56 protein-coding genes and 3 pseudogenes (2 of these 59 running past the window's edge) are annotated in these 56,377 nt (G+C 58.8%); 44 read left to right on the top strand and 15 right to left on the bottom strand.

What is annotated here, in order from left to right; all coding sequences use genetic code 11:
* On the top strand, nt 1–1,372 hold the final stretch of the coding sequence (locus VCJ09_RS20270) for a type I restriction endonuclease subunit R (protein WP_324731846.1). Its footprint begins 1,829 nt before the window's first position; only the last 1,372 of its 3,201 coding nucleotides appear in the window; its start codon lies beyond the left edge, outside the window; the stop codon is at nt 1,370–1,372.
* A 10-nt stretch (nt 1,373–1,382) separates the two neighbouring features.
* Complete coding sequence (locus VCJ09_RS20265) at nt 1,383–1,601, top strand: BPSL0761 family protein (protein WP_324731845.1); 219 nt, start codon at nt 1,383–1,385, stop codon at nt 1,599–1,601.
* Here the strand turns inward: VCJ09_RS20265 and VCJ09_RS20260 are convergent.
* Nucleotides 1,598–1,825, bottom strand: coding sequence for a helix-turn-helix domain-containing protein (locus VCJ09_RS20260; protein ID WP_324731844.1), 228 nt, complete (start codon nt 1,823–1,825; stop codon nt 1,598–1,600). The genes VCJ09_RS20265 and VCJ09_RS20260 overlap by 4 nt on opposite strands.
* Nucleotides 1,826–1,926: 101 nt before the next feature.
* On the opposite strand from VCJ09_RS20260, the gene VCJ09_RS20255 reads away from it, so the two are divergent.
* From VCJ09_RS20255 to VCJ09_RS20235, 5 genes are all read left to right on the top strand, one after another.
* Nucleotides 1,927–2,517, top strand: a complete 591-nt coding sequence (locus VCJ09_RS20255; RefSeq protein WP_324731843.1) for a hypothetical protein — start codon at nt 1,927–1,929, stop codon at nt 2,515–2,517.
* Nucleotides 2,514–3,914, top strand: coding sequence for a DEAD/DEAH box helicase (locus VCJ09_RS20250; protein ID WP_324731842.1), 1,401 nt, complete (start codon nt 2,514–2,516; stop codon nt 3,912–3,914). The genes VCJ09_RS20255 and VCJ09_RS20250 overlap by 4 nt, the downstream gene beginning before the upstream one ends.
* 95 nt (nt 3,915–4,009) lie before the next feature.
* Entirely contained in the window at nt 4,010–4,312 is a 303-nt protein-coding gene (locus tag VCJ09_RS20245) for a hypothetical protein (RefSeq protein WP_324731841.1), read from the top strand.
* Nucleotides 4,312–5,349 (top strand): inositol monophosphatase family protein, encoded by a 1,038-nt coding sequence (locus VCJ09_RS20240; RefSeq protein WP_324731840.1) that lies wholly within the window; start codon nt 4,312–4,314, stop codon nt 5,347–5,349. The genes VCJ09_RS20245 and VCJ09_RS20240 overlap by 1 nt, the downstream gene beginning before the upstream one ends.
* 54 nt (nt 5,350–5,403) lie before the next feature.
* The gene (locus VCJ09_RS20235) at nt 5,404–5,724 is read left to right on the top strand and encodes a CopG family ribbon-helix-helix protein (RefSeq protein ID WP_324731839.1); all 321 of its coding nucleotides are present in this window, start codon (nt 5,404–5,406) and stop codon (nt 5,722–5,724) included.
* A 110-nt stretch (nt 5,725–5,834) separates the two neighbouring features.
* Here the strand turns inward: VCJ09_RS20235 and VCJ09_RS20230 are convergent, their stop codons facing one another.
* The 4 genes and pseudogenes from VCJ09_RS20230 to VCJ09_RS20215 form a co-directional block, all read right to left on the bottom strand.
* Nucleotides 5,835–6,134 (bottom strand): MbcA/ParS/Xre antitoxin family protein, encoded by a 300-nt coding sequence (locus VCJ09_RS20230; protein WP_324731838.1) that lies wholly within the window; start codon nt 6,132–6,134, stop codon nt 5,835–5,837.
* Between the two features lie 97 nt (nt 6,135–6,231).
* Nucleotides 6,232–6,448: pseudogene (locus tag VCJ09_RS20225) on the bottom strand (IS3 family transposase); the annotation flags it as partial.
* A gap of 216 nt (nt 6,449–6,664) precedes the next feature.
* Nucleotides 6,665–8,188 carry a phosphorylase family protein gene (locus VCJ09_RS20220; protein WP_324731837.1) on the bottom strand — a complete coding sequence of 508 codons (1,524 nt, stop codon included), beginning with the start codon at nt 8,186–8,188 and terminating at the stop codon, nt 6,665–6,667.
* 50 nt (nt 8,189–8,238) lie between these two features.
* On the bottom strand, nt 8,239–9,057 hold the full coding sequence (locus VCJ09_RS20215; protein WP_324731836.1) for a helix-turn-helix transcriptional regulator: 819 nt from the start codon (nt 9,055–9,057) through the stop codon (nt 8,239–8,241).
* Between the two features lie 333 nt (nt 9,058–9,390).
* Here VCJ09_RS20215 and VCJ09_RS20210 point away from each other — a divergent pair, with 333 nt between their 5' ends.
* From VCJ09_RS20210 to VCJ09_RS20160, 11 genes and pseudogenes are all read left to right on the top strand, one after another.
* The gene (locus VCJ09_RS20210) at nt 9,391–10,335 is read left to right on the top strand and encodes a CBASS oligonucleotide cyclase (RefSeq protein ID WP_324731835.1); all 945 of its coding nucleotides are present in this window, start codon (nt 9,391–9,393) and stop codon (nt 10,333–10,335) included.
* Nucleotides 10,332–10,823, top strand: a complete 492-nt coding sequence (locus VCJ09_RS20205) for an HORMA-1 domain-containing protein (RefSeq protein WP_324731834.1) — start codon at nt 10,332–10,334, stop codon at nt 10,821–10,823. Before VCJ09_RS20210 ends, VCJ09_RS20205 begins: the two co-directional genes overlap by 4 nt.
* Nucleotides 10,820–11,716: an ATP-binding protein gene (locus VCJ09_RS20200; protein ID WP_324731833.1), complete on the top strand. Its 897-nt coding sequence runs from the start codon at nt 10,820–10,822 to the stop codon at nt 11,714–11,716. The genes VCJ09_RS20205 and VCJ09_RS20200 overlap by 4 nt, the downstream gene beginning before the upstream one ends.
* 151 nt (nt 11,717–11,867) lie before the next feature.
* Nucleotides 11,868–12,425: a 3'-5' exonuclease gene (locus tag VCJ09_RS20195; protein WP_324731832.1), complete on the top strand. Its 558-nt coding sequence runs from the start codon at nt 11,868–11,870 to the stop codon at nt 12,423–12,425.
* A 172-nt stretch (nt 12,426–12,597) separates the two neighbouring features.
* A complete protein-coding gene (locus tag VCJ09_RS20190) occupies nt 12,598–12,954 on the top strand; it encodes a hypothetical protein (RefSeq protein WP_324731831.1) in 357 nt (118 codons plus the stop codon).
* Between the two features lie 317 nt (nt 12,955–13,271).
* The gene (locus tag VCJ09_RS20185) at nt 13,272–14,324 is read left to right on the top strand and encodes a DUF3800 domain-containing protein (protein ID WP_324731830.1); all 1,053 of its coding nucleotides are present in this window, start codon (nt 13,272–13,274) and stop codon (nt 14,322–14,324) included.
* 94 nt (nt 14,325–14,418) lie between these two features.
* Nucleotides 14,419–15,306 (top strand): annotated as a pseudogene (locus VCJ09_RS20180) (AAA family ATPase); the annotation flags it as partial.
* A gap of 152 nt (nt 15,307–15,458) precedes the next feature.
* Nucleotides 15,459–16,973 (top strand): IS21 family transposase, encoded by a 1,515-nt coding sequence (gene istA, locus VCJ09_RS20175; RefSeq protein ID WP_324730597.1) that lies wholly within the window; start codon nt 15,459–15,461, stop codon nt 16,971–16,973.
* A gap of 20 nt (nt 16,974–16,993) precedes the next feature.
* Nucleotides 16,994–17,749, top strand: coding sequence for an IS21-like element ISPre4 family helper ATPase IstB (gene istB, locus VCJ09_RS20170; protein WP_324731829.1), 756 nt, complete (start codon nt 16,994–16,996; stop codon nt 17,747–17,749).
* A 98-nt stretch (nt 17,750–17,847) separates the two neighbouring features.
* Nucleotides 17,848–19,626, top strand: a pseudogene (locus VCJ09_RS20165) (ATPase); the annotation flags it as partial.
* A 106-nt stretch (nt 19,627–19,732) separates the two neighbouring features.
* Entirely contained in the window at nt 19,733–20,701 is a 969-nt protein-coding gene (locus tag VCJ09_RS20160) for a hypothetical protein (RefSeq protein ID WP_324731828.1), read from the top strand.
* Between the two features lie 381 nt (nt 20,702–21,082).
* Here the strand turns inward: VCJ09_RS20160 and VCJ09_RS20155 are convergent, their stop codons facing one another.
* Nucleotides 21,083–21,592, bottom strand: a complete 510-nt coding sequence (locus VCJ09_RS20155) for a ProQ/FinO family protein (protein WP_324731827.1) — start codon at nt 21,590–21,592, stop codon at nt 21,083–21,085.
* Between the two features lie 544 nt (nt 21,593–22,136).
* Here VCJ09_RS20155 and VCJ09_RS20150 point away from each other — a divergent pair.
* The 3 genes from VCJ09_RS20150 (at nt 22,137) to VCJ09_RS20140 (ending at nt 23,370) form a co-directional block, all read left to right on the top strand.
* Nucleotides 22,137–22,370, top strand: a complete 234-nt coding sequence (locus tag VCJ09_RS20150) for a hypothetical protein (RefSeq protein ID WP_324731826.1) — start codon at nt 22,137–22,139, stop codon at nt 22,368–22,370.
* Nucleotides 22,371–22,709: 339 nt separating this feature from the next.
* The gene (locus VCJ09_RS20145) at nt 22,710–22,991 is read left to right on the top strand and encodes a hypothetical protein (protein WP_324731825.1); all 282 of its coding nucleotides are present in this window, start codon (nt 22,710–22,712) and stop codon (nt 22,989–22,991) included.
* 106 nt (nt 22,992–23,097) lie between these two features.
* A complete protein-coding gene (locus VCJ09_RS20140; RefSeq protein WP_324731824.1) occupies nt 23,098–23,370 on the top strand; it encodes a hypothetical protein in 273 nt (90 codons plus the stop codon).
* A 141-nt stretch (nt 23,371–23,511) separates the two neighbouring features.
* Here VCJ09_RS20140 and umuC read toward each other — a convergent pair whose 3' ends face one another.
* On the bottom strand, nt 23,512–24,789 hold the full coding sequence (umuC, locus tag VCJ09_RS20135; RefSeq protein ID WP_324731823.1) for a translesion error-prone DNA polymerase V subunit UmuC: 1,278 nt from the start codon (nt 24,787–24,789) through the stop codon (nt 23,512–23,514).
* Nucleotides 24,776–25,207 carry a LexA family protein gene (locus tag VCJ09_RS20130; RefSeq protein WP_324731822.1) on the bottom strand — a complete coding sequence of 144 codons (432 nt, stop codon included), beginning with the start codon at nt 25,205–25,207 and terminating at the stop codon, nt 24,776–24,778. The genes umuC and VCJ09_RS20130 overlap by 14 nt, the downstream gene beginning before the upstream one ends.
* Nucleotides 25,208–25,306: 99 nt before the next feature.
* On the opposite strand from VCJ09_RS20130, the gene VCJ09_RS20125 reads away from it, so the two are divergent.
* The 5 genes from VCJ09_RS20125 (at nt 25,307) to istB (VCJ09_RS20105) (ending at nt 29,719) form a co-directional block, all read left to right on the top strand.
* Complete coding sequence (locus tag VCJ09_RS20125) at nt 25,307–26,023, top strand: SOS response-associated peptidase family protein (RefSeq protein ID WP_324731821.1); 717 nt, start codon at nt 25,307–25,309, stop codon at nt 26,021–26,023.
* Nucleotides 26,024–26,630: 607 nt separating this feature from the next.
* A complete protein-coding gene (locus VCJ09_RS20120) occupies nt 26,631–27,113 on the top strand; it encodes a toll/interleukin-1 receptor domain-containing protein (protein WP_017337404.1) in 483 nt (160 codons plus the stop codon).
* A 62-nt stretch (nt 27,114–27,175) separates the two neighbouring features.
* On the top strand, nt 27,176–27,307 hold the full coding sequence (locus VCJ09_RS20115; protein ID WP_017337405.1) for a hypothetical protein: 132 nt from the start codon (nt 27,176–27,178) through the stop codon (nt 27,305–27,307).
* Between the two features lie 116 nt (nt 27,308–27,423).
* Entirely contained in the window at nt 27,424–28,923 is a 1,500-nt protein-coding gene (istA, locus tag VCJ09_RS20110) for an IS21 family transposase (protein WP_324734623.1), read from the top strand.
* Nucleotides 28,916–29,719, top strand: coding sequence for an IS21-like element ISPst3 family helper ATPase IstB (gene istB / locus VCJ09_RS20105; RefSeq protein WP_324731820.1), 804 nt, complete (start codon nt 28,916–28,918; stop codon nt 29,717–29,719). The genes istA (VCJ09_RS20110) and istB (VCJ09_RS20105) overlap by 8 nt, the downstream gene beginning before the upstream one ends.
* Nucleotides 29,720–30,317: 598 nt before the next feature.
* Here istB (VCJ09_RS20105) and VCJ09_RS20100 read toward each other — a convergent pair.
* The 4 genes from VCJ09_RS20100 to VCJ09_RS20085 are packed head-to-tail and all read right to left on the bottom strand — an operon-like array spanning nt 30,318 to nt 35,807.
* Entirely contained in the window at nt 30,318–30,716 is a 399-nt protein-coding gene (locus VCJ09_RS20100; protein ID WP_324731819.1) for a hypothetical protein, read from the bottom strand.
* Nucleotides 30,717–30,718: 2 nt separating this feature from the next.
* The gene (locus VCJ09_RS20095; RefSeq protein WP_324731818.1) at nt 30,719–32,953 is read right to left on the bottom strand and encodes a hypothetical protein; all 2,235 of its coding nucleotides are present in this window, start codon (nt 32,951–32,953) and stop codon (nt 30,719–30,721) included.
* A complete protein-coding gene (locus tag VCJ09_RS20090; protein ID WP_324731817.1) occupies nt 32,950–34,545 on the bottom strand; it encodes a site-specific integrase in 1,596 nt (531 codons plus the stop codon). The genes VCJ09_RS20095 and VCJ09_RS20090 overlap by 4 nt, the downstream gene beginning before the upstream one ends.
* Nucleotides 34,542–35,807 (bottom strand): site-specific integrase, encoded by a 1,266-nt coding sequence (locus VCJ09_RS20085; protein WP_324731816.1) that lies wholly within the window; start codon nt 35,805–35,807, stop codon nt 34,542–34,544. Before VCJ09_RS20085 ends, VCJ09_RS20090 begins: the two co-directional genes overlap by 4 nt.
* Before the next feature lie 147 nt (nt 35,808–35,954).
* Here VCJ09_RS20085 and ettA point away from each other — a divergent pair, with 147 nt between their 5' ends.
* The 7 genes from ettA to VCJ09_RS20050 all read left to right on the top strand — a co-directional run bounded on the left by ettA (nt 35,955) and on the right by VCJ09_RS20050 (nt 43,354).
* Nucleotides 35,955–37,646 (top strand): energy-dependent translational throttle protein EttA, encoded by a 1,692-nt coding sequence (ettA, locus tag VCJ09_RS20080; protein WP_324731815.1) that lies wholly within the window; start codon nt 35,955–35,957, stop codon nt 37,644–37,646.
* A gap of 297 nt (nt 37,647–37,943) precedes the next feature.
* A complete protein-coding gene (locus VCJ09_RS20075; RefSeq protein ID WP_324731814.1) occupies nt 37,944–38,273 on the top strand; it encodes a TraR/DksA family transcriptional regulator in 330 nt (109 codons plus the stop codon).
* A gap of 211 nt (nt 38,274–38,484) precedes the next feature.
* On the top strand, nt 38,485–40,941 hold the full coding sequence (locus VCJ09_RS20070; RefSeq protein WP_324731813.1) for a Lon protease family protein: 2,457 nt from the start codon (nt 38,485–38,487) through the stop codon (nt 40,939–40,941).
* Nucleotides 40,942–41,137: 196 nt separating this feature from the next.
* Nucleotides 41,138–41,479: a PA4575 family protein gene (locus VCJ09_RS20065; protein ID WP_324731812.1), complete on the top strand. Its 342-nt coding sequence runs from the start codon at nt 41,138–41,140 to the stop codon at nt 41,477–41,479.
* Between the two features lie 199 nt (nt 41,480–41,678).
* Nucleotides 41,679–42,176 carry a TIGR00645 family protein gene (locus tag VCJ09_RS20060; RefSeq protein WP_079203227.1) on the top strand — a complete coding sequence of 166 codons (498 nt, stop codon included), beginning with the start codon at nt 41,679–41,681 and terminating at the stop codon, nt 42,174–42,176.
* A gap of 137 nt (nt 42,177–42,313) precedes the next feature.
* The gene (locus tag VCJ09_RS20055) at nt 42,314–42,613 is read left to right on the top strand and encodes a DUF6482 family protein (RefSeq protein WP_324731811.1); all 300 of its coding nucleotides are present in this window, start codon (nt 42,314–42,316) and stop codon (nt 42,611–42,613) included.
* Between the two features lie 123 nt (nt 42,614–42,736).
* Nucleotides 42,737–43,354: an FKBP-type peptidyl-prolyl cis-trans isomerase gene (locus VCJ09_RS20050; RefSeq protein ID WP_324731810.1), complete on the top strand. Its 618-nt coding sequence runs from the start codon at nt 42,737–42,739 to the stop codon at nt 43,352–43,354.
* 93 nt (nt 43,355–43,447) lie between these two features.
* Here VCJ09_RS20050 and VCJ09_RS20045 read toward each other — a convergent pair whose 3' ends face one another.
* Nucleotides 43,448–43,675, bottom strand: coding sequence for a PA4570 family protein (locus tag VCJ09_RS20045; protein ID WP_079203224.1), 228 nt, complete (start codon nt 43,673–43,675; stop codon nt 43,448–43,450).
* Between the two features lie 130 nt (nt 43,676–43,805).
* Nucleotides 43,806–44,774, bottom strand: a complete 969-nt coding sequence (locus VCJ09_RS20040) for a polyprenyl synthetase family protein (RefSeq protein ID WP_324731809.1) — start codon at nt 44,772–44,774, stop codon at nt 43,806–43,808.
* 246 nt (nt 44,775–45,020) lie between these two features.
* On the opposite strand from VCJ09_RS20040, the gene rplU reads away from it, so the two are divergent.
* The 5 genes from rplU to VCJ09_RS20015 all read left to right on the top strand — a co-directional run bounded on the left by rplU (nt 45,021) and on the right by VCJ09_RS20015 (nt 48,748).
* Nucleotides 45,021–45,332 carry a 50S ribosomal protein L21 gene (rplU, locus tag VCJ09_RS20035; protein ID WP_079203223.1) on the top strand — a complete coding sequence of 104 codons (312 nt, stop codon included), beginning with the start codon at nt 45,021–45,023 and terminating at the stop codon, nt 45,330–45,332.
* Between the two features lie 39 nt (nt 45,333–45,371).
* The gene (gene rpmA / locus VCJ09_RS20030; RefSeq protein WP_003176049.1) at nt 45,372–45,629 is read left to right on the top strand and encodes a 50S ribosomal protein L27; all 258 of its coding nucleotides are present in this window, start codon (nt 45,372–45,374) and stop codon (nt 45,627–45,629) included.
* Between the two features lie 186 nt (nt 45,630–45,815).
* On the top strand, nt 45,816–47,039 hold the full coding sequence (gene cgtA, locus VCJ09_RS20025; protein ID WP_079203222.1) for an Obg family GTPase CgtA: 1,224 nt from the start codon (nt 45,816–45,818) through the stop codon (nt 47,037–47,039).
* A gap of 116 nt (nt 47,040–47,155) precedes the next feature.
* Nucleotides 47,156–48,274, top strand: a complete 1,119-nt coding sequence (gene proB, locus VCJ09_RS20020; RefSeq protein WP_079204985.1) for a glutamate 5-kinase — start codon at nt 47,156–47,158, stop codon at nt 48,272–48,274.
* A 9-nt stretch (nt 48,275–48,283) separates the two neighbouring features.
* Nucleotides 48,284–48,748, top strand: a complete 465-nt coding sequence (locus VCJ09_RS20015; protein ID WP_324731806.1) for a CreA family protein — start codon at nt 48,284–48,286, stop codon at nt 48,746–48,748.
* Between the two features lie 403 nt (nt 48,749–49,151).
* On the opposite strand, the gene rpsT is transcribed toward VCJ09_RS20015, so the two are convergent.
* Nucleotides 49,152–49,430, bottom strand: coding sequence for a 30S ribosomal protein S20 (gene rpsT / locus VCJ09_RS20010; RefSeq protein WP_079203220.1), 279 nt, complete (start codon nt 49,428–49,430; stop codon nt 49,152–49,154).
* 198 nt (nt 49,431–49,628) lie between these two features.
* On the opposite strand from rpsT, the gene murJ reads away from it, so the two are divergent.
* The 6 genes from murJ to VCJ09_RS19980 all read left to right on the top strand — a co-directional run.
* Nucleotides 49,629–51,173: a murein biosynthesis integral membrane protein MurJ gene (gene murJ / locus VCJ09_RS20005; RefSeq protein ID WP_324731805.1), complete on the top strand. Its 1,545-nt coding sequence runs from the start codon at nt 49,629–49,631 to the stop codon at nt 51,171–51,173.
* 120 nt (nt 51,174–51,293) lie between these two features.
* Nucleotides 51,294–52,232, top strand: a complete 939-nt coding sequence (gene ribF / locus VCJ09_RS20000) for a bifunctional riboflavin kinase/FAD synthetase (RefSeq protein ID WP_324731804.1) — start codon at nt 51,294–51,296, stop codon at nt 52,230–52,232.
* A 10-nt stretch (nt 52,233–52,242) separates the two neighbouring features.
* On the top strand, nt 52,243–55,074 hold the full coding sequence (gene ileS / locus VCJ09_RS19995) for an isoleucine--tRNA ligase (protein ID WP_324731803.1): 2,832 nt from the start codon (nt 52,243–52,245) through the stop codon (nt 55,072–55,074).
* Nucleotides 55,075–55,185: 111 nt separating this feature from the next.
* Nucleotides 55,186–55,686, top strand: a complete 501-nt coding sequence (lspA, locus tag VCJ09_RS19990) for a signal peptidase II (RefSeq protein WP_324731802.1) — start codon at nt 55,186–55,188, stop codon at nt 55,684–55,686.
* Nucleotides 55,683–56,120, top strand: coding sequence for an FKBP-type peptidyl-prolyl cis-trans isomerase (locus VCJ09_RS19985; RefSeq protein WP_324731801.1), 438 nt, complete (start codon nt 55,683–55,685; stop codon nt 56,118–56,120). The genes lspA and VCJ09_RS19985 overlap by 4 nt, the downstream gene beginning before the upstream one ends.
* A gap of 223 nt (nt 56,121–56,343) precedes the next feature.
* Nucleotides 56,344–56,377: the 5' end (the start) of a BrnT family toxin gene (locus tag VCJ09_RS19980; protein WP_324731800.1), read on the top strand. Its footprint extends 239 nt past the window's final position; the window shows 34 of its 273 coding nt (coding positions 1–34); it begins with the start codon at nt 56,344–56,346; the stop codon falls past the right edge of the window.

Genomic DNA, 56,377 nt, shown 5'->3' with positions numbered 1-56,377 from the left:
CAGCAGCCGTCAGGAGGCAGTGCGCTACCAGTTGGCGGTGAAGGCCTATGTGCAGCAGATGGGTTACAGCGATGTGCACCCGCTGGTGGCGTTTTCCGGCAGCGTGTTGCCGGATGAAGTGATCCCCGAAGAGGTCACGGAAAACAGCAACCTGCTCAACGCCGGCCTGAATGGCCGCGACCTGGCCGATGCCTTCGATACCCAGGACTTCAACGTGATGATCGCCGCCAACAAGTACCAGACCGGCTTCGATCAGCCCAAGCTCTGCGCCATGTACGTAGACAAGAAGCTGCAAGGCGTGGACTGCGTGCAAACCCTGTCGCGGTTGAACCGCACCTTCGGTGACAGCAAGGAAACCTTCATCCTCGACTTCTTCAACGAGCCGCAGGACATTCTCGACGCCTTCTTGCCGTACTACACCAAGGCCGAGCTGACCGATGTGACCGATCCGCAGATCATCTATGACCTGCAGAAGACGCTGGATGCTGAGGGGATTTATCACTGGCAGGAGGTTGAGGCGTTCGCCATAGCCTTCTTCGACCCCAAGGCGGCGGCCAGCAAGCTCAGCTACTACTGCACACCGGCCAAGGAGCGCTTTGCCAAGCGCTATGCCTTCTCGCTGGAGTCGCGCCAGCAGGCGCTGGATTACAAGCGCACCGCCGAAGCCAATGGTGACAGCGCCGGCCTGAAAAAAGCCGAGCATGCGCTGAAAGAGGCCGGTGAGCAGGTTGACCAGCTCGACCTGTTCCGCAAGAACCTGCAGAGCTTTGTGCGCCTGTACGAGTTTCTCTCGCAGATCGTACCGTATGAGGACCGCGAGCTAGAGCAGCTCTGTGTGTACGCCAAGCACCTGCACCCGCTGCTGCGCGTGGACCGCCTGCAACAAGACGACGTGGATGTGGGCGAGTTACAACTGAGCCACTACCGCCTGAGCAAGCGCGCCGAGCACCAACTGCGCCTGAGCGAGGAAGATGGCGACTACAGCCTCGACCCGGCCAGCGCGGTCGGCAGCGGCAAGCCCCATGACCCAGAGAAGAAGCGCCTGTCGGAAATCATCGAGGCGCTGAACGATATCTTCGGTGCCGAGGTGAGCGATGACGACCAGCTGCAATTCCTCACCGGCATCGCCCAGCGTATCAGCCGCCAGGAGGATGTGATGGCCCAGGTGAACAACCACTCGGTGGAACAAGTGATGCACGGCTTGTTCCCCAAGCGCGTGCTCGACACCGTGCTGGACGCCATGACCGACCACGAGAAACTGTCGCTTGAAGTGCTGGATAACGAGACCAAGAGCCGGGCGTTTGCGTTGGTGATTTTGAAGATGCTGAAGACGGCGGGGGAGCTGGGCGGGCCTGTTGGTGCAGGAATTTGAGGAGAACGCTATGACGATGCCAAGCGAGCGCACCCGCTCGATCATTCAAACCCGAGAGTTTCTGGTCGATTTGTCTCGCGACAAGACGCTGCCTGAGGCCGTGCGCACTGAGGCGCGTCGCCTGTTGCGTCATTATCCGACCGCCGATGAGGTGCTGCTTGCCGGGAAGGTAGAGGAGCAGCGCGAAGATGGCCTGCCGTGGGTTTTCCTGAGCTCCAGGATCGACTAGCCCTGTAACTCCGACACTGGAGGCAGGAGGGAGGCTGGATTGCAGCTCAGCATGCTGGCGATGCGGTACAGCTTCTCGACGGTGATGCTCACCTCACCACGCTCGATGCGCCCCATGTAGCTGCGGTCGATGCTGCAGGCCAGCGCGAGTGCATCCTGAGAAAGCCGACAGGCCTTTCTCTGCGTCCGGATGCGTGCCCCCAACGCTTTCGCCAACTGATCCATGACCGCCTCAACTCCACTTGAGGCGGCACTATCGTGCGTTTGCGGATGTACAGGCCACGGACTATAATCCGCATTTTTGCGATTACTCTTCTGGTGCCTCAATGAAATCGGCCACGTTCATCTTTGACAGGCGGCTGTATGAGCTACTTCAGGAGGAAGGGAGCACTCAGTTCACGATCCGTGAACTGCGGGATGCCTACGCCAAGCGCCTAGAGGGCATGACTTTTCGCATCGGCGATGTGCGCCGCTATGTGTATGAGCAGATCCGCCGAATGCTGCGCATAGGCTGGCTCGCATATGACGAAGAGCGCCGCACGCGAGGACAGGTCTACCACCTGCAGCCCATCCCGGCACATCTACAGCTGGAGCTGATTGACAACGGGTTTCAGAACAGCCTCAAGACTGCATTTGAACCAGAGCAGGGGCCGTCAGTTGTCGATAATGCAGCTATACCGCTTAAACCTTCACTCGATGCGGATCAGCACCTGGAAGCGCTCCTCAAAGAGATCCGGTTGGACTTCTTGTCTTCGATGGGCGAGGCGGAGCGATACAAGCTTCTCCTGGATGAGATGCCTCATCTCCGGGGCAAGGTAGAAGGCGAGTATCTGGACGCTAGAGACCGCAGCTCTCGCCTGCTGGGTCATCTCCGCGCCATCGAGAAGACGATCAAGACGCTTGCCGCCGCACGATGACCACATCGCTGCGAGACTGGCAACTCAGATGCATCGACACGGCGTTGGAGCACTTTACTTCCACGCCACACTTCTTCTGCCAGGCAACGCCGGGTGCTGGCAAGACGCGCATGGCGGCAGAGTTGGCCAGCAGACTGCTGGGGCAGGACAGGATCGATCTGGTGATGTGCTTCGCGCCATCCTGCCAGGTAGTCGAGGGCTTTCGCTCAACCTTTGCTGCAGTGCTCGGCCGGCGTCTGGACGGTCAGATCGGCGCGGTGGGGGCAGCGTTCACCTATCAGGCCATGGAATACAGAGATGAGGGGTTCTGGCAGCTCCTCGATGAGTACCGCGTGCTCGTGGTATTCGATGAAATTCACCACTGCGCCGGCCATGATCCACTTCTTAGCAACGCCTGGGGCCAGCAGATACTGCACCGGATACAGGATCGTGCTGCCTTCACCTTGGCTCTCTCTGGCACGCCATGGCGTTCGGACGACCGGGCCATTGCCCTGGCTCGCTACTCGTCGCCTGAGGGATACCTGATCTGCGACTACCGCTATGGACTGAAAGAGGCCATTGCTGATGGGGTGTGCCGTTCCCCTCGTATTGTCCTGCTCGACAATCAGAAGGTGAAACTCACCGAGGAGCTTGGCACCGAGAGCACTGTCAGGATGTTTCCCAGCATCGCCAAGCTATTGGTGGAATCCCCCGTCACCTATGAGGAACTTCTGCGCCATGACGAGGTGATCGATCAACTGCTCGGTCTTGGATGCGGCAAGCTGGACGAGCTTCGCCTGATCAAGCCTGATGCGGCTGGCTTGGTGGTTGCCACCGACATCGAGCACGCCCAGCAAATTGCCCAGGCCCTGGACTCAAGGGGTGAAGGTTGCCGCATTGTGACCAACAAAACCCCTGATGCGCAGCTGGTGATTAATGCGTTCAGACACAGCGCTTGCCGTTGGATTGTCGCCGTCGGAATGATCAGTGAAGGTACCGACATTCCCCGCTTACAGGTGTGCTGCTACCTCAGCCGTATCCGCACCGAGTTGCATTACCGACAAGTGTTGGGGCGGGTACTGCGGCGCATAGGCGAGCCCGATGACCATGCTTGGTTGTTCATGCTGGCGGAATCGACGCTGCAGCGCTTGGCGGAGCGAATTGCGGATGATCTGCCGGATGACCTAGCGGTGCTGAACGAGGTGCAGATGCCGGCCTCCACCTCAGGTTCAAAGACTGGCTGGACTGGGGCCACCGGCAATATCGATGCTCTTGATGACAGTATTGGAAGTGGGGCCGAGCATGTTATTGGGTCAGGCGATACGTGCATTATCTCTCTGGGGAGCTTTGCAGCTGAGCCAAGTTATCAGGTGAGCTTTTCTCAGCATTACAGGCAACAGTTGCTGGCTTGTTTTTGACACTGCGAGACCTCGCCCAAATGGAGTCGCGCCCGCTTTCGTGATCGGACAGGATCGACTGCTTCATCGGGTAGCAAACTAATCGGGAGGTGACTATGGAGAACAAAACTCTGGCGTCAGTAGATGTGGTTGAGGATGTGATCTGCGACGTTTGTAGATCTAGTACCCGTATCCCCGATTACGGTCTGCAATATGGCAAGCTGGAAGCGCAATGGGGTTATGGCGCTCAACATGACGGAGAGCACTACCGTGTCCACCTGTGTGAGCCTTGCTTTTTCAGAGTGCTAAGCGGCTTGCGTCGAGAACGTATGGTCAATGGCATGTTCGATGACGATAGACCCTTCTCCGAAGACGGTTTCGGGCTGATCAGCACGGGTAACTATTGGGAGCAAGGCTAATGGCTGAACTACAGGTGCGTCACCTTTTGGCCCCTGTCATTGAGCTTGCCTTGCAGGCTGGACTGCTCATAGAGGCCGAGCTGTCCAGACCGGATGGCCCGAGGGGCTCAGGCGATAAGGCCGAGATCGACGTTGAGATCGAGAAACTGCTTCGCGAAGGGTTACAGCAGATTCTTGCCTGCGATTTCGTCGGCGAGGAAACTGGCGTTGATCTCTCCGGCCACCGATTCGCTTGGGTTGTTGATCCCAATGACGGTACCGCCGACTTTCTCAAACGGCGGCCAGGCTCTGCAGTTTCGATTGGTCTTCTTCGGGATGGGACGCCAGTGCTGGGGGTTGTGTATGCCCCAGTAAATGCACATGGCCCAGACTGCATAGCATGGGCCGAGGGGCTCCAGACTTTATTGCGTAATGGGCAGCCTGTCAGCCGAGACCTGTGCTCGGCGACACTGTCATCTGACTCAGTGGTTTTCGTGAGCTACAGCGCGTACTTGAAACCAGAGCAGAACGCCGTACTTTGCCGACCGGCTATTTTTCACCCGATGCCGAGTATTGCTTACCGGTTGGCGCGAGTCGCTGCTGGTGACGGTATTGCGGCTGTCTCGTTGTACAGCGTTTCCACCCATGACGTCGTTGCAGCCCATGCCCTGTTGCGCGCGGTCAACGGGGACATCTGGAATGAGCGGGGCGAGTTGTTGCGCTATGCCTCTCCAAATGCTTTCTCGTGTTCTGTGCGCTTCTGCTTTGGCGGTGCACAAGCGGCTTGCGCTGAGTTGTATAGCCGGCCTTGGAACTCATTGCTGGATACTGGTTCCGCCTCTGAGGTGTCTGGTGACGAGCCGGACAACATGATCTTGAGCGAGTTGATGGCGCTGGCTATCGATGTTCTGGGTGATCAGAACATCGCAAAGGCGTGGTTCCATACCCCTGCCTTGGGTTTGTCTGGGTTCAGTCCAATTGATTTGCTCTCCACCGCGCAGGGCTCAGTACAGGTGAGGGATTTGCTTCAGCGCATGCGGTATGGGGTCTATCAGTAGAGCGGCGTTCAACCTTCTCATTGAACAGGGCATCACCGAACAGGAGTACCCGTTATGACTGCTCTAGTCGAAACCCGAGTTTTCACGGCTCATGTCCCATTGCAACTGGACAAGAGAATCAATCGGTTCGCCGAGCGTACGGGCCGAACCAGAGACTGGGTTGTCAAACAAGCCCTGGCGGCTTGGATCGATCAGGAAGAAGAGCACCGCCGCCTGACCTGTGAGGCATTAGCCGATGTAGACGCGGGCTGCGTGATCGATCACCAAACAGTTCAGACCTGGGCTGGAAGCCTTAACAGCAACAACCCGCTTCCGGTGCCTCAGATCAATGTCAGCTTGAACAACTGCAAAGAATATGAAAACTACGCGCGCTGAGCCTCTCCAGCCGTTGGTATCATTGGCTTTCTGTTGGTACTGAAGCTGCGCGACTCAAATCTTTGCGGCTAGTGGGTCAGTTTTCCATCAGCACCAACAGCGCGGCGCTATTACGCGACACCGCCCCACTCAATCGCACGCAAGACCCTGAGCACCTGGTGAGCGCCAATCTCAGTCTCGCAAAGAGAGATGGGCGTTTTCCCACCCAAGCCTTTGTTGGCCGTGGTCATCCATGAGGTGGCAATGGCCTTGTCTTCGAAAACTTCTTCGGCTAAGACGACAACCTGAGTAAGACAGACTGGTGTCGTCGCGCTGATGGGATTCATCAAATCGACAGAAACTGGGGTTTCGGGCTTCTTGATCAGTCCTTTGAGTGCTGTGACGCTTCGATCTTCGGCCGGCTTATCCACTGATGCGATCTCCCAGGGCAACAGGGAAAAGATACGCCACGAATCGCCCCGTGTCCCCGGCGTGTTGCAAGGTAGTTGTCGCGTCAGCCGTGTTTTTAGCTGCTATTTTTAGTGCCGTTTGCTCCCTCTCTAGGTTGAGTGTGACGGCGCCGACAGGTTGCCAATTTCGCGTTGCACCTGACCAGCGATGCGGGTATTTATGGCGAGCTTTCTGGTACAGCGTCATGACGCTTGAGGCTCCTCATCGAGATGCCGCTTCCCGGGGTCACGGAGCGGATGCGGCTGTGGTGGTGCTCTTGGTTGAAACAGCGGATATCAGGTCAGCAAGGCGGTGGATAACGTGAAAAACACCGTGGCAGCGCTGATTGTCCCCCTTGACACAGGGGAACCACCCGACCGGCTCTGATCGGCCGGAGATGATCTGAACCAGTCAGCTGCGACCGGCGGAAACCGGCCAAAAGCGGTCATCTGGTGCCTACAAAATCCTTGGCGATTCAGTGATTGCCGGCTGCTTACACAAGAGCCAGTTATCACATGACCCTTCGGCTCCACCCGTGTGTGGCGTAATCAAGGGTCACAATGGCTGCAGCCTCGGACGCTACACTGTGGAAGGTATTGTCCTTAGTCGTGTCTCCGTAATCGCTGATTCCTCGGACAACCAATACGGGCACGTTCTGCTTTTCGCAGGCGTCGAATACCCCGTAAGCTTCCATCTCAGCTACCAGTGCTTTGTCGTGAATGCCTTGGAAGCTTTCGAAGATCTCCGGGTCTCGAATGAGCAGTTCGCCGGAGGCAATGGTTGCTGGCGATACCATCAGCCTTGCTGCAACGTCCCCTGCAGTGGACTCTACCGGGATCGCGAAGCCCAGCTTCTCCGCACGTTCTTGCAGACGATCAGGCAGAGAGGCGGTTGCGAAGTAAGCATTGAGATCTTGCTGGGTGGAAAGCCCTGGTCGTTGCATCTCTGGCCGTAGCGCAATCTTGCCGCCAGCGTGCGCTGCTGCCCCTTCGTAGTACACGACGCGCTCGGACAAAATGACTTCGCCGAGGCTCAATTTTTTACGACGTCCGCCCGCGATCCCCATCATCAGAACCTTATTGGGGTTCAGCTCTGACAACAGGAGTGTGGTGATGGCGCTCGCATTGACGTTGCCAGCGTTGCCGAGAGAGGCAACTACACACGAAAGAGGGCCGTCCGCTCGCTGGATCGTTACAGGCCAGAAATGAATGCCATGTTTGGAGTAGCGAGCAGGTACATCCTCGCCGATACCAAACACCTTTTTCGCGGCGGCGAGTTCAATGGCGATGGCCGTGATGACCAAGAGATCGGGAGAGCGTGCTGCTTCTCTGGCCTCAATTTCAGCTTGGAAGAGCCCAACGGACAGCTCTGCCAGCTTGTCCAGGCTGTAGAGCGGCTCCTGCAGAGACATGCTATCCAGGCGTCCCTTCACATGCTCACCAGTGAAGTGAAACATCATGAGAGGCTCCTTAAAGAAGGCATCTCGTAGACCGCGTGCGCCTTCGCCATCTTCGCTGAAGCCACCGAGCTGCAGGTCAAATGGCAGCACCGGAAGCTTCCGTTTGCGCATCTTGCGGGCCCGGTCAGAGACGCCCTTACCACCGCCCAAGGCAATCATAGCGGTTGCCACTTCCACTTGTTCATCACCGATATTTCCGCCGGTGACCAAGTCATCCTCGATATAGATGATCTCCGCGAAATTTTCAGCAGAGAGTCGACGGATGAGAGTCCGCTGATCGAGCGTCATTTTGTCCCGCATGGCCAACTGCGAGGTAACGATCTTCAGCTGGCGGGCAGGGGCGTACTCAGCCAACAGCTTCTCCGCCTCGTAAACCACCGTCCAATCGAAGGTCAGTGCATCTCCAGCCTCATTGGTGGGTAGACCAGCTAGGTAGACGACCAGGCCACCTTTTGCGGCCAAGACGCTTTTGGTAACCGCGCGAGTGAAGTCGTGCGCGAGGTCGATCGAGGCCTTCTCTGTTTTCTTGGAGATGCTGCCTGCAATCAGAATGAATTCATTTTCAAGGTTTGCCATCGTGACAATTCCGGTAGCTGAGGTGTTGAGTGTTGGCTGATTGTTAGGTGTTAATACTTGAGCAGGGCCCGTATTTCTTCTGGATGTTTAAGGGCAACCTGGATGACCTCGGGTTTTTGGCCCGCCTGATCTTCTGTCAGGTTAAGCTGGAACAAGAGGTACATCAGCAGTGCCTGACGGCACTCGATGTGCATCTCGCCATTTTCCATCAGGTAATCACTTTCGATAAGTCCTCGCTTGGCCGGGCTGAGGTCTGGATGTGCGGTCAATACGACATCCACCATGGTGTTCCAGGGCGTGTCGTCTGAAGCGCGCTCCCGATCGGGGCCCGCATAGCAGCAGCGCTTGATACGGGTCAGAGAAAAGTCTCGGAAGGCTTCGCGCCTGTGACAGTACGCTCGGGCATGCCAGCGGTTACCGTCATGTACCAGGGCATGAGGAGACAACTTTCGCTCACCGCCCTCCGGGTCTGTCATTGACTGGTAAAAGACCTTGACCGAACCCTTCTCTCGAATCGCGCGAAGGATTTCCCCAACAATGCCTGCATTGAGACGTCGACCTAGCTTAGGAACGCCCGCAACAGGCGATTGCCAGCCTAAAAAGCTGCCATATGGCACCTCTGGTTGTACCGCTACGCGAAGCAGGTCTTCGAGGTAGCGCTCAACAGCACTCGACTTGAAAACCGCCTTGAATGACTCGGTAGCTCTGTAAACCCTGGCCCGGGTGTCGTACTCCAGGTTGCTCTCGGCAAGCTTCGCGTACTCGGTAATGTCCAGCGAAGCTTGGGGCACCGAGATGCCAAAGAAGTCAGTTAGGCTGCTGCGGTTGATCTGGCCATCCCACCGCAGTCGATAGTCAATGAATTCCAACCGACGCTCCTGGCCCCAGCGTGCTCCTCCCTTGCTTGTGGGTTGGTCGTCCGTGGGTTTGGACTCATTTGTCATGATCGAGCCTCGATAGCGTATAAAAATTAGACTGCATATAGAAACTATGCGTATAGTAATCATACGCTAGCACGCTGCGGTCCGCAATTTTCCTGGCCGGATCTTCGGACGGTTCGAGGAGGTTGAACTGCAGCAAGCCGTAAGGGCAATTCGGGTCTGGTGCTCGAGTGGCCACGCCATCTCATCCGTCGGCATGTGGTGTAGCTGCTGGTAGGGAGGCTTTGCGACTAACACAGCATTTCTAGGAGGGGATGGCAGATGCCACTAACCAACACACAGATCAAGTATTACGATAGTAACGTGCTGCGCTTGCCGAAGGACAAGCGGGAGACCTATAACGCCCAGGTCGACCGCCTGATCGCAGCGCTGAAGGACAGCCTGAAGAAGCAGGACAAGATCACCATCAAGAAGGTGGTGAAGGCCGGCTCTTTCGCCAAACACACCATCCTGCGGCCCAACGCTCAGAGCCCTGCCGACGTCGACGTGGTTTTCTACATTAGCGGCCAGAAGGTTGATGAAGAAACCTTTGCGACTCTCAGCCAGAAAATCTACGACGCCCTGATCAACCTGTACCCGAACAAGTCTGTTGAAGACTTTGAAATCCAGCGCAAGGCAGCAAAGGTCACCTTCGTGGGTACCGGGCTTGAGGTCGATATCGTTCCGGTCATTGAAAATCCGAACAAGGAAAACTACGGCTGGCAGTTCGACCGAATTGACGGCTCGAAAACTGAAACCTGCGCACCGTGCCAGGTGAACTTCGTGAAGGTCCGGAAGGATGAAGATCCGGACTTCCGCACCCTTGTGCGCCTCGCCAAGCGCTGGCGCACCTGGAAGGAGGTGCCGCTAAAATCCTTCCATATCGAGCTGATCATGGCTCACGTCCTCGAGCTTAAAGGGAAGACCGGCTCGCTGGAAAAGCGCTTCCGTGACTTCCTCCTCTACATTGCGGACTCAGGACTCAAGGACGTCATTAAGTTTCCCGAGAACAAGCAGGTTCCCGACTTCTCCGATACGGTCGTAATCATCGACCCGGTATGCGATACGAACAACGTTGCGAGCCGGATCACTGAAGAAGAGCGCCAAGAGATCGTTCAGCTTGCCGAGGAGTCGTGGGAGACCGCGCATTTCGCATCGGTGGAGGACGACTTCGAAATCTGGAAAGAGCTGTTCGGTAAGGGCTTCAAAGTCGAGGACGCAGCATGAGTTACAGCGCCACTCAAACCACTACCTACACCACCACTGACATCGAAGCGGTCGTGCGGCGAATCACTGCCGACCTCCTGATGATCGCGTCGAGCAGCGAAGCTGTGACTGAGGTGAAAGCAAAAGAATGGGCCAATGACATTGAGCTGCTGGCAAAGAATGGCTACCTCAAGTTTGCGGATCTCACATTACTTAGTCATGGGGTAGAGCAGAAGGCCACCCGGTTCTATGTCAACGAGTCTGGCTCCCTAGCCAACCAGCGCCCAGGTGATGCGCGCTGGCCGAAGGTTCAGGGTGCACACCTGCGGATCGTTCTGTCCTACAACGACAGTTACACCCAGCAAGCGCAGGAGAATATGTCTGGCAAGTTGAAAATCAACTGGACGACCTCTTACGACGACATTAGCCACTCTCAGCTAACCCAGAGCGGTGGTCGCGAATACTCTAGCAACGGCTACGGCATGGAACGGAAGGACTACATCCGATGAGCAACAATAGCGTTTTTGACTCGGTGATTGAACTGCCGGAAGCCCAGCTGACTGAGCGTGAAAAAGTGTTGCTCGGGTTTGTGGGTCGCTATGAGCGTGTGCAAAACCAGCTCCAGCTCTTACTGAATCAGGGCCAGTTGTCCGAGTGGAGCAAGGCGCACCATAAAAGCGTGCTGCCGATTTGCAATCTGGTTGCCGATCAATATCCCCTGGTGATCTTCCATGGCGACGTCGGTACCGGGAAGACAGCGACAGCGGAGTGCATTGCTAACCGTATCGTCCGTGACTCACGCACTGAAGACTCGGTGCTGTTCAAGCTCAGCAACCGGGTCCGCGGCTCTGGTAAGGTCGGCGAGATGGGTACGCTTTTGACCCAAGCTTTTGCAGAGGTTGTCGAGGCAGCAGGCAAAAAGCGCAGGGCGATTCTCATCATCGACGAAGGCGACTCGATCGCTGCTTCCCGCTCGCAAAGTCAGAGCCACCACGAAGATAAGGTGGCTGTGAACACCTTGATCCAAGGCGTGGATGAATTGCGCAAATATGGCGGTCGGATCGTGGTGATCCTGTGCACTAACCGACTTTCAGTCTTGGACGCAGCACTTCGTCGACGAGCTGCCATCGTTGAAGAGTTCACTCGCCCAGACGCTACTGAGCGGAAAGAGCTGCTCAGCATGGATCTGCTGGGCATGGGGCTCACGGACAAGCAGCTGACCGATTTGGCGTCAGTCACTGGCGAGCGTAACGGTCAGCCAGCATGGACTTACTCCGATATTCGGACGCGCTTGTACCCTACGGCAATGGCGAAAGCCTTCCCTAATCGTCCGCTGAGCTTCAAAGATCTGACCGACTCAATACTGGAGATGAAGCCATCACCGGTTATGGAAGATAAGTAAACATTCTGGTCGCGTGATCGGGCTCGGTGGCGACGCCTCGGGTTGACCTGCAGCCCTCTTTACCTAGTACGCGATGATCTTTCCCGCTGTTGTGGTGTCTGGTGCTGAAGGCTGCTGTTGCCATGCGGAAATCAGCTAAAACGGAGTATTTATGAAAGCAGACAAAGAAATTTTCGTCTCAGTCGACATCGAGGCATCTGGCCCGATCCCTGGCAAGTACAGCATGCTTTCTATCGGCGCGTGCGTGGCGTCGAATCCGGCGGAGCAGTTCTCCTGCTTTCTGAAGCCTATCTCTCAGGAGTTTGTGCCGGCTGCCCTTGAGGTCACAGGGTTGTCACTTGAGAGGCTTCGCGAAGAGGGCTTGGAACCTAGTGAGGCAATGGCGCAATTCAGGGCCTGGGTAGAGTCACTAGCTGATGCCGGTCAAAGGGTAGTGTTCGTAGGGTTCAACGCTTCGTTCGACTGGAGCTTCGTGAACTATTACTTTCATCTGTTCTTGGGTGAAAACCCCTTCGGAATCGCAGCGCTCGACATTAAGTCGATGTACTTCGGTGCCTCCGGATGCGCTTGGAAATCGACCCGCTCAAGCGAAATTGAGAAGGTAGTGAATCCTGAAAGCTCGGGCAACCATGATGCCCTAGATGACGCCGTTTACCAGGCGGAGTTGTTCAACTTGATTCGTGAAAAGCTGGTGTTTGGTAGGCCCTGACGGATCCTTTGGCAAGCAGCTCGTGGGGCTAGGGAAGCCGGGGCTTGCCCAGATGCTCGCTTTAAGAGCAAGCGGAGCGCGCAGGCCCTGGCTATAAGCGCCAAAGGGGGAAATGGGTCGTAGCGAGCTCGGTTAAGAATGGTCCTTTGGGGATGCGTGGAGCGGGGGGGTAATGAACATCAACGTTACAGCAATTGAACGAAATATCAGGCTCTACGCTTTGCCAGGACTGCTTACCTTGATCGGGATGGGCACAATGTTGCTGATTGATCCCTCCGCCGCATCAGCGAGTCCGCTTGACCAGATGATTGCACCTCTAAAACAAGGAGTGTTTTGGGTAGCGGTCATGTTAACGGTGGGCGGGATAGTGTGGAGCCTCTATCGTGCCTGGCTTGAGTTCCGCTGGATGCAGGGGGAGTTGCTGGGCGGCTGTGATAATTGTGGTGGACCCTTGCGCCATTTAGATGGCCGCTACGGTACATACAGCAAATGTTTGATGTGTGGCAGCGCGCGAAAGGGTTGGCACTAAAGCTGAAATTAGGTCCTGCGAAGGCAAATGGGTACAGATTACCTTCGCTACTTAAAAGGCCGCTTCTGGCCGACTTCTGCCAGACGCTTCAGGCTGGAGTCGGCCCAAAGCGGACATTTTTTAGTAAGGGAAATAAATCTACGCCCCATTTTTGATTGGATGAAATCCATTACCCACGCGCATAGCTCTCGCCCGTAGCACTATGTGAATCAGCCCAGCTCTCGATACACCACTGATGAAAAGCAGCCTGCATGCTTAGGGCTCATTCAAAGCTGTACTATCTGAATACCCCTCCAGCCGCGTGATGGATATTGCAGATGGAATGTTTTCGAATCGACGAAAGCGGTTACACCGGCTTCGATCTTTTAAACTCCGAGCAGCGGCTTCAAGGGGCAGCCGCTATCGCCATTGACGATGGCGAGGCGGCGCGCCTCATTCGAGAGTATTTTCCCAGACTGCAGGCTGAGGAGCTGAAGTATCGAGCCTTAGCGCGCAGGCCGGCTAATCATCAGCGCCTAATTGCGCTGCATCGAGAGCTGCTGACGAACCACAAGTGCGTGACCTACGTCTGCGATAAGCGCTTCCTCCTGCTGCTGATGTTCCTGGACTACGCAGTAGAGCCGTTCTATTACGAGCTCGGGGTGGACTTCTATCAGGACGGGCAGAACTACTCGCTCGCATCACTGCTTTACGTGACAGGAGCGAAGCTCCTTGGGCCGGGCGCACTCGATCGGTTACTCCGCTGTTTCCAGCGCGCAATGAAAGAGAAGAGCCGTGCAGCACTTGACGACCTGGTGGAGGCCGCGCGCTCCTCGCGATGGAGGGATCTACCGGAAGCGCTGGGTCCCCTTGCGCAGTTCGCGTCGCCGGAGTGCCTGCAGGCAATCGCTACCCCCGGCGTCAGCACAGATGCAGCCTTCATAGTCCTACAGTCCCTGATCAGCCGCATGGAGGTCATGGCCGACGGCCCCTATCGCGTCGAACACGATCAGTCCAAGAACCTGCTGGCCTATCACGACTTGCTCCTGCGCTTTATCGGCCACAAGGACGCGGTCACGTTTCGTCAGTCTGAGATCGCAAGCATCACCTTTCCACTCAAGCTCAAATCGGTGATACAGGTCGACTCCAAGACCAGTCCAGCGGTGCAGTTGGCGGACGTGATGATCGGCGCAGCCATTGAGGCTGCAAACACTCTCATGGGGCATCGTGTGGGAGAGCTGGATGCCCAACAGGTTATGGCCCAGTATGGAGAACACCAGCTGATCCACATGCTACCTTCGATAGATTTCGAGGAGCAAAAACGTTTCCGACAGGGGAGCCAGGCGGCGCAGGTGATTGACTACTATGCCGTGAACTTCCAAAAGCCATGACGGCGAACGGAATCATGACCTGACTACCCAGTAGGTCGATCAACAGTGCCATGGACATGCGCACAGCGTCTTTTGGCAGGGAGGGAGGAACTGCATGGCAAGTGTTCATTCGGAGTACCACCGATTCCTTGAGCACCTGGCACAGTTGGAAGTGCACGATGACGTGCGCCGACTCGCGCACGTGGTACTCAACCATTTGCAGCCACTTACCGAGGTCGGCGCCGCACGCCGAGGACGGTCTATTCGTTTATCGCCATTGGCCGTTGCGCACTTGGCGCAATCACCTGCTGCGTACGAGGGAAATCCCCACGGGCCTGATGCCGGACCTGCGCTCGGGCGCTTACACCAACTCGAGGTCGGACCTTTTCGCGGATTCATGCGGCAGGAGACCTTCGACCTCAGCCATGACATCACCTTGGTCTACGGTGCCAACGGAACCGGGAAAAGTAGCTTCTTCGAGGCGCTGGAAGTCGCGATGCTGGGTTCCATCAGCGAAGCGCAAGTTAAGCGGATGGACCAGCGGACGTATTGCAACAACGCCCGCTTGCGCCGCCATGCTGCGCCGGAGCTGTCCTCTAGAGGGGACGGAGGCACCGAGATCGTTCAGCCCGATGAAGCCGAGTACCGCTTCTGCTTCATCGAAAAGAATCGTCTAGACGACTTCGCACGCATCGCAGCGCGAACACCAGGTGATCAGCGCCAGCTAATCGCAACGCTGTTCGGTGTAGATCAATTTAGCGAATTCATACGTGGCTTCAACCCATCACTCGATCAAGACCTGATGCTCGTTGGGACTCAGGCGTCTCAACTGGCGGTGCGTCGACTCCAGCTGACAAACTCCGAGCAAACGATTGCTGCTTATCCGCAAAGGATTGCCGCGGTCGTCGAGCAGGAGTCCGCATTAGCACAGCGAGTTTCGCCAGGCACGGCGTATCTGGTTTGTGTCGACTGGCTGCGGATTCCACGGCCATCCGGCCACCTGTTCCATGAGCATCCGGCCACCGATTCCACGGTGATCCGGCCACCCGTTCCACGCACATCCGGCCACCGTTCAGGCAGGCAGCAACGCAGGATTAATTCACTACCATCGACCTCTTTTATCGAAGCGAAGAGGTCGTTGTGGAGCGGTTATCCATGCGTAAGATTCGAGAAGTACTGCGTCTCAAGTTTGAGGTTGGTCTATCTGCCCGCCAGATCGCTGTCAGCCTGCAAGTGGGGCGAGCCACCGTCGGTGACTACCTCAATCGTTTTGCTGCCAGCGGCCTGACTTGGCCCTCTGCTCTGACCGACGCCGAGTTGCAACGGAGTCTTTTTCCACCACTGCCCGCCGTCCCCAGTGAGCAGCGTCCTATGCCCGACTGGGCTTGGGCCCACGCCGAACTACGGCGCCCCGGCGTAACCCTGGCCCTGCTCTGGCAGGAGTATCGCCTCAGCCACCCGCAAGGCTTCCAGTACAGCTGGTTCTGCGAGCACTACCGCCTCTGGGCCGCCAAGGTCGATGTGGTCATGCGCCAGGAACATCGCGCAGGCGAAAAGCTGTTCGTCGACTACGCCGGCCAAACCGTGCCGGTCATCGACCGGCAGACTGGGGAAATCCGTCAGACCCAGATATTCGTCGCCGTCCTGGGCGCCTCCAGCTACACCTTTGCCGAGGCCACCTGGTCGCAGAAACTGCCCGACTGGCTGGGCTCGCACGCGCGCTGCTTCGCTTTTCTCGGTGGGACGTCGGAGATCCTGGTGCCGGACAATCTGCGCAGCGGCGTCACCAAGGCGCATCGCTACGAGCCGGACATCAACCCCAGTTACCGCGACTTGGCCGAGCACTACGGGGTCGCTGTATTGCCCGCTCGCTCGCGTAAGCCGAGGGATAAAGCCAAGGTCGAAGTCGGTGTGCAGGTGGTCGAGCGCTGGATCCTCGCCGCGCTGCGCAACCGCCAGTTCTTCTCGCTGGGCGAACTCAATACGGCGATCGGCGTGCTGCTCGAACGCCTCAACCAAAGGCCCTTCAAGAAGCTGCCCGGCTCACGCCGCTCAGCCTTCGAGGCCATTGACCGCCCCGCACTGCAACCGTTGCCGGAACATCCGTACGTCTACGCCGAATGGAAAAAGGTACGGGTGCACATCGACTACCACGTCGAAGTCGACGGGCATTACTACTCCGTACCGTATCAGTTGGTGAAGCACCAGCTTGAAGTGCGGTTGACCGCGCAGACCGTTGAATGCTTCCACGCCAACCAGCGTGTGGCCAGCCATCTGCGCTCGCCACATAAAGGCCGCCACACCACCCAAACCGAACACATGCCCAAGAGCCACCGCGAACACGCCGAATGGACGCCGCAAAGGCTGATCCACTGGGCAGAGCAGACCGGGCCGAACACTGCCGGCGTCATCGCCTACATCCTCGAACGCCGGATCCATCCGCAGCACGGCTTCCGCGCCTGCCTGGGCATCCTGCGGCTGGGCAAACACCACGGCGAAGAGCGGCTGGAAGCCGCTTGCCAGCGAGCTCTGGCGCTGGGCGCATGCAGTTACAAAAGCCTCGAATCGATCCTGCGCCAAGGCCTGGAGCGGCTACCGCTGGGCCAGCAGAACCTGCCGCTGTTGCCCGACGAACACAGCAACCTGCGTGGCCCCGGCTACTACCACTGACCTAAAAAAGGAGCACCAAAATGCTACCCAACCCGACTCTAGACAAGCTGCAAACCCTGCGCCTGCACGGCATGATCAAAGCCTTGAGCGAGCAGCACGCAACACCGGACATCAACGACCTCAGCTTCGATGAACGCCTGGGACTGATGGTCGACCGCGAGCTGACTGAGCGTGAAAACGCACGTCTAACGACTCGCCTCAAAGCAGCCCGACTGCGCCACAACGCCTGCCTGGAAGACATCGATTACCGCAGCCCGCGCGGCTTGGACAAATCCCTGATCCTGCAACTGGGCAGCGGCCAATGGCTACGCGACGGGCTGAACCTGATCATCGGCGGGCCCACTGGCGTGGGCAAAACCTGGCTCGCATGCGCGCTAGCACACAAGGCCTGCCGGGACGGCTACAGCGTGCGCTACCTGCGCCTGCCGCGCTTGATGGAAGAACTGGGCCTGGCCCACGGTGACGGCCGCTTCGCCAAACTGATGGCCGGTTATGCGAAGACCGATCTGCTGATCCTTGATGACTGGGGCCTGGCGCCGTTTACTGCGCCGCAACGACGCGACATGTTGGAACTGCTGGACGACCGCTACGGGCATCGCTCAACACTGGTAACCAGCCAGATGCCGGTGGACAAATGGCACGATCTGATCGGCGATCCGACCCTGGGCGATGCGATCCTCGACCGACTGGTACATAACGCTTACCGCATCGAACTGAAGGGCGAATCGATGCGTAGACGCACGACGAAATTGACGACATCGGGTACTTCAGACTAACAATGAAAATCTGCGTCGCTGCGCTCCGACTGCCTGGCCGGATGAGCGTGGAACGGGTGGCCGGATGTTGGTGGAATGAGTGGCCGGATGGCGTGGAATGCGCAGACTGGCTCCTTGGCACTCCTCAGCAGCAAGGACGGCTGCCCTATGTTCAAGCACAGCTGGATGCTGCTCCACCAACTGTCCATGATGTGACCCCGGCTCGTCTTCAGGCACTGCTGACAGACGCTTACCGCGTCCAGGGCCTCTGGCAGGAGGCGTCTGGGCAGCTCGCAGCCCGCGCCAGCGACGTGTCCTACGCAAGTCTTTACGAGGCGGTACTAGCCCTGGCCGACGGGGCAACTACCTGTCCTGCGTGTGGTACAGGGTTGGCAGCCGTGGCAGAGGATCCTTTCGCCAAGGCCCGCACGGGCCTGGAGCAGCTCGCGCAATTGGCCGAGCTCCAGCAGCGCGAACGCGGCCTTCAGGACGAGTTGAGCGAGTCTGTACGGACGCTGTGGGATGAGATGCGTCGCGTGGTTACCGCTGCCGCCACTGTGTGTCCCGCAGAGCTGCAAGCAGCCGGCCTGCCGCTGTTGCCCCAAGGATCCGCAGGTAACTGGCTTAGCACATGGCTCGACGGTGAACGGCTCGCATGGAACAGCCTGCTACGTATCGCCGAGATTATTGATCGCTTGGATGAACAGGCCCGCGAGGCGCATGCTCAGCGCGAGGCATTGGTCCAAGAGCGGGCCAGGCTAGACCAGTATCGGTTGGAATTAGAACGGCTGCGGACGTTGCGAGCAACAGTCGATCAGGACCTGGTCGCAGCCAACCAGACTGTAGCCCAGTTCGACGAGGCGAACCGAGAACTGATCCAGGCTGTAGCGCTGGAGGAGCCAGTTGTAGCGCACCACCACCGGATCAACGCTGCTTACGACGGTTTTCTACCAGCGCTCCAGAATTATATGGCCGCTCTGCCGGGCGTCCTGCTACAGGGGCTGGGGGAACAGGCTCGTAATCTGTACAACGCGTTCAACCGCGGCGATCCACCGGGTGACCTGCTACATGCGCTACGGCTGCCGGTGGCAGAGAACGGCAAGATTGAGGTGGAGTTCGTTGGCGAACCAGGCGTGCGGTATGACGCACTCATTGTCTTCAGCGAAGGGCACATCAAGTGCCTGGGCCTGGCGATCTTGTTGGCCAAAAACATCACACAGGGCTGCCCTCTGGTCATCTTCGATGACGTCGTCAACGCGATCGACGACGAACACCGCGATGGCATCTGGCGCACCTTCTTCGAGGACGGTTTGCTGGATGGTAAGCAAGTAATCCTGACCTCCCACGCAGAGGAGTTCTTGCACCGCATCCAGCAGGAGCTTGGCGCTCAGCGTGCCTCTGTTATCAAGCGCTACAAATTCTTGCCACACAATGGTGAGCATCAACTCCGCGTCGACAGCGACCCGCCGGTAAAAAATTATGTTCTGCTGGCCCAGCAGGCGATTGCGCACGACGAGAAGCGCGAGGCACTACGTCAAGCACGGCCCGCGCTGGAGAGTTTGACCGATCGTATTTGGACTTGGCTGGGCAAGCGCGCCGATGGACGTCTTGAGCTCAAGCTCGGAGGACCACGGTCGCCATGGGAACTGAACAACAAAAGCAGCAAGCTGCGTTCGGCTGTTGGTCGCATCGCAGCACAGTATGCTGGCGCTACAGAAATCGTCGCCGCTCTGGATCAACTGCTAGGCGTCGGTGCAGGAAGTATTGAGTGGGGCTACCTCAACAGCGGTGTCCACGACTCGCAGCGCGACCATGAATTTGATCGTGCCACCGTGCGGATAATTGTTGATGCTGTCACGGCGTTGGACGCCGCCCTGGAGGTGCTAATCAATCGCTGATTGGATCACCTTGCTACACCCGAAACGAAAAGTGCTCCGGAGCATGTCTCTCTAGCCCAGTCGTTCGAGAGTCCAATATCTCTTCACGTAGCAAAGGAAAATTTGGATGTCGATGCTCGACAATGCTGTAGCCTCCATACGACTCGGGGTGGAGGACTATCAGGCCGCCGCAGAAGATGACGCACGTGCTCTTTCAGCGATTCGAAATCTGACAGCCGGATTGCTGCTGCTTTTCAAGGTCAAGCTACAAAATCTCAGTCCTCCCGGCTCCAAGGAATCCCTCCTTAAGCAGTACGTGACTCCGAAGATGGGTATCGATGGCAACCCTATTTGGGTTGGTACAGGTGGCAAGACAGTTGATGTGCACTCCATCATCCAACGCCTCAAGGGGCTTGGTGTAAACGATGTCGATTGGACCCGCCTTGAAGCGCTTACGACGTTGCGCAACGACGTTGAGCATTACTTCAGCCCGCACCCTTCCTCTGTGCTACTTGAGGCCATGGAAGCCTCCTTCCATCTCATCCAGCAATTCGCCCCCCAGCACCTGGGGATAAGTCCACTCCATCTGCTGGGCGGTGATGTTTGGACTTTCCTCACTGAGCAGAATGCGTTCTACAAACATGAGCTCCACGTTTGTCAGGAAGCTTCCAGAGCTATCTCCTGGCCGCTCTCAATGCTAGCCGAGTCCGCTAGGGGCTTGCGTTGCAGTAGCTGTAGATCAGAGCTGGTCAAACCCCAGGAACCCGTTGCTCAGCCCACTGAAACAAGATTCGAATGTACAAGGTGTGGATCCGTCGCGACCTACGAAGAAGCAGTCGAAAGTATTCTGGCCACGAGATACTTTCGGGATTTGTATCTAACAGCTACCCAGGGGGGCGAGCCGCCGCTAGAGCGTTGCTTCAGATGCAAGCACAGAACCTACATCGTAGACGACGCATTTTGTGCTTTATGCCAAGAGAACAGCCCTGAACTGGGTTGCTTGCAATGTGGCGGAGAGCTTGAAAATGTCTGCGACATTAACGGCGAGCTAGATAGACTGTGCGAACATTGTCGCTACGTATCTGAAATGGATTAGCGATGCTCGCGGAAGCGTATGACCGCTTTTGGCCGCTTTCGGCCTGTCGTGACAGGCCGGAGTCGATCCATTGCTGTCGCTGGCAAAAGGCCGCAAACGGCCCAGGCTGTGTGAAATCGTTTTTGACCGGTAGTGGCTAGCTGAATTTGGTCAAAAAACGCGGCGCTATGGAAATTTCAGGTCTTCTGAACCGCCAATCTCTGTCAGATTTCACGTAGGAACGCAGACTTCAAAACTGTGAATGCGTTTTTACACAGCCTGGGCCGGCAGCGGGCACATCTGACAGGCGGTATCGGCCACTTGCTGCTCTTCGAACCGCCTCACCATCGCCTCGCGCACCTTGTCAGTGATTGGGCGACTCGGTGCCGAGCGCGAGTGATTTTAATCCACGATCTGTTCCACAGCGGTATCGACGGCCTTGTCCTGTATACGCTCTTTCGGCTTTGTCTGATTACGTCGTGCTTGTCCGCGCTGCCGCTTAGCCTGCTGCTTCGCATGCAGCGCCTGAGCCGCCGTCACCATGCCAACTGCCTGGCCGCTCAAGTCCAAGCGCGGCGCATTCTCCGTCATGCTTGCCCAGTATCGACTTCCTCGGCACCAGGTAGCGATGCCCTGCTTGAGCTGTTCGCTGGATATTCCGAGCAGCTTCAGGTGTTGCTCGGCATCCTTGAAAATGCCCTCCTTTAGCGGAACCTTGGGGGCCGGATTGACCGGGAAGGCCAATGGAAAGTGCTTCTGCAATCTCCATATCGCTTCCACCGCAGGATCTTGCTCGCGAGGCTTCGTCTGCAGAGAAGGCTTCCGCATACGCTGCTTCGTACTATCAGTCTTTACCTGCACTTTTTCGGCCCGCAGGCGGTCGCGTAGCTCAGTTAGTTGTTCAAAACCCATCGTTCAGTTCGCAGCTTCATGGTTGATTCGTGGTGCAAGGTTATCCCATGCAGTCTTTTGACACAGCCTAATCAAGAGTCGGCATGATTAAGGCAAGTGAGCGCGACATTCCAGTTGCTCGCCAACGAGCAATGGAGCGGCGGGGTATGTAGCGGCTTTGGACTGATTAAGGATAAGGGGCTGTTTTTGGCACAGGCTGTGTAAAAACGCTCGCTCAATTTCGAGGCTCACGTTGCTACGTGAAATTTTCCCCGTTGGCCCGACTGGAATTCGCGAGGAAGCGCGAAATTTGCTCGTTTTCTGAGCAGCGCTCATTCTCGAAAACGTTTTTACACAGCCTGGGCAGGAAGCTGCCCTGGCGGCTGGCGGAAGGCCAATGCCGGATCTGGGTAGCTATTGTGCTTGAACTCAATACTCGACAGGTTCCCCCGGTGTCAGGATAGTTGTCGTGTGAGCGTGTCACGCTGACTTTGATGTTTTCGGCAGTACCGCCTCCCGTTCCGGATTGGCGCAGCAAAAGACTTGATTCGAATTCGGAGGAAACATGGGTATTTCGTATTACCTTGCATGTTTGGAGACCCGGCAATATGTCTGGGTTGGCAGGCTTGACCCACAGGGGGAGGTGCCGGTGGCGGACGTCAAAGGTTCCATCGCCATGTTCGCGCTGGAGAATCGGAACAAACCGTTGATCGTCGTGAGCGAAAGCCATCCGATCCTCGAAGAGGGAATGGAGTGGTCGCCGCCGGCAACGCAAGAAATGTGCAGGGGACAACCATGACAAACCAACGCCAACCGCATCTCCAGACACTCGTCGCGTTTCCAATCACGGCACAGGTCGTCGATGGACAGTTTGAAGTGTTGGCGCTGATGGGAAATTGACCCAGTCGGATTGCTGATTTCTGCATCAGCAACTGTGGATAAGTTTATCAGCGCAGCTGCTTTTGAATCCTCCCTTCGATAGCCCAGTTCAGTTGTCGAAGACCTGCCACATCCACCGCTGGCATGGCGCACCCGACCATGCTTGAGCTGACGCAGCGGGGCTGGCAAATTGACAAAAGGCGCTCCGTTGCGCAGTGCCCCCGGTTACCCTCTTTAATACGAACACGAGGACTACCCGATGACCGAGACCCATAAAGACACCATTTGCGATGTATGCGCTACCAGTACGAGGGTGCCGGGATACGGCGAGCAGTTCGGGACGCTCCAGGCGCTCTGGGGCTATGGCGCAGGGCATGATGGCGAACGCTATCGAGTCAATCTATGCGAAAGTTGCTTTTTCGCGGCACTAGCGTTTTTGAAGCAGGAGCGCCGCACGCAGAATTTGTTCAGCGATGAGCCGCCCTGCGATGAACGCCCATTCGGACTAGTCGCCCGTGATGACTACTTTGGCGATTCGTAGCCATATCGCAGAGATGAGGTTATTGGCTCGCCAGCATCGAACTAGGCCATAACAGCACGACTCCTCGCTACAATGGCGTCACCCGCAATCGCTCTAGGGATCTCGCTTGACTGACACAAAACTCACTGAAGTCGAGATGCGGCGCGCACTCGGTCTTGACCCCGCTCCTTCGAAATCGAAGCAGCCGATACCCAAACAGCACTCCACCTTCACACTCGTTGAATTGAGCGTGCGCAAGAACGGTGGCTCGCCATTCCGCTTCGAGCACCGCTCCCGCTCCATCAGTACACTCGCGGCCCACCTCGAGGCCGAGAAAGCAGCTCGGGAGAAAGGGTATGAGGTCTGGGTCGTGTTGGATATCAGGCAGGTTTCATCGTAGAGCCGCAACAGCCGCCAGTCAGTCCAGTCTCGCTGATTGCTCTGGGGCAATGAACGCCTGAATCAACTAGAGCGAGTCAGTTCGTACTCGGGCAGCTCTTGGCCGGTACCTGTCTCTTCCAGGATAGGCCGTCTCAAGCACTTACGTCACCCGCCATAACTGATCGATCCGTGTCGTATAGCTCGGGCTCATCATCTCGCGCCGCATCCCCCAGTCAGGATTCGCCGGCACTCCGGCAGGCCGCATCGTTCCACGCCCCCAGCGCGCATTGATCGCATCCATCACCTCCATCACCCGCTCGGCCGCCTCCGGCGGTGTGGCGACGAACAGGTCGCCGGTGAACTCGCCACGCTGGCGCAGATCGAGCAACAGTATCTCCGCCTTGCTGAATGCAAAACCGGCCCGGTAGATCAGTTCCAGCCCCGCGGAGGCAGCCTTGGTAATCAGTCGGGTATCGTCGGTCGGATAGGGCAACTCACAGATAATGCCCCTGGCGAACTTCGGCTCGTCCGGGTTGAACATGCCGGTGCGGATGCTGACCCGTACCCTCTTGCACAGGGAGCGCTGCGCACGGAGCTTTTCACAGGCCCGGGCGGCGTAGGTGGCCACCGCTTCGCGGATCGGCGGCAGCTCATGCAAGCGTTTGCCGAACATCCGGCTGCAGCAGATATCTTGCTTCGGCGGTACTTGCTCCTCGAGCGCCAGGCAAGGTGTGCCGCGCAGCTCACGGGCAGTCCTCTCCACCACCACCGAGAACTTGCTACGCAGTGTCCAGGCGTCGGCCTGGGCAAGATCCCAGGCCGTACGAATGTTCATGTCGGCCAGGTGGACGGTCATTTGCCGGCCGATGCCCCAGACCTCGCTGACATCCATCACCCTCAGCAGCTTGTCGCGCTTTTCAGGCTGGCGGATGTCCACGACACCACCGGTCTGCCGTTGCCATAACTTCGACGCACGATTGGCCAGCTTGGCCAAGGTCTTGGTCTGGGCAATGCCCACCCCCACCGGGATGCCAGTGCAGCGCAGCACCCGGGCACGCATCTCCCGCCCGAGCGTCTCCAAGCTGCCAGGCACACCGGTCAGGTCGGCGAACGCTTCATCGATGCTGTACACCTCCAGCACCGGGGCCATCCCCTCGAGGATGGTCATCACCCGCTGACTCATATCACCGTAAAGCGCGTAGTTGCTGGAGAACGCCAGAATGCCGTGCTGCCGCAGCTTGTGCCTGATCTGAAAATACGGCTCGCCCATCTTGATGCCCAGCGCCTTGGCCTCAGCCGAGCGGGCGATCACGCAGCCATCGTTGTTCGACAGCACGACGATAGGCGTACGCAGCAGATCCGGGCGGAACACCCTCTCGCAACTGGCGTAGAACGAGTTGCAGTCGATCAGGGCAATTGCCGACTCAGCCTGGGGCATGGCAGTGCACGCTGTGAGTGACCACGCCCCAGATCAGTAGCTCATCCCCTTCGAGTACGTAGCGCGGCGCGTAGGCCTTGTTCTCAGCCCGCAGAACGAACTGGTCGCCTTCCTTGGCCAAGCGCTTGACCAAGGTATCGCCGTTGAGCGCGGCGATGACGATTAGTCCAGGCCGCCCCTCTAGCGCTTTATTGACGATCGCCAGGTCGCCATCGAACAGCCCCGCGTCGATCATGCTGTCGCCGATGATGCGCACCAAGTACATATGCGGCGCGCGGAGGTCGAGCAGCTCGTCGAGGGATATCTCGGCTTCGATGTGATCCTGCGCCGGAGAGGGGAACCCGGCCGGGACGCGGAAGGAATAGAAAGGCAGGGTCACGGAGCTGCTGCTCAGTGACCCGAGAATCGTGCAGGACATGGTGCACCCGTAATAATACTGTCTGTATATACAGTACAATACAGAACAAAACAGCCAGCCTACAATCGAAATGAGCAAGACGATGACGAGCGGACGGTCATGTGCGGACGATTTGCGCAGTATCAGGGGATGGCGGATTACCTGCGCGAGCTGAACAGCGAGCAGGAGGTGATCGGCGGCTACGACAACCTGCCGATCGAGCGCTACAACGTGGCGCCACAGACCACCGTGCAGTTGCTGCACGCGGAGGGAGGCGGCCTGACGATCGCCGCGGTGAGATGGGGGTGGGCACCGCACTGGGCGAAGAAGGGAAAGATGCCGGTGCCGATCAACGCCCGCGTCGAGACGGTGGCGAGCGGCAAGTTCTTCAAGCAGATATGGCCGTACCGCGCGCTGGTCGCAGCTGACGGCTGGTATGAATGGGTGAAGGACGAGACCGATCCGAAGCACAAGCAACCCTACTTCATCCGCCTGCGCAGCGGCGAGCCGATGTTCTTCGCCGCCATCGGCCAGCTCCCACAGGCCGGCAGCGAGGTTCGTGAGGACGATGGGTTCGTAATCATCACCGCCGACGCCCAGGGCGGCATGCTGGATATCCACGATCGCCGGCCAGTGGTGCTACCAGCGGATTTGGCCCGGGAGTGGATCGACCCGAACACAACTTCGCAGCGTGCAGAACAAATCGTGCGGGAGCTGGGCCTTCAGTCCGAGGCGTTCGAGTGGTATCAGGTCGGCAAGGCGGTGGGTAACATGAAAAACACCGGGCCAGCGCTGATTGCACCCCTTGATTCCAAGGAACCACCCGACCGGATCTGATCGGCCGTAGATGACCTGAACCAGTCAGCTGCGACCGGCGGGAACCGACCCATAGGCGACGTTCGTCGATTGAACAACGGCATCGATGGCGGGGCCGTTGAACGTCAGGGACCTGAAACCTGGGTCGAGAGCTACCCGCTATGATAGATAGCTCTAGACCATGGCGGCATTTGTAACGGAAGCCGCTAGCGAACATTCACGCTACGCCTGCTAGCGGAATTCGCGCTATGGGCTATCGTTTGTGCCAGCATATTGGAATCACGATCTGAAGCGCAGGTGATTTCGAGCCAATAAGGATGGGCTGCGGTGTTTTCAAAAGCTGATGGCTCGGTACAGCCGTTGCTTAATCATCTCTTGGGCGAGCAGCTACAAACGGAAGGTTTACGACATGTCTAGATGTACAGCACCGGTACATGGTCATCGTTCGGCAAGCGCAAGAGCAGCGTGTCCCGCATGTGGCAGCGGATATAGCGGGTACGGATCGCGATCGTATTCATCCTCGTCCTACGCACCATCCTATTCGTCCCCGTCTCATGGCGGGGGTGGTCGCAGTAGCGACGGTTCATCCAGCAACGCAAAGCCGCGCTGGTCGAAACCCGGATCCTCTGTGGCCTACACCTCCGCCGAGGTACGAACGCTCACACCGGTACGCGAAAATGTCGAGAGGCGTGCGACAGTACCTGATCTACGTGACGTCTTTCTTTGTCACGCCTGGGACGACCGGAAAGGATCCGCGAAGGAGCTGCATGATGTACTCGAGTCGCTCGGTGTTTCCGTTTGGTTCAGCGAGAAAGATGTCCTTCTAGGCTCTTCGTTACTGCGTGAAATTGATAAGGGATTGGCGAAGTCTCGAGTAGGAATTGTGCTGGTGACCCCTGCTTTGCTGCGCCGCCTAGCAGCCGAAGGCATCGCCGACAAAGAGCTTTCCGCGCTCCTCGCAAGGGATCTGCTGGTTCCCATCATTCACGACACAACATACGAATCGCTGCGCGAAGTCAGTCCTCTACTCGGTTCGAGAAGCGGCCTGAGCACTGCTGAAGATACGTTTGCAGATATCGCGGCCAAGCTTGCCGAGTTGGTCGCCCCGTAGCTTCACTGTCCATGCGTACGGCATTACTTACAGACCCGTTATCAATCGAAGGAGTTGAACACATGAGTATTAAACCCGGCCCCAAACCGATCGCTGAATCCACCGGCAAAAAGGACCAGCGCCGTCGTGTTACTGAAGAAAACAAACCCAAACATCCTGATCTGGAAGTACATAAACACAAAAAAGGTGACTGACTGTTGCCGCTGACCGAAAACTGACCCAGTAGAGGCTGTTCTGCCGACTGAAAACTGACCCAGGTGTTCAACTGCTCCTGCTCAATTTTTGAGCAGGAGAACACAGGGTGATCAGTATGGAAATGATGGGCAAAATTCGCCGGATGTACTTCCGCGACAAGCTGTCGCTGCATGAGATAGCCAAGCGCACGGGGTTGGCGCGCAACACGATTCGCAAGTGGGTCAGAGCACCGGAGGCGAAGCAGCCGGTGTACCTGCGTAAGGCCATTTTCAACAAGCTGAGTGCTTTTCACTCCACGCTGGAGCAGGCGCTAAAAGCCGATTCGCTGCGGCCCAAGCAACAGCGGCGCAGTGCCAAGGCGCTGTTGGCGCAAATCAAAGCCGAGGGGTACGACGGTGGCTATAGCCAGCTCACCGCGTTTGTCCGTGCCTGGCGTGGTGAGCAGGGCAAGGCGTTGCAGGCCTTTGTGCCGCTGACCTTTGCCTTGGGCGAGGCGTTTCAGTTCGACTGGAGCGAAGAGGGTTTGCTGATCGGCGGCATTTACCGGCGCATGCAGGTGGCGCACCTGAAGCTGTGCGCCAGCCGTGCGTTCTGGCTGGTGGCATATCCGAGCCAGGGCCACGAGATGCTGTTCGACGCCCATACGCGAGCGTTCGGCGCGTTGGGTGGCGTGCCGCGCCGGGGCATCTACGACAACATGAAGACCGCCGTCGACAAGGTCAACAAGGGCAAAGGCCGCACGGTGAATGCGCGCTTCGCGGTGATGTGCGCGCATTACCTGTTCGACCCGGACTTCTGCAACGTCGCCTCGGGTTGGGAAAAGGGCATCGTTGAAAAGAACGTGCAGGACAGCCGCAGGCGTATCTGGTTAGACGCCCAAGATCATCAATTTCACTCCTTCGAAGAACTCAATGCCTGGCTGGGCCAGCGCTGCCGGGCACTCTGGAGCGAGCTGGCGCACCCGCAATACGGCGGCCTGAGCGTGGCCGAGGTGCTGGAGTTGGAGCGGGCCGAACTGATGCCTATGCCTGCGCCCTTCGATGGTTACGTCGAGCGGGCGGCACGGGTTTCCAGCACCTGCCTGGTCAGCGTCGGGCGCAACCGCTACTCGGTGCCTTGTGAGTACGCAGGTAAGTGGGTCAGCAGCCGTTTGTATACGACCCGAATCGAAGTAGTCGCGGATGACGCACTGATCGCCAACCACGGGCGTTTGCTGGACCGCGACCAGGTCAGCTATGACTGGCAGCACTACATCCCGCTGATCGAGCGCAAGCCCGGCGCGCTGCGTAACGGCGCGCCCTTTGCCGATCTGCCAGCGCCGCTGCGTCAGCTCAAGCACGGTTTGGGCCGGCATGCCGGCGGTGACCGGATCATGGCGCAAGTCCTGGCTGCCGTACCGGTCGCCGGTCTCGATGCCGTGCTGGTGGCCGTTGACCTGGTACTGGAGAGCGGCAGCCTGAGCGCCGAACATATCCTCAATGTCGTGGCGCGCCTGACAGCGGCTGAGCCACCGCCCAGCGTCGAGACCCACTTGTCGCTCAAGGAAGTCCCCATGGCCAACACGGCGCGCTACGACCGCCTGCGTGGCCAGACCGAGGAGACCGGTCATGCGTGATCTCATGGCGGAACTCAAGGAGCTGCGCCTGCACGGCATGGCCACTGCCTGGGCGGAGTTGACTGCGCAGGGTGAGTCGAACACAGCCTCGTCCAAGTGGCTGCTCGAACACCTGCTGGAACAAGAACACACAGATCGCGCCATGCGCTCGGTGAGCCACCAAATGAACATGGCCAAGCTGCCGATGCACCGCGATCTGGCCGGCTTCGACTTCAGCTCCTCCAGCGCCGACGCCCGCCTGATCAGCGAGCTGGCCAGCCTAGCCTTTACCGACACCGCGCAGAACGTGGTACTGATCGGTGGGCCAGGCACCGGTAAAACCCACCTGGCCACCGCGCTGGCCGTGTCCGGCATCACCCGGCACGGCAAGCGCGTGCGCTTCTACTCCACGGTCGATCTGGTCAATCTGCTGGAGCGCGAGAAGCACGACGGCAAAGCCGGGCGGATCGCTCAGGCCCTGCAGCGCATGGATCTGGTCATCCTCGACGAGCTGGGCTATCTGCCGTTCAGCCAGGCCGGCGGCGCCCTGTTGTTTCACCTGCTGTCCAAGCTGTACGAACACACCAGCGTGGTGATCACCACCAACCTGAGCTTCGCCGAATGGTCGAGCGTGTTCGGCGACGCCAAGATGACCACCGCCCTACTGGATCGGCTAACCCACCACTGCCACATCGTCGAAACCGGCAACGAGTCCTATCGCTTGCAACACAGCAGCTTGGCGGCCCAGGCAAAGATCAAATCACGGGAACGAAAACGTAAGGCTGGCCAGGAACCGGAGGACGACGAACCGTTTTGACCATGCCGAACGAGTGGCCTGCTGCATGACAGCATGCGGCAGGTTTTCAACAACTGAACTGGGCTAACGAAAGAGGGGGATCAAGAGCAGCTGCGTTGATAGACTTATCCACAGTTGCTGGTAAAGAAATCAGCAATCCGCCCTGGGTCAAATTTCAATCGGCAGGGTGGGTCAATTTTCCATCAGCGCCAACACCATGCGATCAGACCGAGCCACTCCTCCGATATACTGACCCGATAGACCTATGCAATAGTCGGCTGTCAGCTGCTCAGTCCAGATTAGAGCGTTATCAGTGTCAGCTGCTGCACCAGATCGTTCAGGTCCAGCTGCACCTTCAACTAGAGTGTGCCGGAAGTGGCTATTGGCGTACGGCTGCTTTTGGCCGACTCCGGCCCACCAAAACAGGCAGAAATCGGCCGGTTCTGTTGAAAAAGTTGGGTTTTCCAAGCTGCCGAAATACTGATCGGTGATGGGGCGCGACGCCCCGTATCATCAACTCGTCCCCTTCCAGAACGTAGCGCGGAGCATGGTCCGAGTGCTCGAATTTCAGGGCGTAGCTGCCATGAGTTTTTCCAGGTATAAGTTTCTGAACACCGGATCAGGTCTTCTTTTGAAGCTGTGAAACCGGCTGCTCCAACATCGATTGCGTTAGCCCGTGCATATCCGCATTGGCTTGCCAGATCAAAAACCGGCGGTACATATCTCGAACAGCAGCTGACAGCTTCTGATTGGTCGCTGTCAGTTTCTCAATCTGCTCGTTGGCTGCCTGAATATCGCTAATCCAGCCCGGCTTCAGCTTCTGAGCCTTCAATGCCGCCTTGCAGTTCTTCATCGCTAAATCCACGGCAGGTAGATTCATCAGGGACTGGCGAGCACGACTGATACCCAGTTTTTCTTTGCAGGCCTCAACGAGCAAAGGCCAGGTCAGCTTCGGCTCTGACCATTCCTCAATCAGCTTAATGATGCGTTTCTCATCCTTTGGTGTTAAATGCCCCATCGTTAACCCTCGATCTCATCCAGCAAAGCCAAGACGTCATCCAACGATGGTAACGCCTCTTGTGCCTGGTTCGCTTCAATGACTTTGACTTCGATCAGCCCCGACATTGCGGCGGCGTTCTTGGTCAGCGTCCAACCGTTATCGGCGTTCCACACGATGGCACCGTTTTCGAGTTCGGGGTCTTCCAGCATTTGGATGAGCGCCTCGCACTTAAAGAGCTTCTCACCCAGTTTTTTGGCCGACTCCGATGCCCCAAATACACCCCGAGACTGCGCATCCAGGGCTTTATCGAGACGACGTTTAAGGTCGTCGCGTTCTTCCTTAAGATTGCTCAGCTTTATGTCATCCCCTTTGACGCAACCGAGCCGCCCGCAGTCCAAACAGGCGCCCATTTTCGGGCAGGGCTCGGAAGCAAAGTTGTGCACACAAACGCCGTAAGGAGTTAGATGGATAATGCGGTCCTGCTCACCCTCGCGTAGTTCTCTCACCTCAATCAGGTTAAGCGGCTGATTGGTTTTGACCTTTTCCAGACGCTGAGCAGCGGTGCTGTGCTTGGTTTGTGGGTGGTAATCCGCAACCCTTTGGGTGCGTTCCTCGACGGTTTCATGGTTGTAGACCGACCCCAACGTCGTGCGCCCGGAGAAGGCGTCAATCAGGAGCTGCGACAGGCCCGCGCGGTGCATCTGCGTGTTCAATTCGTGCCGAAACGCATGTGTATTGACCGTGACGCCGGAGTAGCCATAGCGCTCGAACAGGCTTTTCTTTTTCGGGTCGGTCGAACCGCCTAATTGTATACTTAGGCGGTTAGCGTTCGCTGCGATCTCCACGCCAAACCCGTGTGTCACAGTAATGCCACCTGCGTCTTCAGCCAGCGCTCCCGTGCGCACGGTGAACAACGCATCACGGTACTTCACCCGAGCTTTGCCCTCCGTGTACGGCGTGGTGTATGGAAAATCCTTTGGAAGATACTTTTCCCGCAACAGTACATTGAGCTTGCGCAGCGTGATCACACACCGGTCGTCAAATTCAAAGCTCTCTATCCTGCCCTCAACATATATGCGCTTCCCCGCGCTGAAATCCCACCCGTCTCGGATCTCGGCCAATAGGGCTCGGGCGACGGGGCTGAGCGCCTTTTGCTTCTCCATGCATATCAGGAGTTTTTGATTGAATCTCCTTCGCGGGCCGTCACCAACGCTGAGTTTCAGCGCGGCACAGGCTTCGGTGTACGTGAGCGGTTCATCAGGCCCCTTGGGTGGCAGTCCTTCATGGGGCGGAAACTCATCGGGATGATCCTCCAGCCAGGCGGCGTAAGCCCGCGCCTCATCGGTGATCGGTTTCAGTAACGTGATGGCCCGCTCGACGACCGGCTCCATCTCAGGCGTAATGACGGGCTTCAGCGTTACCTGGTTTTTCTTTTCCGCGTACCAGCGCAAGAACATGCGCTGGTTGCCTTGGGTATCCTCTTTGAATACTAGGAAATCCAATTCAACATCCGCCAATTCACCCACGCGACTAGGAGCACTCAGCAACAGCGCACATGCGGATGTCACAACGATATCGAGGGAGCGGGTCAATTCGTTATTGAACACTTCCCCGAGGGCCTTGATCGCTTTAGGGTTGGGCAGCTTATTTTCCCGATCTTCTTTTTGCTGCTTGAGCGTGCCACTCGGCCTCTGCGTCAGCGGAGATGTCCACCGGAAATCCGACTTGAGCAGTTTTTTGTTCCGCATCAGGGTGATGATGGCCTCAAGTGCCTTACTGTGTCTGTATGCGTTATTGCCTTTTGTCCTGTGACGGTTCAGGTGGTCGCACGCTTTATTACAGACAGCGGCGGACACCCGCGTCACATCCAGCGTGCCGGTCAACTCGAATAGGGCGGCTTCCAGCGCCTTCAGGGGGTACAGCCAATGACCGATGTCCTTTTTCTGCAAATACACCCTTCGGTACACCACCATTGCTTTGGCTAACTCGGTGAAGGGTACCTGCATCGCCTTTGGGGCGGTTTTGGTCGATCCGAGCGCCGTGAAGCTAGAGGATTGGATGCCATGCGAGTGCCAACTGCCGTCTTCCCAGCGAATGCTCGCGTGAACTCGATTGGGAATGCCTTTGGGCAGGGTCTGTTTTGCCCATTCGATAAACGCCGCGAGCTGAGCCTCCGCAGCCAGTTGGCTCCTGGGCTTAAAATCAACAATGTTGCTCGTTGGTTCAGACGGTTCAGAATCAAACGCTTCAGTCATTCTTCTGTCCTCCCAGAACCCGATGATCGGCGCATGGCCTCACAATCCAGAATCACCTTGCGGCAAGCCAAAATGGCCCGATCCCAGAGCACACCGGTGGTTTTGTCCGTGGCAATGGTTTGCTCCCGACGACGTTCCAATCGCTCAAGAACCGAACTGTGGTCCGCGTCCAGAAGTGGCTGAAACTTTCCGCAGGCGTAACAGGTAAACGGCGCATCGAGATGGCAGGCGGCATCCGCACCACACACCGCCAGATCCTCGATTAGTCGATCCGCTAGTTCCCCGTTTTTCGCTGAGGTGCGATCTGTGACGATGATCCCGGTGAACGCATTCACCACCAAGGCCAGATGGTCGGTCATCTTCGCGTCGATCAACGCCAGCAACTCTGCCGACACCTGTCGGTACTTTCGCACTGTCTGAGTACCCTTGTGCATCAATGCGCGGGCCATCGCCCACTCACTCATCCCCGCATTGGACAGGTCCGTGCCGAGGGTGTGCCTGAACCGGTGACCCCGCGTCACAATCAGCGGCTGATGGGTGCGAGGCGAAATCGGAAAGCCCTCCATCCGCCCGATGCGCTCAAGCCAAGCATTGATCGTGCTTTTTCCGGCATGAAAGATCGCCTGCGGCGCGTCTTCGAGGCTTTTATGAAGGTTACTATCGAGCAAAACAGGGGGATTCACCCGCTCCCTAAGTTCTGTTTCATCATCCAGCTTCCGACGAAAGAGGGGCACATTCTCAATTGCTACATTCCAATCGGTACCGTCTGGATACGTTTGCCAGAGTTGCGCCAGTACCATTGCCTTGCAGGCCTGCACCACGCGGTAGAAGTCATCATCCAGACTGAATGTTTCGAACTTTACTCGCCAACCTCCCTCGTCCCATCTTTGCTTTGCCCAGGGCATCCTGACCTTGCAGCCCTGATCGCTCTTCGTGAAATCACCAAAAACCAGCGCTCGCGCCTGAGTGCCTCGCGGCCCATAAATCATCAACAAGCGCAGGTAAAGGTACTGCTCGGGATCTAACTGACCGTGACAAAACTGCTCATGTATCCATTGGTACAGACCGTCCTGCTCCACCTGCGTGAACGGGCCTTGTTCGGGGTCCAGGCTGAGGATCACATCGTGGCTGGATTTCTTGTTCCTAGGCAGTGCCTGGTAAGCATCGATCAGGGGTTGCGACGGGCGCTGTTCGAGCGATTCGCAGTCGTGCCAAAACGCCATGAAAGAGGCAATGACACTAAACTCACTAATGCTAAAGCGCTCCCGCAGATCGATCAGGTGATCCTCGTTGAGCGGGTCAAGCCCAGCTTGTGCAGCCCGCGACAACCCACTGGCGGCGCTAGCAACCGTGCCCGCTGCCATATCGGCCATTCGGTACGCCAGGGCGGCGTGCAACCAAGGCTGCCAATCTAGCGAGACGCAGGCAACAGCTGCTTTCCAGTTGACTGAATGATTAGCCGATTGATCCGGTTTCCACATCGGTTCGGTGGGTGTGAACACCTTCCCGCATTTCGCTAGGCGAGGCGTGTTCAGCCACGCATCTAGGGTGATCTTCGTGGGTGCCTGAAGTGCTTCGACGGCAATCTTCACTCTGAACCTCCTTGTGTCGTGCCGGCCTTCTGACGGTTGGCCTTAAACCGCTCGGCCCGCCTCTGTATCGCTTTGTCCGCCTCTTCCTTCCAAAACTTCGCGCCGTAGCGGCCGGGCATGTCCGATTCGGGACTCCAGCCGAACATCCATGTGAGGGTCTTTTGAACTTGCGTGGTGCGATCCTCCGGCGTGAGCGCTGCCAGTTCCTCACGCATGCTTTCTAGCATCGTGTAGACCGCGTCATGCCTCAGAATATGCGGGTGCACATGAGCCAGTTCCGGCGCTTTTTCTCGGACCCTGGACATAACGCCATCAACTGCCTTGATGGTCAGCGGTCCGCCCTCATTTCGCTTGTGCGCCACCAGCAAAAACGGATGCTTTCTCGCTTGCGATGCGCCGTTACGGGGCTTTCTGTGGCGATATTTCGATTCGTAATCAGTGATTGCGTCATAAAGGTCATCGGTCATCACCAGCATGCGTTCGTGGGTTTTGAATTGCGGGGCCATGGTTCGTGGATCGAGGCTCTCATCCTCCAGATTAACCACCGCTAGTTGACGACTGTGCCAGTGAATATCGCTGGTCTTGATCAGCAGCATCTCGGAGCGTCGCAGCCCCATGTCGAGACCCAGCAGCAAAATGATGTAATTACGTAATCGAATAGCTGGATCAGCGAAGGGGTTGATCGGACTGTCAGGGCGCAGAATCTCCAACAATCGATCTCGCTCCTGGGTTGTCAGTCCTTTCATTTCGTCCAATCGCGTTTTTTTCCACGCAGGGCTGGCCGCTTTGATCTTGCGGTTGATGCGCTTCTTCAGATCGTCAACCGCCTCATGTCGTGTTGAGTGATCACCCAACTTGTCATAGAGGAAGGCCAGATAGTCGCGTACCGCCTCGATTCGCTGCTGCGCATGGACTTTGCCAACGGATTTGTAGGCAGTCGGATGCAAATGCATCCCCGCATACTTCATGGCCAGGGTTTCCTTGCTAAACCCCGCGTCCGACACAAATCTGGAAAGCTCGTTGTCTTTCAGGTATTGGCTGTGAGGGTGCTGTTCGAGGTTGGAAATCAGATCAATAGAGGAAAAAACTAGAAACTGCTCAAGCACAACCAGATGCTCAAGGTACTTCTTTGTTGTTTCCAGTGCTCTGCCCGAGTGCTCCATGGTCATGTAGAGGTTGGGGTAGTAAACCGGGATGTAGTCTTGCACCAGCAGCTTTCTACGAGCACCATTCACCACCTGCTCTATGACCTGGAAACCCATATTGCTCCCTCATAAAAAATAACTTTTCTAAGTATAGTCAGGAACAAGTTAAGGTCAACGCAAAACCTAACGTTTTGCTTTCCAGAATTTAAGCGCTTGTCGCTACCATAAAGCACTGAAAACACAGGATTAAAGGCGAGTACAATCATGTCAAAAAGTGACAAAGCAGGCAAAACAGGCTCTTACGTTTACACCATGCACCGGCTGAGCAAAGTAGTGCCGCCGAAGCGGGAAATCCTCAAGAACATTTCCCTGTCGTTTTTTCCTGGCGCCAAGATCGGCGTGCTCGGCCTCAACGGTTCGGGCAAATCCACTCTGTTGAAAATCATGGCGGGTGTCGACAGCGAGTTTGATGGCGAAGCCCGGCCGATGCCCGACCTTAATGTCGGTTACCTGCCGCAGGAACCGCAACTCGACCCGAACAAGACCGTGCGCGAAGTGGTCGAAGAAGCCGTCAGCGTGATCAAGGACGCCCAGGCGCGCCTCGATCAGGTCTACGCCGAATACGCCGAGCCGGATGCCGACTTCGACAAGCTGGCCGCCGAACAGGCCAAGCTGGAAGCCATCCTGCAAGCCAGCGATGGCCACAACCTCGAGCGCCAGCTGGAAGTCGCCGCCGATGCGCTGCGTCTGCCAGCCTGGGATGCCAAGGTCGGCGTGCTTTCCGGTGGTGAAAAACGCCGCGTCGCGCTGTGCCGCCTGCTGCTGTCGGCGCCGGACATGCTCCTGCTCGACGAGCCGACCAACCACCTGGACGCCGACTCGGTGGCCTGGCTGGAGCATTTTCTCCACGACTTCCCCGGCACCGTGGTGGCGATCACCCACGATCGGTACTTCCTCGACAACGTCGCCGGCTGGATTCTCGAGCTCGACCGCGGCGCCGGTATCCCCTACGAGGGCAACTATTCCGGCTGGCTGGAGGCCAAGTCGAATCGCCTGGCCCAGGAATCCAAGCAGCAATCGGCCCACGAAAAGGCCATGAAGGAAGAGCTGGAGTGGGTGCGCCAAGGCGCCAAGGCGCGCCAGTCGAAATCCAAGGCGCGCCTGCAGCGCTTCGAGGAACTGCAGTCGCAGGAATTCCAGAAGCGCAGTGAAACCAACGAGATCTATATCCCGGCCGGCCCGCGCCTGGGTGACAAGGTCATCGACTTCGTCAACGTGAGCAAGGCTTACGGCGACCGTGCACTGATCGACAACCTGTCGTTCAGCATGCCCAAGGGCGCCATCGTCGGGGTGATCGGCGGTAACGGCGCCGGTAAGTCGACCCTGTTCCGCATGCTCATGGGCAAGGAGCAGCCGGACTCGGGCAGCATCGAGATCGGCGAAACCGTGCAGCTGGCCTGCGTCGACCAGAGTCGCGACGACCTCGATGGCAGCAAGTCGGTGTTCCAGATGATTTCCGACGGTTCCGACCAGATTCGCATCGGCAACTACGAGATTCCGGCGCGTACCTACGTCGGTCGCTTCAACTTCAAGGGCGGCGACCAGCAGAAGTTCGTCAAGGATCTCTCCGGTGGTGAGCGTGGCCGTCTGCACCTGGCCCTGACCCTGAAAGAGGGCGCCAACGTCCTGCTGCTCGACGAACCGTCCAACGACCTCGACGTGGAAACCCTGCGTTCGCTGGAGGAAGCGCTGCTCGACTTCCCTGGCGCGGCCATCGTCATCTCTCACGATCGCTGGTTCCTCGATCGCGTCGCCACTCACATCCTGGCGTACGAGGACGACTCGCACATCGAGTTCTTCGAGGGCAACTACACCGAGTACGAGGCCGATCGCAAGAAACGCCTCGGCGACGCCGCCTCCCAGCCGCACCGCGTACGGCACAAGAAACTGGCGTAGTAACCCGTTGGCAAAAAGAGCCTGCACATAGCCTGTGCAGGCTCTTTTTTTATGGCTGTTTTCCGGCAATGTGCTGCCCGGGTGTACGTTTTCCCGTAGGCGCGGATTTATCCGCGAAGCTTTACCGGCGTTTCAAAGATCTTCGTGGTTGGTCTGCCGCCGCCACGGCAGTGCCCGATGTCATTAGTTAGCCAGCCAGGATCGATGGGCTCTTCATGCATGTAGTGATTGATCTCAGTGCAAGTCGGCCAGGAACGTCCACACTTTAAAGACTCAGGTTCCTCTGGAGTTTTCCCTATGTCTGCTTTCGATCCTCAAGCAGCGCTTGATGCCCTGTTCACCGAGTACAGCGCTCGGGCCAAAGCCACTCGGCGAGACTTGGCCCGCAGCCACTCGCCGGACTTCGCCGAACAGGCCCTGCAACGACAGAACGATGAGGTGCTGGAAGCCCTGCAAGCTGAGGCCGAGGCGGGCATGCGGCAGGTGGGCATGGCCAAGCTGAGGCTGGCCGAAGGCACTTATGGTGACTGCCTGCGTTGTGGCGAACCGATTGAGGCCGCGCGTTTGCAGGTGTTGCCGGCTGCCGAATATTGCCTGGCCTGTGCCGATCATGTAGGTGCCGGCTAGCAGGGCTGCATCGGCTCTATTTCAGTTGCCCTGCCAGTGGCGGGCGTGGATAGGGCCAGGAGGATGGCGGCTTCCTGGCGCAGGCTCATGAGTAAGGCTGCTGATCTGACGTATGCCGGCATCTTTTCACGAGCCTGGGATCAACCATACGGCTTGTGGATGACGGCCGATGCGGCCATGATTTCACCAGCCCCCCGTTCAAGGATTTCCAATGCCAGACTCCGTTGCAGCCCATTTGCGATTGGCACCTGAAGCACTCACCCGTCCGTTCTCTCCCGCGCAGTTCAACTTCACCAGCACCGATGACCTGGAGCCTTTTCGTGGTGTGCTGGGCCAGGAACGCGCGGTCGAAGCCTTGCAATTCGGCGTGGCGATGCCGCGTCCCGGTTACAACGTATTTGTCATGGGCGAGCCCGGTACCGGGCGCTTCTCTTTCGTCAAACGTTACCTCAAGGCAGAAGCCAAGCGCCTGGCGACCCCTGCAGATCACGTATACGTCAATCACTTCGACGAACCGCGCGAGCCGCGTGCGCTGGAACTGGTGTCGGGTAGCGCCGGGGCGTTCATCAGCGACATCAACCTGCTGATCGACAACCTGCTGGCGACCTTTCCCGCGGTATTCGAACACCCATCCTATCAGCAGAAGAAAAGCGCCATCGATCGTGCGTTCAACAAGCGTTACGACCAGGCGCTCGCTGTGATCGAGAAGCTGGCCCTGGAAAAGAGTGTGGCGCTGTACCGCGACAGCAGCAACATCGCCTTCACCCCGATGCTCGAGGGTAAGGCGCTGGATGAGGCCGAATTCGCCCAGTTGCCGGAAGCCGAGCGTGAACGCTTCCATATCGACATCTCCACCCTGGAAGAGCGGCTCAACGAAGAGTTGGCCAGCCTGCCGCAGTGGAAGCGCGAGTCGAGCAATCAGCTACGCCAGCTCAATGAAGACACCATCACCGTGGCGCTGCAGCCGCTGCTGGCGCCGTTGTCGGAAAAGTACGAGGAAAATGCCGGCGTCTGCGCCTACTTGCAGGCGGTACAGGTCAACCTGCTGAAAACTGTGGTTGATCAATTGGTCGAGGGGGAAAAGGCCGATGCGCAAACCCGCATGTTGCTCGAGGAGCAGTACTGCCCAAGCCTGGTAGTTGGTCATCAGGTGAATGGCGGCGCGCCTGTGGTGTTCGAGCCGCACCCGACCTACGACAACCTGTTTGGGCGCATCGAGTACAACACCGACCAGGGCGCGCTCTATACCAGCTACCGGCAACTGCGCCCTGGAGCCTTGCACCGCGCCAACGGCGGTTTCCTGATTCTCGAAGCGGAGAAGATGCTCGGTGAGCCGTTCGTCTGGGATGCGCTCAAGCGTGCCCTGCATTCACGCCAGCTGAAGATGGAGTCGCCGCTCGGCGACCTCGGCCGCATTGCCACCGTGACCCTCAGTCCGCAGGTTATCCCCTTGCAGGTCAAGGTGATCATCATCGGCGCGCGCCCGCTGTATTACGCCTTGCAGGACCATGATCCGGATTTCCAGGAGATGTTCCGCGTACTGGTCGACTTCGACGAGGACATTCCCCTCGGCGACGAGAGCCTGGAGCAGTTCGCCCAGTTGATGAAAACCCGCACCATGGAGGAGGGCATGGCGCCGCTGACCGCCGCGGCGGTAGCACGCCTGGCGACCTTCAGCGCGCGCCTGGCCGAGCACCAGGGACGTCTGTCTGCGCGGATAGGCGACCTGTTCCAGTTGGTCAGCGAGGCCGATTTCATCCGCCAGCTGGCCAATGAGGCTGTGACCGACGTCGGCCATATCGAGCGCGCGCTGAAAGCCAAGGCGACCCGCACCGGGCGCGTCTCGGCGCGGATCATCGACGACATGCTGGCCGGTATCATCCTGATCGACACCGCGGGTGCCGCAGTCGGCAAGTGCAACGGCTTGACCGTGCTGGAAGTCGGCGACTCGGCCTTCGGCGTACCGGCGCGGATTTCCGCCACCGTCTACCCGGGCGGTTCGGGCATCGTCGACATCGAACGCGAGGTCAACCTCGGCCAGCCGATTCACTCCAAGGGCGTGATGATCCTCACCGGCTACCTGGGCAGCCGCTACGCCCAGGAGTTTCCCCTGGAGATTTCCGCGAGCATCGCCCTGGAGCAGTCCTACGGCTACGTCGACGGCGACAGTGCCTCGCTGGGCGAGGTCTGTACCCTGATCTCGGCCTTGTCGCGGCGTCCGCTCAAGCAGTGTTTCGCCATTACCGGTTCGATCAACCAGTTCGGTGAAGTGCAGGCGGTCGGCGGTGCCAACGAGAAGATCGAAGGCTTCTTCCGCCTGTGCGAGGCCCGCGGTCTGACTGGCGAGCAGGGGGCGATCATTCCGCACTCCAATATTGCCACCCTGATGCTTGACGAGCGCGTGCTGCAGGCGGTGCGGGCCGGGCAGTTCCATATCTACGCGGTGCGCCAGGTCGACGAGGCGTTGAGCCTGCTGGTCGGCGAAGATGCCGGCACGCCAGACGCCGAAGGTAAGTTTCCGCCTGGCAGCGTCAATGCGCGGGTGGTCGAGCGCTTGCGCGAGATCGCCGAAATAGGCATGACCGAGGATGACAAGGAGGTGAAGAGCGAAGTGCTGGTGGCGCTGCCCAAGGAGAAAAAGCCGCGAGTGAAGAAGCCGGCCGCCTGAACCCGCCATGCGTCCGCAGCCTGGCGGGCTGCGGGCGCAACCAGCGGATTGGGCGAGGTTTCGGCGCGGCCCTGCAGGCCGCTGCCTGAGGATTTCATCCACACAGTTATCCACAGATGACCGAGCTGACTGGCGGCTTCCCAGCGCCGCCTGTGCGGGTGTAGGCTGAAGACCTGATCACATGAGGGTCGCCGCCATGCCGCGCAGCCTCTGTCTCACCCGTCAATGTCTGGGTCTGATTACCCGTATCGAATGCGTGGTATTGCCATTGGCTGGCGATAAGGGCCTCTGGACACTGATCTGTGCCGCCGGCTTGTCCGGCGCCCAACCCTCTGCGATCAAGGCACAAGGCCCATTCTGCGGACCTGTTGTGGCCGAAGGGGTGCTTGCCGAGATTGCCGAAAGCCTGCTCATCCAAGGTTACGAGGAATGCCCCGAGCTGCCGATCTGGCGTCTGCATATCCAGGCCGAGCTGCGCCGTTTGAATGGCGACCGCTACGGCCATCCAGGCTGCTTCCAATTTCAGCCGGATAGCTGAGTACGACCTGGTGGACTTTTGAGCAGCTGCCAGCATGGCTGCTCGTCGCTGGCCTGGCGGCTTTAATCCCGAGCATGCTCACAAGGTTATCCACAGTTGCGGGGGAGAGCCGTAATGGTCGGTAGCGACTTGCGCCTTTGTCTGCCGGGGAACGCTGGGTATACTCGCTGGCAGTTTTATCGGCCACTTGCGAGACCTCATGGAACGCTTTATCGAAAACACGATGTACGCCTCGCGCTGGTTGCTGGCGCCAATTTACTTCGGGCTGTCGTTGGCGGTGCTGTCGCTGTCGATCAAGTTCTTTCAAGAGGTCTACCACATCCTGCCGCAGATCTTCGCCCTGAGCGAAGCGGATCTGATCTTGCGTCTGTTGTCGTTGATCGACATGGCCCTAGTTGGCGGCTTGCTGGTCATGGTGATGCTGTCGGGCTATGAGAACTTCGTCTCCCAGTTGAATATCAACGAGGGCACCGAAAAACTCAGCTGGCTGGGCAAGATGGATTCCAGCTCGCTGAAGATGAAGGTGGCGGCCTCAATAGTGGCGATTTCCTCGATTCATCTGCTCAAGGTGTTCATGGATGCCAAGAACTATGAGGTCGAACATCTCAAGTGGTACGTGATCATTCACCTGACTTTCGTCGGATCGGCGTTCGCCATGGGTTATCTGGATAAGCTGACCAAAAAACAAGCGGACTAATCCCCCGCCTAGGCTTGAGCCGCCGCCCGGCCGTTGCAAAACGGACGGGCGGTTTGCTTTCTGCCTTGTGCTTCTTGGCTCCTGTGCAACGACTATCCTTATGGAGTCTGTACGAGTCGTTAGCACGAGGTAGCCTCATGAACCTGCACGACCTTTCCGGTCATGCCCGCGCCGGGCATGTCGATGAGTTGAACCTGATCTCCCTCGAAGGGGGCAACTATTACCTGCTGGAAGCACGTGTGAGCGGTCAGCCATTCACGCTTGAAGATGGCCACGGCCATATCCTCCATCTGCGCTCGCTGGAGCATGCCCGTGAGGTGCTGCAGGCCTTGCCGCAACTGCCATCGCTCCACCTGGTGCAGGCGCAAGTGCATGACGAAATGTGCGGCATGCCCGATGAGCCGGGGATAAAACCGGGGTCGACTTCATCGCACTGAAAGCTGGACCTGTCACCACCCTGGGTTCGCGGCGGCACTCGCGCGGGGCGTGGCAGCGATAGGGTGACCGGCGCAGCTGTGCTAGGCTGGTCGCCCTTTTTTCAGCACCAGCGGAGCCTTCGCATGTCCGAACTCAATTTTTCCACTGACGAAACCCGCGTCAGCTATGGCATCGGTCTTCAACTTGGCGGCCAGCTGCGCGACAACCCGCCGCCGGGTGCCAGCCTGGAAGCCATCATCGCCGGCATCTCCGATGCATTCGCCGGGCAGCCGAGCCGTGTCAGCGAGGCCGAGCTGTCGGCCAGCTTCAAGGTGATCCGCGATGTCATGCAGGCCGACGCTCAGGCCAAGGCCGAAGTCGCGGCAGGCGCCGGCCTGGCCTTCCTCGCCGAGAACGCCGCGCGTGATGGCATCACCGTATTGGCTTCAGGTCTGCAGTACGAAGTGCTGAGCGCTGGCGCCGGCGCGATGCCGACGCGCGAAGACACCATTCGCGCTCACTACCATGGCACCCTGATCGACGGCACTGTCTTCGACAGCTCCTATGATCGTGGCCAGCCGGCCGAATTTCCGGTTGGTGGCGTCATCGCCGGCTGGACCGAGGCCCTGCAGCTGATGAATGCCGGCAGCAAATGGCGTTTGTACGTGCCGAGCGAGCTGGCCTACGGCGAGCAAGGCGTTGGCAGTATCCCGCCGCACAGCGTGCTGGTGTTCGACGTCGAGCTGTTGGACGTCCTCTAAGCGGCGCTCACCTAGGGTGGATTGCGCTCTGTGCATCCGCCCTACGGCTGTCCCGTCGCCCGGATGCAATCCGGGGGCGAGATAGGCCGTGTGTCACGGGCGCAAAGCCCGTGCATAGCAGTACAGAAACAGGCTGCGGACCAATTCCTTGAGCACCAGCGGCTCGCTCGAATTCAGCTCATGCAAATCCAGATCGCCCTGATCGCGCAGTTCATCCAGTGCTTGTTCTTCCAGTACCGCGCAGACTTCCCCGGTGTTGCGATTGAGAATGCGCAGGTAAGGCTGTGGTCGGTCCAGCCAGGCATCGATCAAGTAGGTCATGACTCATCTCCCTTTCAAGTAGTTAGATGAGAATAATTCCTGTTAAATTAATAGCAAGCATTAATCGCTGCCTTTGGTCGCGCAATAAAAAGCCCGTCGCATGGACGGGCTCTGCTTGTCGCGTCAAGCGTCAGTGGGTGCGGGCGACGGCGAAGCGGCTCAGTTCGACCAGGGCGTCGCGGTATTCGCTGGCGGGCAGGGCATCCAGGCAGGCGATGGCGCGCTCGGCGTAGTCACGGGCTTGCTGGGCGGTGTAGTCCAGGGCACCGGCGGCTTCTACGGCATTGCGAATGCTTTCCAGGTTCTCGATGCCGCCTTTCTGGATCGCCTGGCGCACTAGGGCGGCCTGTTCGGCAGTGCCTTCGCGCATGCAGTAGATCAGCGGCAGGGTCGGCTTGCCTTCGGCCAGGTCGTCGCCGACATTCTTGCCCAGGGTCGTGGCATCGCCGCGGTAGTCGAGCAGGTCGTCGACCAGTTGGAAGGCCACGCCGAGGTTGTCGCCAAAGGTCCGCAGGGCTTCGGTCTGTTCGGCCGAGGCGCCGGCCAGGGCCGCCGCGCTGTGGGTCGAGGCCTCGAACAGCATCGCGGTCTTGCCGCGGATGACTTCCATGTAGGTTTCTTCGGTGGTGCTGGCGTCGCGAATCTTCGACAGTTGCAGCACTTCGCCTTCGGCGATGACCCGGGTGGCGCGGGAGAGGATCTTCATCACCGGCATCGAGCCGAGTTCGACCATCATTTCGAAGGAGCGCGAATAGAGGAAGTCGCCCACCAGTACGCTAGGGGCGTTGCCCCACTGGGCGTTGGCGGTGCTGCGGCCGCGGCGCATGTCGGACATGTCGACCACGTCGTCGTGCAGCAGGGTGGCGGTATGCAGGAACTCGATAGTGGCGGCGAGCAAGCGCAGCCTGTCGTCCTGCAGGCCCAGGGCCTTGCCGCTGAGCAGCACCAGCAACGGGCGCAGGCGTTTGCCGCCCGCGGAGATGATGTAGTCGCCGATCTTACCCACCAGCGGCACGCGCGAGACGAGTTGTTGACGGATGATGCCGTCGACGGCGGTAAAGTCATCCGCCACCACATGGTAGAAAGCCTGGGGTTGCATCAGCGGCACGTGCTCCTCAAAGGTTGCGCGGCATGCTATGGGGCGGGGTAGGGGCTGTCAAGGCGAGTGGTAGAGGGGCTTGCGTCGTGACGGTGGCTTGCGTAGAATCGCGCACCCTGAACTTCCCCCTGGGTATTTCCCTGACTTACGCAATTGCAAGGGCGTCATATCCGGCCCCGAGCAGCCATGCCAGCTAATAACTATTTCTATAAAGCGCTGGGTGAGCAGGATTAACGGAGATTTACCATGTACGCAGTGATTGTTACTGGTGGCAAGCAATACAAGGTCACCGAAGGCGAATTCCTCAAGGTCGAAAAGCTTGAAATCGCCACTGGCGAGGCCATTACTTTCGATCGCGTGTTGTTGATCGGCAACGGCGACGACGTGCAAATCGGCGCTCCAGTTGTTGAAGGTGCCAAGGTTGTGGCTGAGGTCGTTGCACAAGGCCGTCACGACAAGGTCACCATCATCAAGTTCCGCCGTCGTAAGCACCATATGAAGCGTCAGGGCCACCGTCAGTGGTACACCGAGATCAAAATCACCGGTATTCAAGCCTAATTCGTTTCGGCCTGATCCCTTAATAGGAGTATTGAACTCATGGCACACAAAAAAGCTGGCGGTAGTACCCGCAACGGTCGCGACTCAGAAGCTAAACGCCTTGGCGTGAAGATGTATGGCGGCCAGAAAATCATTCCTGGCAACATCATCGTGCGTCAGCGCGGTACCCAGTTCCACGCTGGTTACGGCGTGGGCATGGGTAAAGATCACACCCTCTTCGCGAAAATCGAAGGCGTGATCAAGTTTGAAGTAAAAGGCGCGTTCAACCGCCGTTACGTGAGCGTCGTTGCAGCCTAATCGCGCGACTGCTGGGAAAGCCTCGTCCTTGCGACGGGGCTTTTTTGTTTCTGTATTCTAGGGGTTCTTGCCAAACTGTCCTGGCTGTCGCGCTTGTGCTTTGAGCGGATCCGGCGCAGGTCAATTTTGCAAGAACCTGGTGTCCCTTGGTTTAGATAACCCGCGTTTACTGCGGGAGGCGTACCCATGAAATTCGTCGATGAAGTATCGATTTTTGTAAAAGCTGGTGATGGTGGCAACGGTTGCATGAGCTTCCGGCGTGAGAAGTTCATCGAAAATGGTGGGCCGAACGGTGGTGATGGTGGCGATGGCGGCTCCGTGTATATGGTGGCCGACGAAAACCTCAACACCCTGGTCGACTATCGCTACACCCGGCGTTTCGATGCCGAGCGTGGGGCCAATGGTGGCAGCACCGATTGCACTGGGCGCAAGGGTGAGGAGATGGTCTTGCGCGTGCCGGTCGGCACGACGGTGATCGATGCCGGTACCCAGGAGGTCATCGGTGACCTGACTCGCGCCGGTCAGCGCCTGATGGTCGCCCAGGGCGGCTGGCATGGCCTGGGTAACACGCGCTTCAAATCCAGCACCAACCGGGCGCCGCGGCAGACTACGCCGGGCAAGCCGGGTGATGCGCGCGACCTCAAGCTGGAGCTGAAGGTGTTGGCGGATGTCGGTCTGCTCGGTTTGCCGAATGCCGGCAAGAGCACCTTTATTCGATCGGTGTCGGCGGCCAAGCCGAAAGTTGCCGATTATCCGTTCACCACCCTGATTCCCAATCTTGGGGTGGTCAGTGTCGATCGATACAAGAGCTTCGTCATCGCCGATATTCCCGGGCTGATCGAAGGTGCTTCCAATGGCGCCGGCCTGGGTATTCGCTTCCTCAAGCACCTGGCGCGCACCCGTCTGTTGCTGCACCTGGTGGACATGGCGCCGCTGGATCTGACCGATCCGGCTGAGTCGGCGGCAACCATCGTCGATGAGCTGACCAAGTTCAGTCCTTCGCTGGCTGAGCGCGAGCGCTGGTTGGTGCTGAACAAGGCCGACCAGATGCTCGACGAGGAGCAGGAGGCGCGCGTCGCCGAAATCGTCGCGCGGATTGACTGGAAGGGGCCGGTCTATGTGATTTCCGCCCTGGCTCGCCAGGGCACTGATCAGCTGTGCTACGACATGATGGATTTCCTCGAGGCGCGCGCTGAGCGTATTCAGGAGAACCCTGAGTTTGCCGCTGAGTTGGCTGAGTTGGATACGCGCATCGAGGATGAGGCGCGCGCTCAATTGCAGGCGCTGGATGACAAGCGTACGTTGCGCCGTACCGGGGTCAAGGCTGTCGGTGATGTTGAGGAAGATGACAGCTTCTGGGATGAAGAAGATGATGAGGATGGCCCGGAAATTATTTACGTCCGGGATTAAGCAACTTGTTGAACGCCGCTTAATTGCGGCGTTCTTGTCTTGTGGCGAGTGATTGGGGGCTGCGAGCGCAGTGGCTTCTATTCCGTTGGGCGCTTTCTGGCTGAGGTTGGATGATCATGCGTGACAAGGTGACCAGTGCGCGGCGCTGGGTGGTGAAGATCGGCAGTGCATTGCTTACCGCCGATGGGCGTGGCCTGGATCGTGCGGCCATGGCGGTGTGGGTCGAGCAAATGGTGGCCTTGCGTGCGCAAGGCGTGGAGTTGGTGCTGGTGTCCTCTGGCGCGGTGGCGGCGGGTATGAGTCGCCTCGGTTGGACTGCGCGGCCGAAGGCCATGCATGAGTTGCAGGCAGCGGCGGCGATTGGGCAGATGGTGCTGATTCAGGCCTGGGAGTCGAGTTTCGGTGAGCATGCGCGGCGCACGGCGCAGATTCTCCTGACCCATGACGACCTGTCGGATCGCAAGCGCTACCTCAATGCGCGGAGCACCTTGCGGACTCTGGTTGACCTGGATGTGATTCCGGTGATCAACGAGAACGATACGGTGGTCACCGATGAGATTCGCTTTGGCGACAACGATACCTTGGCGGCGCTGGTGGCCAATCTGGTCGAGGCTGATCTGCTGGTGATCCTGACTGACCGCGACGGTATGTATACCGCCGACCCGCGGCATAATCCCGATGCCGAATTGATTTACGAGGCGCGCGCGGATGATCCGGCGCTGGATGCCGTGGCCAGTGGTGTGGGTGGTGCGTTGGGGCGTGGCGGCATGCAGACCAAGCTGCGCGCAGCGCGGCTGGCGGCCCGTTCCGGTGCGCATACGGTGATTGTCGGTGGCGCCATCGAGCAGGTGCTGGCGCGGCTCAAGGCGGGTGAGCGCTTGGGTACTCTGCTGGCGCCCGAGCGGGGCTTGCTGGCGGCGCGCAAACAATGGCTGGCCGGGCATCTGCAGACCCGCGGTACCCTGGTGCTGGATGCGGGGGCGGTCAAGGCCTTGGCGAGCGGACGCAAGAGTCTGTTGCCGGTCGGGGTCCGGGCGCTCCAGGGGAGCTTCCGGCGTGGCGAGATGGTGATCTGTGTCGATCCGGATGGGCGTGAAATCGCCCGTGGTCTGGCCAACTACAGTGCGCTCGAGGCGCAAAAAATCATCGGTCAGTCGTCGGATGCCATCGAAAGGTTGCTCGGTTACGTCGATGAGCCCGAATTGATCCATCGAGATAATCTGATTCTGGTTTGAGGTGTGCTGATGTGGATGGTTAAGAGATTGCTGGGGGCGCTGCTGGTGTTGCCGATGTTTGCGTCGGCCGAGCAGATAGCTGAGGTGTCCACGGTATTCAAGTGGATGGGGCCGAACGACAAGATCGTGATCGAGGCCTTCGATGACCCCAAGGTGGCGGGTGTTACGTGCTACCTGTCGCGTGCCAAGACTGGCGGGATTAAGGGTGGTCTGGGTTTGGCTGAGGACCGTGCCGAAGCCTCAATTGCCTGCCGCCAGGTGGGGCCGGTCAGCTTCAAGGACGAGCTGAAAGACGGTGAGGAGGTGTTTCGCGAGCGCACATCCTTGGTGTTTAAGACCATGCAGGTAGTGCGTTTCTTCGATGAAAAGCGCAATACCCTGGTTTATTTGGTGTACAGCGATCGCGTCATCGAAGGCAGTCCGCAGAATGCGGTAACCGCTATCCCGATCCTGCCCTGGCCGGAACAGCGCTGAGCCTGCTCATTTCTCCGTTCGGCGACGCCTCGTAGGGCGGCCTCGGCGCGCAGCGACAGCCCGCCAAATGTGTGTCGCACAGCCGAACCATCGGTGCATTGCCTGCGGCGAGTGACACTCTGCGGATTGCGGTTTGCTCCAGGTCGTGTGTTCGGCGACCCCCCGTAGGGCGGCCTCGGCGCGTAGCAACAGCCTGCCAGATTTGCGCCGCACTGATGCTCTGTGCTGTCTGTCTGTGGCGATTCCGCCCTGCACTCTTGATGCCGCGCAATCTGCGGGCGTGGTAATCCACGGATTATGCCTTTGACCCATTCTGGCTACAACTTTTGGCTTTGTGCGGGCAATAAAAAACCGACCCTAAGGTCGGTTTTTTAAGAACTAGCAGTAAAGCAAGAAGCGCTTATTAAGCGGCTTTAGCTTCGCTGAGGGCCTTGATGTGGCCGTTCAGGCGGCTTTTATGACGCGCTGCTTTGTTCTTGTGGATGATGCCTTTATCGGCCATGCGGTCGATGATTGGCACAGCCAGGGTGTAAGCGGTTTTTGCTACGTCAAGATCTTTGGCGTCAATAGCCTTGACCACGTTCTTGATGTAGGTACGGACCATGGAGCGCTGGCTGGCGTTATGGCTACGACGCTTCTCAGCCTGTTTGGCGCGTTTTTTGGCAGAAGGTGTATTGGCCACCGTCAAGCTCCTCGAAATCTGGGTTACTAACAAATAAGGCCGCGAATCATGCCGAGGCCTTCGCTTATTGTCAAGCCTGTTGGCTTGGATCTACTTGCTGTCTGTCGGCTGGTCGCCAACAATCAACTGCACACCGCTTGCTCTACCCAGTATCCATGCGGGTCGGTAAACTCGGCGACCTTTTCTAAGGGGTTACATATGTCCGAGCGAACCGGGAAGGGCGGCTTGTTACGTTCCAGCGCGGTGGTCAGTGTAATGACCCTGTTATCGCGTGTGTTGGGCATGATACGCGATATGGTGGTTGCCGCCTATTTCGGTTCGGGTTCGGCGGCCGATGCGTTCTTCATTGCCTTCAAGATTCCCAACTTTCTGCGCCGATTATTTGCCGAAGGTGCCTTCGCTCAGGCGTTTGTCCCGGTGCTTTCGGAATATCGGACGCATCGCAGTCTGGCCGAGGTCAAGCAGCTGGTCGACCGCACCGCGGGCTACCTGGGGCTGACGCTGACCGCGCTGACCGCGCTGGGGGTGGTTGGCTCGCCCTATCTGATCATGCTGTTCGCGCCCGGCTTTCACAGTGATCCGGCCAAGCTCGAACTGGCGGGGGATCTGCTGCGGATTACCTTTCCCTATCTGCTGCTGATCTCGCTCACGGCCTTTTCTGGCGGAATATTGAACGCCTACGGGCGTTTCGCCGTGCCCTCGTTTACCCCGGTACTGCTGAATGTCTGCATGATCGGGGCGGCAATTTACCTGACGCCGTATTTCGATCAGCCGATCATGGCGCTGGCCTGGGGCGTGCTGATTGCCGGGTTTGCCCAGTTGCTGTTCCAGCTGCCATTTCTGGCCCGGATCAAGTTGCTGCCCACGCCCAAGGTGCACCGCGACGAGGGTGTGCGGCGGATCATGCTGTTGATGGTGCCGGCGCTGTTCGGGGTGTCGGTCAGCCAGATCAACCTGCTGCTCGATACCGTGCTCGCCTCGTTGCTGCAGACAGGCAGCGTGTCCTGGCTGTATTACGCCGACCGTCTGTCCGAATTGCCCCTGGGGGCGTTCGGTATCGCCATTGGCACGGTGATTCTGCCGAGCCTGTCGCGCCAGCACGCCAGCGATGATCCCAAGGCGTTTTCGGCCACCATCGACTGGGCCTTGCGCATGGTGTTGCTGCTCGGGGTGCCGGCGGCGTTGGCCCTGGCGATCCTCGCCGAGCCGTTGATCGCCACGTTGTTTCACTATGGGGCGATGACCGAGCGTGACGTGCTGCAATCGGCCTCTGCGCTGCGGGCCTATTCGCTCGGCGTGCTGGCCTTCATGTTGATCAAGGTGCTGGCGCCAGCGTTCTTCGCCCGGCAGGACCTGAAAACCCCGGTGCGGATCGCGATCATCTGCATGGTGGCGAACATGGTGTTCAACCTGATTTTGATCTGGCCCTTGCAGCATGCCGGTCTGGCGTTGGCGACCTCGCTGTCGTCGTTACTCAATACCGTCCTGCTGTTCTGGGGCCTGTACAAGATTGGTGTGTATCGCCCCGCGCCGGGCTGGGGGCTGTACGGTCTGCGCCTGCTGGGCGCCTGTGCGGCCATGGTGGCGCTGGTCTGGTGGTTGAATGTGACGCCGGCCGAGTGGTTCGTCTGGGGCTGGCAGCAGCGCGTGCTCTGGTTGAGCCTGCTGGTCGGCGGCGGTCTGCTGGCATTTGTCGCGGCCTTGCTGGCGCTGGGGCTGCGCCTGCGTCATCTGCGTCATTGATCAGCTAATGGCCCGGTGTGGCTGGGTTTGACCGCGGCATTGTGCTTGTCTGCCGATCGACCCTACGCCCGAGGGCCGGGCATGGGTATAATCGGCCACTTTATGAGCAAGAAGCGCGTTATGCAGCTGGTTCGAGGCCTACACAACTTGCGGCCCCAGCATCGGGGCTGTGTCGCCACTATTGGCAATTTCGACGGCGTCCATCGTGGCCATCAGGCTATTCTGGCGCGTTTGCGTGAGCGCGCGGCCGAGTTGGCGCTGCCCAGTTGCGTGGTGATTTTCGAGCCGCAACCGCGCGAGTTCTTTGGCCCCGACACGGCGCCCGCCCGCCTGACGCGTCTGCGTGACAAGCTCGCGTTGCTGGCCGCCGAAGGTGTCGATCGGGTGCTGTGCCTGAGCTTCAATCCGCGTTTGCGCGAGTTGAGCGCCGCCGAGTTCGTGCAGAAAGTCCTGATCGACGGGCTGGATGTGCGGCATCTGGAGGTCGGTGACGACTTCCGCTTCGGTTGCGACCGGGTCGGCGACTTCGCCTTTCTGGAGCAAGCCGGTGAGCGCCAGGGCTTTACCGTCGAGGCTGCCGCCACGGTCGAACTGGATGGCGTGCGCGTCAGCAGTACCCGAGTGCGCGAGGCCCTGGCTGCAGGTGACTTCGCCCTGGCCGAACACCTGCTCGGTCGTCCGTTCCAGATCGCCGGGCGCGTGCTGCACGGGCAGAAACTCGGTCGCCAGCTGGATGCGCCGACCGCCAATGTGCAGCTCAAGCGCAAGCGTGTACCACTGACCGGGGTGTACCTGGTCAGTACCGAAGTGGACGGTCAGCCGTGGCCGGGCGTCGCCAATATCGGCGTACGGCCGAGCGTGGCGAGTGATGGCAGTGCCCACCTCGAAGTGCATTTGTTGGATTTTGCCGGTGATTTGTATGGCCGGCGTTTGACGGTGGCATTCCACCACAAGCTGCGTGAAGAGCAGCGTTTCGCCTCCCTCGAGGCACTGAAGACGGCAATTGCTGCCGATATTGCCGCCGCCCGTGCCCATTGGCAGGGTCAACCGCTTAAGTGAAGAGCCTGAAATGACCGACTACAAAGCCACGCTAAATCTGCCTGATACCCAGTTTCCGATGAAGGCCGGCCTGCCGCAGCGCGAGCCGCAGATTCTGCAGCGTTGGAACGATATGGGTCTGTATCAGAAGCTGCGGCAGCTGGGCGAAGGCCGACCGAAATTCGTCCTGCACGACGGCCCGCCCTATGCCAACGGCAGCATTCATATCGGTCATGCGGTCAACAAGATCCTCAAGGACATCATTACCCGCTCCAAGACCCTGTCCGGTTACGATGCCCCCTATGTGCCGGGCTGGGATTGTCACGGTCTGCCGATTGAGCACAAGGTCGAAACCACTTTCGGCAAGAACCAGCCGTCCGACCTGACCCGCGAGCGCTGCCGCACCTATGCCGGCGAGCAGATCGAAGGGCAGAAGGCTGACTTCATCCGCCTCGGTGTGCTCGGCGACTGGGACAACCCGTACAAGACCATGGACTTCGCCAACGAGGCCGGCGAGATCCGCGTCCTGGCCGAGATGGTCAAGCAGGGCTTTGTGTTCAAGGGCCTGAAGCCGATCAACTGGTGTTTCGACTGCGGCTCGGCGCTGGCCGAAGCCGAAGTCGAATATCAGGACAAGAAATCCGATGCCATCGACGTCGCCTTCCCGGTCGAAGATGCCGACAAGCTGGCCGCCGCCTTCGGCCTGGCCAGCCTGAGCAAACCCGCGAGCATCGTCATCTGGACCACCACGCCCTGGACCATCCCGGCCAACCAGGCGCTCAACGTGCATCCCGAATTCAACTACGCCCTGGTCGATACCGGCGACAAGCTCCTGCTGCTGGCCGAAGAGCTGGTTGAAAGCAGCTTGCAGCGCTATGGCCTACAGGGCGAGGTGATCGCCATCGCCAAGGGTGAAGCGCTGGAACTGATCCGTTTCCGCCATCCATTCTATGAGCGTTTCGCGCCTGTGTACCTGGCCGATTACGTCGAATTGGGCGCGGGCACCGGTATCGTGCATTCTGCGCCGGCCTACGGCGAGGACGACTTCCGTTCCTGCAAGGGCTACGGCATGAGCAATGACGACATTATCAGCCCGGTGCAGAGCCATGGCGTCTACGTCGAGTCGCTGCCGTTCTTCGGTGGCCAGTTCATCTGGAAGGCCAACCCGAATATCGTCGCCAAGCTCGACGAAGTCGGTTGCCTGCTCAAGCACGAAGTCATCCAGCACAGCTACATGCACTGCTGGCGGCACAAGACCCCGCTGATCTACCGCGCCACCGCGCAGTGGTTCGTCGGCATGGACAAGCAGCCTAACGAAGGCGACACCTTGCGCGAACGCGCGCTAGCCGCCATCGAGCAAACTGCATTCGTCCCGGCCTGGGGCCAGGCGCGCCTGCACAGCATGATCGCCGGCCGGCCGGACTGGTGTATCTCGCGCCAGCGCAACTGGGGCGTACCGATCCCGTTCTTCCTGCACAAGGAAAGCGGCGAGCTGCACCCGCGCACCGCCGAGCTGATGGAGGCCGTAGCGCTGCGCGTCGAGCAGGCGGGCATCGAAGCCTGGTTCAAGCTGGATGCCACCGAGTTGCTCGGTGACGAGGCCGCGCAGTACGACAAGATCGGCGACACCCTGGACGTCTGGTTCGACTCCGGCACCACTCACTGGCATGTGCTGCGCGGCTCGCATCCGCTCGGCCATGCCACTGGCCCGCGCGCCGATCTCTATCTGGAGGGTTCCGACCAGCACCGTGGCTGGTTCCATTCCTCCCTGCTGACCGGCAGCGCCATCGATGGTCACGCGCCCTACAAGGAGCTGTTGACCCACGGTTTCGTGGTCGACGAGAACGGCCGCAAGATGTCCAAGTCGATGGGCAACGTGGTCGCGCCGCAGGAAGTGAATGACAGCCTGGGCGCCGACATCCTGCGCCTGTGGGTCTCGTCCACCGACTACTCCGGCGAAATGGCCGTGTCCAAGGTGATCCTGCAACGCAGCGCCGACTCCTACCGGCGGATTCGCAACACCGCGCGTTTCCTGCTTTCCAACCTCAGCGGTTTCGACCCGGCGCAGCATGTTCTGCCTGCCGCGGACATGCTCGCGCTGGATCGCTGGGCGGTGGATCGCGCCCTGCTGCTGCAGCGCGAGATCGAGGAAGCCTACGACAGCTACCGCTTCTGGAACGTCTACCAGAAGGTGCACAACTTCTGCGTGCAGGAGCTGGGCGGCTTCTACCTCGACATCATCAAGGACCGCCAGTACACCACCGCCGCCGACAGCGTGGCGCGGCGTTCCTGCCAGACTGCGTTGTTCCATATCGCCGAGGCGCTGGTGCGCTGGATCGCGCCCGTACTGGCGTTCACCGCCGACGAGCTGTGGCAGTACCTGCCGGGCGAGCGCAACGAATCGGTGATGCTCAACGGCTGGTACCAGGGCCTGAGCGAGCTGCCAGAGGACTTCGAGCTGAGCCGCGAGTTCTGGGAACGGGTCATGGCGGTCAAGGTCGCGGTCAACAAGGAGATGGAAAACCTGCGTGCGGCCAAGGCCATCGGCGGCAACCTGCAGGCCGAAGTGACCCTCTACGCCGAAGACAGCCTGATTGCCGACCTGAGCAAGCTCGGCAACGAGCTGCGCTTCGTATTGATCACCTCGACTGCCAGCCTGGCGCCGCTAAGCAGTGCGCCGAGCGATGCGGTGGAAACCGAAGTGCCGGGCCTCAAGCTGAAAGTACTCAAGTCCGGGCACGCCAAGTGCGCGCGCTGCTGGCATCACCGTGAAGATGTCGGGGTCAATCCGGCGCATCCGGAAATCTGCGTCCGCTGTGTGGACAATATCGAAGGCGCTGGCGAGGTTCGTCACTATGCGTGATGCCCCGCGCACTGTTGTGCCGGTATCTGTAGGCGCCAGCTTGCTGCGGTCCGGCGTCCCGGCGATTCGCGGTATACCGCGAGCGAGCTGGCTCCTACAGGAAGGCAGAGTATGAGCGCCCGCTTCGGCAGGTTGCCCTGGTTGTGGCTGAGCCTGCTGGTGTTCGTGATCGATCAGGCCAGCAAGTTCTACTTCGACAACGCGCTGACCCTGTACCAGCAGATCGTGGTGATCCCCGATTACTTCAGCTGGACCCTGGCCTACAACACCGGCGCGGCGTTCAGCTTCCTGGCCGGCGCCTCGGGCTGGCAGCGCTGGCTGTTTGCCTTGATCGCCATAGTCGTCAGCGCTGTGCTGGTGGTCTGGCTCAAGCGCTTGAAACCGGATGAAACCTGGCTGGCCATGGCGCTGGCGCTGGTACTCGGCGGCGCGCTGGGCAATCTGCTCGACCGCGTGGTGTTCGGCCATGTGGTCGACTTCATCCTGGTGCACTGGCAGCACCGCTGGTACTTCCCGGCCTTCAATGTCGCGGACGCCGCTATTTCCCTCGGCGCTATCCTCTTGGCGCTGGATATGTTCAAAAGCAACAAATCCGGAGAAACTACCCCATGACTGACGTACGTATCGGCCCGGACAGGGAAGTCACCCTGAATTTCGCCCTCAAGCTGGACAACGGCGACGTGGTCGACAGCACTTTCGACAAGCAGCCCGCCACCTTCAAAGTCGGCGACGGCAATCTGTTGCCCGGTTTCGAGTCCGCATTGTTCGGCTTCAAGGCCGGCGACAAGCGCACTGTGCAGGTGTTGCCTGAGCATGGTTTCGGCCAGCCCAACCCGCAGAACGTGCAGGTCATGCCGCGCAGCCAGTTCAAGGACATGGAGCTCTCCGATGGTTTGCTGGTGATCTTCAATGACGCCGCTAATGCCGAGCTGCCGGGCGTGGTCAAGGCATTCGACGACAACCAGGTGACCATCGACTTCAACCACCCGCTGGCCGGCAAGACCCTGAGCTTCGACGTCGAGATCATCGCGGTCAAAGCGCTCTGATTGGCTAGGCGACTGCCCGCAGCCTTCGACGCTGCGCAGCGAGGCAATCGCGTTTGTCGGCTTGTGGGCACCTGAAGGGGGGCCTCAGCCGCGAAGCTGTGCTGTGCTTCACAAGCTTTCGCGGCTGAAGCGGAACGCCGTCCGGCCGCGCCCACGTGGCGCGTGGTAACGGTTGTCGAGTCGTGAGTTGCGATAACGGAGTGATGGGTATAATTTCTATACCATGCTGACGTTCAACTACGACGAAGCCAAGAGCC

It is taken from the genome of Pseudomonas paeninsulae (assembly GCF_035621475.1).
GTDB classification, from domain to species: domain Bacteria; phylum Pseudomonadota; class Gammaproteobacteria; order Pseudomonadales; family Pseudomonadaceae; genus Aquipseudomonas; species Aquipseudomonas paeninsulae.
The sequence above is the reverse complement of the archived record's forward strand: the minus strand, read 5'-3'. Positions and strand labels throughout refer to the sequence as shown.

Coding starts and splice junctions, on each gene's coding strand:
- VCJ09_RS20265 (WP_324731845.1), top strand. CDS start 1,383: ATGACGATGCCAAGCGAGCGCACCCGCTCGATCATTCAAACCCGAGAG.
- VCJ09_RS20260 (WP_324731844.1), bottom strand. CDS start 1,825: ATGGATCAGTTGGCGAAAGCGTTGGGGGCACGCATCCGGACGCAGAGA.
- VCJ09_RS20255 (WP_324731843.1), top strand. CDS start 1,927: ATGAAATCGGCCACGTTCATCTTTGACAGGCGGCTGTATGAGCTACTT.
- VCJ09_RS20250 (WP_324731842.1), top strand. CDS start 2,514: ATGACCACATCGCTGCGAGACTGGCAACTCAGATGCATCGACACGGCG.
- VCJ09_RS20245 (WP_324731841.1), top strand. CDS start 4,010: ATGGAGAACAAAACTCTGGCGTCAGTAGATGTGGTTGAGGATGTGATC.
- VCJ09_RS20240 (WP_324731840.1), top strand. CDS start 4,312: ATGGCTGAACTACAGGTGCGTCACCTTTTGGCCCCTGTCATTGAGCTT.
- VCJ09_RS20235 (WP_324731839.1), top strand. CDS start 5,404: ATGACTGCTCTAGTCGAAACCCGAGTTTTCACGGCTCATGTCCCATTG.
- VCJ09_RS20220 (WP_324731837.1), bottom strand. CDS start 8,188: ATGGCAAACCTTGAAAATGAATTCATTCTGATTGCAGGCAGCATCTCC.
- VCJ09_RS20210 (WP_324731835.1), top strand. CDS start 9,391: ATGCCACTAACCAACACACAGATCAAGTATTACGATAGTAACGTGCTG.
- VCJ09_RS20205 (WP_324731834.1), top strand. CDS start 10,332: ATGAGTTACAGCGCCACTCAAACCACTACCTACACCACCACTGACATC.
- VCJ09_RS20200 (WP_324731833.1), top strand. CDS start 10,820: ATGAGCAACAATAGCGTTTTTGACTCGGTGATTGAACTGCCGGAAGCC.
- VCJ09_RS20195 (WP_324731832.1), top strand. CDS start 11,868: ATGAAAGCAGACAAAGAAATTTTCGTCTCAGTCGACATCGAGGCATCT.
- VCJ09_RS20190 (WP_324731831.1), top strand. CDS start 12,598: ATGAACATCAACGTTACAGCAATTGAACGAAATATCAGGCTCTACGCT.
- VCJ09_RS20185 (WP_324731830.1), top strand. CDS start 13,272: ATGGAATGTTTTCGAATCGACGAAAGCGGTTACACCGGCTTCGATCTT.
- istA (WP_324730597.1), top strand. CDS start 15,459: ATGCGTAAGATTCGAGAAGTACTGCGTCTCAAGTTTGAGGTTGGTCTA.
- istB (WP_324731829.1), top strand. CDS start 16,994: ATGCTACCCAACCCGACTCTAGACAAGCTGCAAACCCTGCGCCTGCAC.
- VCJ09_RS20160 (WP_324731828.1), top strand. CDS start 19,733: ATGTCGATGCTCGACAATGCTGTAGCCTCCATACGACTCGGGGTGGAG.
- VCJ09_RS20155 (WP_324731827.1), bottom strand. CDS start 21,592: ATGGGTTTTGAACAACTAACTGAGCTACGCGACCGCCTGCGGGCCGAA.
- VCJ09_RS20150 (WP_324731826.1), top strand. CDS start 22,137: ATGGGTATTTCGTATTACCTTGCATGTTTGGAGACCCGGCAATATGTC.
- VCJ09_RS20145 (WP_324731825.1), top strand. CDS start 22,710: ATGACCGAGACCCATAAAGACACCATTTGCGATGTATGCGCTACCAGT.
- umuC (WP_324731823.1), bottom strand. CDS start 24,789: ATGCCCCAGGCTGAGTCGGCAATTGCCCTGATCGACTGCAACTCGTTC.
- VCJ09_RS20130 (WP_324731822.1), bottom strand. CDS start 25,207: ATGTCCTGCACGATTCTCGGGTCACTGAGCAGCAGCTCCGTGACCCTG.
- VCJ09_RS20125 (WP_324731821.1), top strand. CDS start 25,307: ATGTGCGGACGATTTGCGCAGTATCAGGGGATGGCGGATTACCTGCGC.
- VCJ09_RS20115 (WP_017337405.1), top strand. CDS start 27,176: ATGAGTATTAAACCCGGCCCCAAACCGATCGCTGAATCCACCGGCAAA.
- istA (WP_324734623.1), top strand. CDS start 27,424: ATGGAAATGATGGGCAAAATTCGCCGGATGTACTTCCGCGACAAGCTG.
- istB (WP_324731820.1), top strand. CDS start 28,916: ATGCGTGATCTCATGGCGGAACTCAAGGAGCTGCGCCTGCACGGCATG.
- VCJ09_RS20100 (WP_324731819.1), bottom strand. CDS start 30,716: ATGGGGCATTTAACACCAAAGGATGAGAAACGCATCATTAAGCTGATT.
- VCJ09_RS20095 (WP_324731818.1), bottom strand. CDS start 32,953: ATGACTGAAGCGTTTGATTCTGAACCGTCTGAACCAACGAGCAACATT.
- VCJ09_RS20085 (WP_324731816.1), bottom strand. CDS start 35,807: ATGGGTTTCCAGGTCATAGAGCAGGTGGTGAATGGTGCTCGTAGAAAG.
- ettA (WP_324731815.1), top strand. CDS start 35,955: ATGTCAAAAAGTGACAAAGCAGGCAAAACAGGCTCTTACGTTTACACC.
- VCJ09_RS20075 (WP_324731814.1), top strand. CDS start 37,944: ATGTCTGCTTTCGATCCTCAAGCAGCGCTTGATGCCCTGTTCACCGAG.
- VCJ09_RS20070 (WP_324731813.1), top strand. CDS start 38,485: ATGCCAGACTCCGTTGCAGCCCATTTGCGATTGGCACCTGAAGCACTC.
- VCJ09_RS20065 (WP_324731812.1), top strand. CDS start 41,138: ATGCCGCGCAGCCTCTGTCTCACCCGTCAATGTCTGGGTCTGATTACC.
- VCJ09_RS20060 (WP_079203227.1), top strand. CDS start 41,679: ATGGAACGCTTTATCGAAAACACGATGTACGCCTCGCGCTGGTTGCTG.
- VCJ09_RS20055 (WP_324731811.1), top strand. CDS start 42,314: ATGAACCTGCACGACCTTTCCGGTCATGCCCGCGCCGGGCATGTCGAT.
- VCJ09_RS20050 (WP_324731810.1), top strand. CDS start 42,737: ATGTCCGAACTCAATTTTTCCACTGACGAAACCCGCGTCAGCTATGGC.
- VCJ09_RS20045 (WP_079203224.1), bottom strand. CDS start 43,675: ATGACCTACTTGATCGATGCCTGGCTGGACCGACCACAGCCTTACCTG.
- VCJ09_RS20040 (WP_324731809.1), bottom strand. CDS start 44,774: ATGCAACCCCAGGCTTTCTACCATGTGGTGGCGGATGACTTTACCGCC.
- rplU (WP_079203223.1), top strand. CDS start 45,021: ATGTACGCAGTGATTGTTACTGGTGGCAAGCAATACAAGGTCACCGAA.
- rpmA (WP_003176049.1), top strand. CDS start 45,372: ATGGCACACAAAAAAGCTGGCGGTAGTACCCGCAACGGTCGCGACTCA.
- cgtA (WP_079203222.1), top strand. CDS start 45,816: ATGAAATTCGTCGATGAAGTATCGATTTTTGTAAAAGCTGGTGATGGT.
- proB (WP_079204985.1), top strand. CDS start 47,156: ATGCGTGACAAGGTGACCAGTGCGCGGCGCTGGGTGGTGAAGATCGGC.
- VCJ09_RS20015 (WP_324731806.1), top strand. CDS start 48,284: ATGTGGATGGTTAAGAGATTGCTGGGGGCGCTGCTGGTGTTGCCGATG.
- murJ (WP_324731805.1), top strand. CDS start 49,629: ATGTCCGAGCGAACCGGGAAGGGCGGCTTGTTACGTTCCAGCGCGGTG.
- ribF (WP_324731804.1), top strand. CDS start 51,294: ATGCAGCTGGTTCGAGGCCTACACAACTTGCGGCCCCAGCATCGGGGC.
- ileS (WP_324731803.1), top strand. CDS start 52,243: ATGACCGACTACAAAGCCACGCTAAATCTGCCTGATACCCAGTTTCCG.
- lspA (WP_324731802.1), top strand. CDS start 55,186: ATGAGCGCCCGCTTCGGCAGGTTGCCCTGGTTGTGGCTGAGCCTGCTG.
- VCJ09_RS19985 (WP_324731801.1), top strand. CDS start 55,683: ATGACTGACGTACGTATCGGCCCGGACAGGGAAGTCACCCTGAATTTC.